60 protein-coding genes (2 of these 60 cut by a window edge) are annotated in these 57,553 nt (G+C 50.9%); 41 read left to right on the top strand and 19 right to left on the bottom strand.

Annotated elements, in window-relative coordinates:
- The 9 genes from L0665_RS04830 to fhcD form a co-directional block, all read right to left on the bottom strand.
- Positions 1-506: the 5' portion of a DUF7714 family protein gene (locus tag L0665_RS04830; protein ID WP_274924570.1), read on the bottom strand. The gene continues 343 nt to the left of window position 1, outside the view; the window shows 506 of its 849 coding nt (coding positions 1-506); its start codon is at positions 504-506; the stop codon falls past the left edge of the window.
- Positions 503-973, bottom strand: coding sequence for a LeuD/DmdB family oxidoreductase small subunit (locus L0665_RS04825; protein ID WP_274924569.1), 471 nt, complete (start codon positions 971-973; stop codon positions 503-505). The genes L0665_RS04830 and L0665_RS04825 overlap by 4 nt, the downstream gene beginning before the upstream one ends.
- Positions 970-2,184: a 3-isopropylmalate dehydratase large subunit gene (locus tag L0665_RS04820; RefSeq protein WP_274924568.1), complete on the bottom strand. Its 1,215-nt coding sequence runs from the start codon at positions 2,182-2,184 to the stop codon at positions 970-972. Before L0665_RS04820 ends, L0665_RS04825 begins: the two co-directional genes overlap by 4 nt.
- On the bottom strand, positions 2,181-3,314 hold the full coding sequence (locus L0665_RS04815) for a homocitrate synthase family protein (RefSeq protein ID WP_274924567.1): 1,134 nt from the start codon (positions 3,312-3,314) through the stop codon (positions 2,181-2,183). Before L0665_RS04815 ends, L0665_RS04820 begins: the two co-directional genes overlap by 4 nt.
- Positions 3,295-4,533 carry a thiamine pyrophosphate-dependent enzyme gene (locus L0665_RS04810; protein WP_274924566.1) on the bottom strand — a complete coding sequence of 413 codons (1,239 nt, stop codon included), beginning with the start codon at positions 4,531-4,533 and terminating at the stop codon, positions 3,295-3,297. Before L0665_RS04810 ends, L0665_RS04815 begins: the two co-directional genes overlap by 20 nt.
- On the bottom strand, positions 4,530-5,495 hold the full coding sequence (locus tag L0665_RS04805) for a radical SAM protein (protein ID WP_274924565.1): 966 nt from the start codon (positions 5,493-5,495) through the stop codon (positions 4,530-4,532). Before L0665_RS04805 ends, L0665_RS04810 begins: the two co-directional genes overlap by 4 nt.
- The gene (gene mmp11 / locus L0665_RS04800) at positions 5,477-6,367 is read right to left on the bottom strand and encodes a methanogenesis marker protein 11 (protein ID WP_274925719.1); all 891 of its coding nucleotides are present in this window, start codon (positions 6,365-6,367) and stop codon (positions 5,477-5,479) included. Before mmp11 ends, L0665_RS04805 begins: the two co-directional genes overlap by 19 nt.
- Positions 6,351-7,307, bottom strand: coding sequence for a DUF1743 domain-containing protein (locus L0665_RS04795; protein WP_274924564.1), 957 nt, complete (start codon positions 7,305-7,307; stop codon positions 6,351-6,353). Before L0665_RS04795 ends, mmp11 begins: the two co-directional genes overlap by 17 nt.
- 89 nt (positions 7,308-7,396) lie before the next feature.
- Positions 7,397-8,278 carry a formylmethanofuran--tetrahydromethanopterin N-formyltransferase gene (fhcD, locus tag L0665_RS04790; protein WP_274924563.1) on the bottom strand — a complete coding sequence of 294 codons (882 nt, stop codon included), beginning with the start codon at positions 8,276-8,278 and terminating at the stop codon, positions 7,397-7,399.
- Between the two features lie 258 nt (positions 8,279-8,536).
- Here fhcD and L0665_RS04785 point away from each other — a divergent pair, with 258 nt between their 5' ends.
- Positions 8,537-8,932, top strand: a complete 396-nt coding sequence (locus L0665_RS04785; protein WP_274924562.1) for a hypothetical protein — start codon at positions 8,537-8,539, stop codon at positions 8,930-8,932.
- Positions 8,933-8,956: 24 nt separating this feature from the next.
- Here L0665_RS04785 and L0665_RS04780 read toward each other — a convergent pair whose 3' ends face one another.
- The 3 genes from L0665_RS04780 to L0665_RS04770 are packed head-to-tail and all read right to left on the bottom strand — an operon-like array spanning position 8,957 to position 12,194.
- Entirely contained in the window at positions 8,957-10,819 is a 1,863-nt protein-coding gene (locus L0665_RS04780; protein ID WP_274924561.1) for a molybdopterin biosynthesis protein, read from the bottom strand.
- Positions 10,813-12,015: a molybdopterin molybdotransferase MoeA gene (locus L0665_RS04775; RefSeq protein ID WP_274924560.1), complete on the bottom strand. Its 1,203-nt coding sequence runs from the start codon at positions 12,013-12,015 to the stop codon at positions 10,813-10,815. The genes L0665_RS04780 and L0665_RS04775 overlap by 7 nt, the downstream gene beginning before the upstream one ends.
- Positions 12,012-12,194 carry a hypothetical protein gene (locus L0665_RS04770; RefSeq protein ID WP_274924559.1) on the bottom strand — a complete coding sequence of 61 codons (183 nt, stop codon included), beginning with the start codon at positions 12,192-12,194 and terminating at the stop codon, positions 12,012-12,014. Before L0665_RS04770 ends, L0665_RS04775 begins: the two co-directional genes overlap by 4 nt.
- Positions 12,195-12,627: 433 nt before the next feature.
- On the opposite strand from L0665_RS04770, the gene L0665_RS04765 reads away from it, so the two are divergent.
- The 10 genes from L0665_RS04765 to L0665_RS04720 are packed head-to-tail and all read left to right on the top strand — an operon-like array spanning position 12,628 to position 22,314.
- On the top strand, positions 12,628-12,903 hold the full coding sequence (locus tag L0665_RS04765) for an indolepyruvate ferredoxin oxidoreductase subunit alpha (RefSeq protein WP_274924558.1): 276 nt from the start codon (positions 12,628-12,630) through the stop codon (positions 12,901-12,903).
- A 9-nt stretch (positions 12,904-12,912) separates the two neighbouring features.
- Entirely contained in the window at positions 12,913-14,076 is a 1,164-nt protein-coding gene (locus tag L0665_RS04760; protein ID WP_274924557.1) for a 4Fe-4S binding protein, read from the top strand.
- Between the two features lie 10 nt (positions 14,077-14,086).
- Entirely contained in the window at positions 14,087-14,671 is a 585-nt protein-coding gene (gene hdrC, locus L0665_RS04755; RefSeq protein WP_274924556.1) for a CoB--CoM heterodisulfide reductase subunit C, read from the top strand.
- The gene (gene hdrB / locus L0665_RS04750; protein ID WP_274924555.1) at positions 14,672-15,574 is read left to right on the top strand and encodes a CoB--CoM heterodisulfide reductase subunit B; all 903 of its coding nucleotides are present in this window, start codon (positions 14,672-14,674) and stop codon (positions 15,572-15,574) included.
- A 12-nt stretch (positions 15,575-15,586) separates the two neighbouring features.
- Positions 15,587-17,611, top strand: coding sequence for a CoB--CoM heterodisulfide reductase iron-sulfur subunit A family protein (locus tag L0665_RS04745; protein ID WP_274924554.1), 2,025 nt, complete (start codon positions 15,587-15,589; stop codon positions 17,609-17,611).
- Complete coding sequence (locus tag L0665_RS04740; RefSeq protein ID WP_274924553.1) at positions 17,611-18,036, top strand: hydrogenase iron-sulfur subunit; 426 nt, start codon at positions 17,611-17,613, stop codon at positions 18,034-18,036. Before L0665_RS04745 ends, L0665_RS04740 begins: the two co-directional genes overlap by 1 nt.
- 19 nt (positions 18,037-18,055) lie before the next feature.
- Positions 18,056-18,448 carry a molybdopterin dinucleotide binding domain-containing protein gene (locus L0665_RS04735; protein ID WP_274924552.1) on the top strand — a complete coding sequence of 131 codons (393 nt, stop codon included), beginning with the start codon at positions 18,056-18,058 and terminating at the stop codon, positions 18,446-18,448.
- A gap of 12 nt (positions 18,449-18,460) precedes the next feature.
- Complete coding sequence (locus tag L0665_RS04730; RefSeq protein ID WP_274924551.1) at positions 18,461-19,777, top strand: formylmethanofuran dehydrogenase subunit B; 1,317 nt, start codon at positions 18,461-18,463, stop codon at positions 19,775-19,777.
- 2 nt (positions 19,778-19,779) lie between these two features.
- The gene (locus tag L0665_RS04725) at positions 19,780-21,501 is read left to right on the top strand and encodes a formylmethanofuran dehydrogenase subunit A (RefSeq protein ID WP_274924550.1); all 1,722 of its coding nucleotides are present in this window, start codon (positions 19,780-19,782) and stop codon (positions 21,499-21,501) included.
- A gap of 12 nt (positions 21,502-21,513) precedes the next feature.
- The gene (locus tag L0665_RS04720) at positions 21,514-22,314 is read left to right on the top strand and encodes a formylmethanofuran dehydrogenase subunit C (RefSeq protein WP_274924549.1); all 801 of its coding nucleotides are present in this window, start codon (positions 21,514-21,516) and stop codon (positions 22,312-22,314) included.
- Positions 22,315-22,407: 93 nt separating this feature from the next.
- Here L0665_RS04720 and L0665_RS04715 read toward each other — a convergent pair whose 3' ends face one another.
- A complete protein-coding gene (locus L0665_RS04715) occupies positions 22,408-22,635 on the bottom strand; it encodes a hypothetical protein (protein ID WP_274924548.1) in 228 nt (75 codons plus the stop codon).
- Between the two features lie 200 nt (positions 22,636-22,835).
- Between L0665_RS04715 and L0665_RS04710 the strand changes: the two genes are divergently transcribed.
- On the top strand, positions 22,836-24,629 hold the full coding sequence (locus tag L0665_RS04710; RefSeq protein ID WP_274924547.1) for a chloride channel protein: 1,794 nt from the start codon (positions 22,836-22,838) through the stop codon (positions 24,627-24,629).
- Positions 24,630-24,850: 221 nt separating this feature from the next.
- On the opposite strand, the gene L0665_RS04705 is transcribed toward L0665_RS04710, so the two are convergent.
- On the bottom strand, positions 24,851-26,089 hold the full coding sequence (locus L0665_RS04705) for a Coenzyme F420 hydrogenase/dehydrogenase, beta subunit C-terminal domain (RefSeq protein ID WP_274924546.1): 1,239 nt from the start codon (positions 26,087-26,089) through the stop codon (positions 24,851-24,853).
- Positions 26,090-26,091: 2 nt separating this feature from the next.
- Positions 26,092-27,672: a molybdopterin oxidoreductase family protein gene (locus tag L0665_RS04700; protein ID WP_274924545.1), complete on the bottom strand. Its 1,581-nt coding sequence runs from the start codon at positions 27,670-27,672 to the stop codon at positions 26,092-26,094.
- Positions 27,673-27,864: 192 nt separating this feature from the next.
- Between L0665_RS04700 and L0665_RS04695 the strand changes: the two genes are divergently transcribed.
- From L0665_RS04695 to mtrH, 14 genes are all read left to right on the top strand, one after another.
- On the top strand, positions 27,865-28,758 hold the full coding sequence (locus L0665_RS04695) for a 4Fe-4S binding protein (protein ID WP_274924544.1): 894 nt from the start codon (positions 27,865-27,867) through the stop codon (positions 28,756-28,758).
- A 421-nt stretch (positions 28,759-29,179) separates the two neighbouring features.
- A complete protein-coding gene (gene mcrB, locus L0665_RS04690; RefSeq protein WP_274924543.1) occupies positions 29,180-30,481 on the top strand; it encodes a coenzyme-B sulfoethylthiotransferase subunit beta in 1,302 nt (433 codons plus the stop codon).
- Between the two features lie 17 nt (positions 30,482-30,498).
- Complete coding sequence (gene mcrD / locus L0665_RS04685) at positions 30,499-30,975, top strand: methyl-coenzyme M reductase operon protein D (protein WP_274924542.1); 477 nt, start codon at positions 30,499-30,501, stop codon at positions 30,973-30,975.
- Positions 30,976-30,981: 6 nt separating this feature from the next.
- On the top strand, positions 30,982-31,608 hold the full coding sequence (gene mcrC / locus L0665_RS04680) for a methyl-coenzyme M reductase I operon protein C (protein WP_274924541.1): 627 nt from the start codon (positions 30,982-30,984) through the stop codon (positions 31,606-31,608).
- A gap of 12 nt (positions 31,609-31,620) precedes the next feature.
- Entirely contained in the window at positions 31,621-32,385 is a 765-nt protein-coding gene (gene mcrG / locus L0665_RS04675; protein WP_274924540.1) for a coenzyme-B sulfoethylthiotransferase subunit gamma, read from the top strand.
- 5 nt (positions 32,386-32,390) lie between these two features.
- A complete protein-coding gene (gene mcrA / locus L0665_RS04670) occupies positions 32,391-34,097 on the top strand; it encodes a coenzyme-B sulfoethylthiotransferase subunit alpha (RefSeq protein WP_274924539.1) in 1,707 nt (568 codons plus the stop codon).
- A gap of 200 nt (positions 34,098-34,297) precedes the next feature.
- On the top strand, positions 34,298-35,209 hold the full coding sequence (gene mtrE, locus L0665_RS04665) for a tetrahydromethanopterin S-methyltransferase subunit E (protein WP_274924538.1): 912 nt from the start codon (positions 34,298-34,300) through the stop codon (positions 35,207-35,209).
- On the top strand, positions 35,206-36,036 hold the full coding sequence (gene mtrD, locus L0665_RS04660; protein ID WP_274924537.1) for a tetrahydromethanopterin S-methyltransferase subunit D: 831 nt from the start codon (positions 35,206-35,208) through the stop codon (positions 36,034-36,036). Before mtrE ends, mtrD begins: the two co-directional genes overlap by 4 nt.
- 11 nt (positions 36,037-36,047) lie before the next feature.
- Positions 36,048-36,911: a tetrahydromethanopterin S-methyltransferase subunit MtrC gene (mtrC, locus tag L0665_RS04655; RefSeq protein WP_274924536.1), complete on the top strand. Its 864-nt coding sequence runs from the start codon at positions 36,048-36,050 to the stop codon at positions 36,909-36,911.
- Positions 36,911-37,195 carry a tetrahydromethanopterin S-methyltransferase subunit MtrB gene (mtrB, locus tag L0665_RS04650; protein WP_274924535.1) on the top strand — a complete coding sequence of 95 codons (285 nt, stop codon included), beginning with the start codon at positions 36,911-36,913 and terminating at the stop codon, positions 37,193-37,195. Before mtrC ends, mtrB begins: the two co-directional genes overlap by 1 nt.
- Positions 37,196-37,206: 11 nt before the next feature.
- Entirely contained in the window at positions 37,207-37,929 is a 723-nt protein-coding gene (mtrA, locus tag L0665_RS04645) for a tetrahydromethanopterin S-methyltransferase subunit A (protein ID WP_274924534.1), read from the top strand.
- A gap of 5 nt (positions 37,930-37,934) precedes the next feature.
- The gene (locus L0665_RS04640) at positions 37,935-38,141 is read left to right on the top strand and encodes a tetrahydromethanopterin S-methyltransferase subunit F (RefSeq protein WP_274924533.1); all 207 of its coding nucleotides are present in this window, start codon (positions 37,935-37,937) and stop codon (positions 38,139-38,141) included.
- 1 nt (position 38,142) lies between these two features.
- A complete protein-coding gene (gene mtrA, locus L0665_RS04635; protein ID WP_274924532.1) occupies positions 38,143-38,883 on the top strand; it encodes a tetrahydromethanopterin S-methyltransferase subunit A in 741 nt (246 codons plus the stop codon).
- Between the two features lie 13 nt (positions 38,884-38,896).
- Entirely contained in the window at positions 38,897-39,934 is a 1,038-nt protein-coding gene (gene mtrH / locus L0665_RS04630; protein ID WP_274924531.1) for a tetrahydromethanopterin S-methyltransferase subunit H, read from the top strand.
- Positions 39,935-40,374: 440 nt separating this feature from the next.
- On the opposite strand, the gene nadC is transcribed toward mtrH, so the two are convergent.
- Genes nadC through nadX form a run of 4 tightly spaced genes read right to left on the bottom strand, consistent with a single transcriptional unit; the run spans position 40,375 to position 42,913 of the window.
- Positions 40,375-41,229, bottom strand: coding sequence for a carboxylating nicotinate-nucleotide diphosphorylase (nadC, locus tag L0665_RS04625; RefSeq protein WP_274924530.1), 855 nt, complete (start codon positions 41,227-41,229; stop codon positions 40,375-40,377).
- A 6-nt stretch (positions 41,230-41,235) separates the two neighbouring features.
- Entirely contained in the window at positions 41,236-41,937 is a 702-nt protein-coding gene (locus tag L0665_RS04620; RefSeq protein ID WP_338036417.1) for a quinolinate synthase NadA, read from the bottom strand.
- Complete coding sequence (gene nadA, locus L0665_RS10800; protein ID WP_338036416.1) at positions 41,861-42,142, bottom strand: quinolinate synthase NadA; 282 nt, start codon at positions 42,140-42,142, stop codon at positions 41,861-41,863. The genes L0665_RS04620 and nadA overlap by 77 nt, the downstream gene beginning before the upstream one ends.
- 12 nt (positions 42,143-42,154) lie before the next feature.
- Positions 42,155-42,913 carry an aspartate dehydrogenase gene (gene nadX, locus L0665_RS04615; protein ID WP_274925718.1) on the bottom strand — a complete coding sequence of 253 codons (759 nt, stop codon included), beginning with the start codon at positions 42,911-42,913 and terminating at the stop codon, positions 42,155-42,157.
- A gap of 319 nt (positions 42,914-43,232) precedes the next feature.
- Between nadX and L0665_RS04610 the strand changes: the two genes are divergently transcribed.
- From L0665_RS04610 to L0665_RS04540, 15 genes are all read left to right on the top strand, one after another.
- Positions 43,233-44,036, top strand: a complete 804-nt coding sequence (locus L0665_RS04610; protein ID WP_274924529.1) for a 2-amino-3,7-dideoxy-D-threo-hept-6-ulosonate synthase — start codon at positions 43,233-43,235, stop codon at positions 44,034-44,036.
- Complete coding sequence (locus L0665_RS04605) at positions 44,033-44,818, top strand: 2-amino-3,7-dideoxy-D-threo-hept-6-ulosonate synthase (RefSeq protein ID WP_274924528.1); 786 nt, start codon at positions 44,033-44,035, stop codon at positions 44,816-44,818. The genes L0665_RS04610 and L0665_RS04605 overlap by 4 nt, the downstream gene beginning before the upstream one ends.
- A complete protein-coding gene (locus L0665_RS04600) occupies positions 44,815-45,801 on the top strand; it encodes a 3-dehydroquinate synthase II (protein WP_274924527.1) in 987 nt (328 codons plus the stop codon). The genes L0665_RS04605 and L0665_RS04600 overlap by 4 nt, the downstream gene beginning before the upstream one ends.
- Positions 45,791-46,630 carry a prephenate dehydrogenase/arogenate dehydrogenase family protein gene (locus tag L0665_RS04595; RefSeq protein ID WP_274924526.1) on the top strand — a complete coding sequence of 280 codons (840 nt, stop codon included), beginning with the start codon at positions 45,791-45,793 and terminating at the stop codon, positions 46,628-46,630. Before L0665_RS04600 ends, L0665_RS04595 begins: the two co-directional genes overlap by 11 nt.
- On the top strand, positions 46,627-47,421 hold the full coding sequence (locus tag L0665_RS04590) for a prephenate dehydratase (RefSeq protein ID WP_274924525.1): 795 nt from the start codon (positions 46,627-46,629) through the stop codon (positions 47,419-47,421). Before L0665_RS04595 ends, L0665_RS04590 begins: the two co-directional genes overlap by 4 nt.
- Complete coding sequence (gene aroA, locus L0665_RS04585; RefSeq protein WP_274924524.1) at positions 47,418-48,689, top strand: 3-phosphoshikimate 1-carboxyvinyltransferase; 1,272 nt, start codon at positions 47,418-47,420, stop codon at positions 48,687-48,689. Before L0665_RS04590 ends, aroA begins: the two co-directional genes overlap by 4 nt.
- Positions 48,686-50,068 carry a shikimate dehydrogenase gene (gene aroE / locus L0665_RS04580; protein ID WP_274924523.1) on the top strand — a complete coding sequence of 461 codons (1,383 nt, stop codon included), beginning with the start codon at positions 48,686-48,688 and terminating at the stop codon, positions 50,066-50,068. Before aroA ends, aroE begins: the two co-directional genes overlap by 4 nt.
- Positions 50,065-51,066 (top strand): chorismate synthase, encoded by a 1,002-nt coding sequence (locus L0665_RS04575; RefSeq protein WP_274924522.1) that lies wholly within the window; start codon positions 50,065-50,067, stop codon positions 51,064-51,066. Before aroE ends, L0665_RS04575 begins: the two co-directional genes overlap by 4 nt.
- A gap of 22 nt (positions 51,067-51,088) precedes the next feature.
- The gene (locus L0665_RS04570) at positions 51,089-51,583 is read left to right on the top strand and encodes a GNAT family N-acetyltransferase (RefSeq protein WP_274924521.1); all 495 of its coding nucleotides are present in this window, start codon (positions 51,089-51,091) and stop codon (positions 51,581-51,583) included.
- Between the two features lie 27 nt (positions 51,584-51,610).
- On the top strand, positions 51,611-52,822 hold the full coding sequence (locus tag L0665_RS04565; RefSeq protein WP_274924520.1) for a tRNA (N(6)-L-threonylcarbamoyladenosine(37)-C(2))-methylthiotransferase: 1,212 nt from the start codon (positions 51,611-51,613) through the stop codon (positions 52,820-52,822).
- A gap of 92 nt (positions 52,823-52,914) precedes the next feature.
- A complete protein-coding gene (locus tag L0665_RS04560; protein ID WP_274924519.1) occupies positions 52,915-53,469 on the top strand; it encodes a hypothetical protein in 555 nt (184 codons plus the stop codon).
- 370 nt (positions 53,470-53,839) lie between these two features.
- On the top strand, positions 53,840-54,691 hold the full coding sequence (locus tag L0665_RS04555; protein WP_274924518.1) for an FHA domain-containing protein: 852 nt from the start codon (positions 53,840-53,842) through the stop codon (positions 54,689-54,691).
- A gap of 55 nt (positions 54,692-54,746) precedes the next feature.
- Entirely contained in the window at positions 54,747-56,228 is a 1,482-nt protein-coding gene (locus L0665_RS04550; protein ID WP_274924517.1) for a serine/threonine-protein kinase, read from the top strand.
- 172 nt (positions 56,229-56,400) lie between these two features.
- Complete coding sequence (locus tag L0665_RS04545; RefSeq protein ID WP_274924516.1) at positions 56,401-56,772, top strand: hypothetical protein; 372 nt, start codon at positions 56,401-56,403, stop codon at positions 56,770-56,772.
- A gap of 672 nt (positions 56,773-57,444) precedes the next feature.
- A protein-coding gene (locus L0665_RS04540; RefSeq protein WP_274924515.1) for a hypothetical protein crosses the window boundary here: on the top strand, positions 57,445-57,553 show its 5' end (the start). It continues 500 nt past the right edge of the window; only the first 109 of its 609 coding nucleotides appear in the window; its start codon is at positions 57,445-57,447; its stop codon lies off the right edge, out of view.

Genomic DNA, 57,553 nt, shown 5'->3' with positions numbered 1-57,553 from the left:
CCTGCCGCCCGGCAGGGATATACCTCTGCTGATGTCTCCCGTATATCTGCAATGTGGTAACAGAACTGCACGTTGCATTCCTCAAATAGACCGTTTTTCTCAAGATCACGGATGGTATGAGCAAGATTCGGGCGCGGGGGTTCTGCGTCATAAACATGAATGGTGAGGAGTTCTTCATCTGACGGGTCACAGACGATGGTCATGTGTTCATCAATCCCGGTAAAGATGGTGCAAAATTTTCCTGTCTTTTGAGCCTTTTGAATGAGGTTTGTACGGTTGTGAAGGTTCATTTTTTCAGGGTACATGCATACATCCTCCTCTCCTGCAAACAAGTGTGATGATTTTATTTCCCTGAGTATCGTGCTCCCTTCTTCCGGTTCCACTTCCAGCACTTCGTACCCGGTATCGGTGCGGCATACAAGGTAACGTGAGAGGAAGTACACCCTGTTCCCCGCGGGTCTGCCTTCAGCATACCCGACTATTTTACACGCTTCCGGGAATATCATCGGTTCCTCCAGTATGGAACGAGTCCGCCTGCAGCAAGAATTTCCTGCATCCGGTCTGAAAGGGGGCGGATTGGGTGGCGCATGCCGTCTGCCTCCACCCAGCCTTCCTCTAGTGATATGGTGACGGTGCTGCCGTCTTTGCAGGTGACACCGTCACATTCGATGACCGGCAAACCGACATTGATTGCATTCCTAAAGAAGATCCGGGCAAATGAGGGGGCGATGACTGCAATAGCACCTGCCTCCCGTATGGCGACCGGTGCCTGTTCACGGGATGACCCACAGCCCATATTATTGCCTGCCACGATGATGGCCCCTTTCAGCCGGGGGGCAAGTGTCGGGTCGAGGTCTTCGAAAACATGTTCGGCCCAGACCGATGTGTCTTTCGTCCGGAGGTACCGCCCGGCGATCACAAGGTCGGTGTCGATGTCTTTTCCTATGCAGACGGCAGGACCTGAGAGGGTCATAGAGCACCCTCCGGTGAGGTGATTACGCCTTTCAGTGCACTCGCCGCAGCAGTCGCTACCGATCCAAGGTAATACTCTGCCCCGACGCCCATCCGGTTTTTGAAGTTCCGGTTGGCAGTCGAGAGGGCGGTTTCTCCTTCCCCGAGGACACCCATGTGCATCCCGAGGCAGGGGCCGCATCCTGGTGGGCCGACCATGCATCCGGCAGCGATAATGTCTGCAAGGATGCCGGTCTCTGCCGCTTTTTGCATGATGGCACGGGACGCCGGTACCACGATGGTGCGGCATGCTACCTGTTTTCCACGGACTATACGGGCAAAACGTTCCAAATCTTCATAGCGGCCGTTGGTGCAGGTGCCAACAAAGACCTGATCAAGCAGTGTACCTGCATAATCGGTCACCGGTGCTACAGTATCTACCCGGTGTGGGACTGAGAGGATGGGTTCCATGTCTGAGAGGTCAACAGAGAGTTCACGGCAGTATGTGGCATCTTCCACTTCCTGTTGTTTGATGGTGTGGCCGTACTGGGCGAGATACTTCTGTGTTGTTTTATCCGCATAGAAGAGGCCTGTCTTTGCACCGCATTCCACTGCCATGTTGCAGAGGGTGAGGCGGCCGGCCATCGAGAGTGTGGAGGCCCCGTCCCCAGTGTATTCCAGTGCACGGTAGGTGCCGCCGTCCATACCGATTTTGCCGGTGACGGAAAGGACGATGTCTTTTGCCTCACACCACGCGGGCAGACGGCTGGTAAGTTCGATATGAATTGTCTCGGGGACGCGGAACCAGGTGCTCCCCTCTGCCCAGATGGCTGCCATATCAGTTGCTCCGACGCCGGTGGAGAAGGCACCAAATGCTCCTGTCGTACAGGAATGGGAGTCCGCCCCCACGACCACTTCGCCGGGCAACACCCGTCCCTCGCTCATCAGTTGGTGGCAGATGCCGCCGCCGACATCGGTAAGAGTGAATCCTGCAGCAGCGGAAAATTCCCGTAGTTCCTTCTGGAGCGTTGCTGTATGTGAGGTGTTCGCTGGTGAAATATGGTCATAGATGATGGAGACCGTCTCCGGACGGGCTGGTTTTGGATTGCCCATCTGCCGGTATGCCTCCATTGCAAGGACACCGGTGCCGTCGTGGGCAAAGGCCCGGTCCACTTCACGATCCACGTAGCTGCCCGCGGGGCCGCCGAGGATGCGTTCGGAGAGGGTGCTCATGCCTCCTCACCCTGATCCCGTGCCTCACGCAGGAGGTTCATGAGGACCTCGTCTGTCACATTGCATTTCCCTTCAGAGATCTGCTTGACCCGGCAGAGCACCCAGTGTACCTGGTCGGGTGAGAGCGTGCATCCCTTCGAGGCTATCACGTGTTCGATTGCCTTTCTCCCGGTATGTTTCCCGAGGATATACCGGCGCTCTCTCCCAACCATCTCCGGATGGAGATATTCATAGGTATCGGGGTCGTCGAGCATTGCTGCAATATGGATGCCGCTTTCATGGGAGAAGGCATTCTTTCCGACCACCGGTTTGGTGTCCATCATTGCAATGCCGCTGCACTTCTCAACCTGTGCTGAGAGTTCGGGAAGACGGGTGAGGTCATAGCGGTCCACATCGCCTTTCAGCCGCAGGAGGACGAGCACCTCTTCGAGGCGGGCGTTTCCGGTCCGTTCGCCGATGCCGTTCACTGTGGTGTGGAGCTGAAACGCTCCGCATTCTGCTGCAGTGATGGTGTTTGCAGTGGCACACCCGAGGTCGTTGTGGCAGTGAATTGCGAGCTTGTTCGAAACCTTACTGCCTGTTTCTTTCATAAACTGCATCATTTCAACTGGCGTCAGGTACCCGAGTGTATCAGCAAAACCTGAGTATTCCGCACCATGATCTGCCCCTGCTGCATACATCTTCTGCAGAAAGGAGGGGTCAGTGCGGGATGCATCCTCTGCTGCGAATCGGACACGAATCCCGTGGTCATGGGCATAGTCAACCATTTTGAGAGCCCTCTCCAGCATCTCATCCGAAGAGCACCGGTATTTGATCCGCATATGTAGGTCAGAGGTGGCGATGAAGATGCTCACGAGATCCACTTCACAGCCGATGGCTGCGTCAATATCGCCCTGTGTGGCGCGTGCCAGACAGCAGATTTGGGCGTCAAGACCCATTCTGCAGATCTCCCGGACGCACTTGTATTCGTTCTTTGATACTACCGGAAATCCGGCCTCAATAACCTCTACTCCGGTTTCATCCAGAAGTGAGGCAATTGCCATCTTCTCTTCACAGGTGAATGACACACCGGGTGTCTGTTCACCGTCACGGAGTGTCACGTCACAAATTTCAACATTCCACGGTTTCATGGTCTTCTCCCTCGGGGCAGGGGCCCCTGATGATCACACATTTCAGCCGGTCTTCCGGCACCAGTGCAAAGCGGATGGCATCAGTGTCGGCGGAATCTGCAATCACTGGTGATGCCCATTCTATGTAAGGCAGAATATCCGGTGCCGCCTGTTTTCCGGTCATTCCAAGGACGCCGTTTTCCACAATTACGACCAGAACAGGCAGTCCCTTCTCATGGATGTCTGCAAGGGCACTCAGCCCCGAGTGCATCAGAGCATAGTCACCCATCAGCGCTACCCCGGTGCTGGTGGCTGCCACCGCAGGGGCCGATCCCAGCCCATAACCGGCAGTGCCCACTTTCCATGGGAGGTTTTTAGCGAGGAGTCCGCAACCGATGTCCAGGATGGGATGGAGTCCCAGCTCCTGCATCACCTGCAGAAGGGGGAGGTATGGACATCCCCTGCAGAACGTGCGGGCAAATCCACGTGACTGCATCGTCTCCGGTGCCCATGCCATTCCTGTCCCTTTTTTTGTGTCTTCGTCTGTTGGGGGCGAGACTGTTGAACAGGAAGGTACATGCCCTTTGTGTGGGGGGTAGACAAGGGCCGGAACAGTCTTTTTCTGTGCCCACTGCACCATTTCTCTGCGTTGTATCTCTGCTGCCTCTGTTCGGCCCCGCATGGTCAGTAACGGGTCTGCGATGGTTCCTTTTTGCTGATCCCGTGCAGAGGGGGCGCCGGGAGTCTCTGCTGAAAGGACTGCCGGCGTTACCCGCACCATTGCAATGCGTGAAAAGCGTTCTGAGGCCTGAAATGCTGTCTCTGTAACAGTGGCAAGTTCATCTGCCCCCGGGGCGAATACCGGCATCTCAGCAACCCTTCCGATACATCGCGAGTCCTGTGCATTTTGGGATCCCCTGACTTCGGTATCATCCCCGACGACGATGACAAGTCCTCCGGCAAGTCCCTGCACCGCGGCATTCATCAGGGGGTCCATACAAGCGTTCAGTCCAACGTTTTTCAGGATGACGCAGGCCCGCCTCCCGGAGACTGCATCGCCGAGTGCATACTCGAGTGCCACTTTCTCGTTTACGGTGCAGACCGCCCTGCATCTCTCTCCAAGGGAAGTCACAGGGTATCCAGGTACGGTATAAAACCGGTCCGCTGCAACCCGGAGTGCTGCAGCAAGGCATGCTTCACCTGTTTTCAGGGGATCACCGTTGTGCATGACCGGGCTCATACATCCCTCCCGGCAACGAGATCACATCCGCCACAAAGGGTGCACATGGTCTTTGCCTGTGTAGGGTCAAGGCCCGCGTTATCCAGTTCTTCCCGGGCAAATTCTGCCATCTGGAGAATACGTTCTGCTGATGGACGTGTGAGTTCTGGCAGGCCGGGTGAGGGGTTTAGAGGCCGGATTACAGGTATTACGCCTATTTCGGTCAGGCGGTGAATGCATGCTTTCATCTCGGCATCTGTCTCTCCCAGTCCGAGGATGACATTGGAGTAGACACGGTTTCTGCTGAATATGGATACAGAATCTTCCAGTATTGTCCATGTGCCCTCATAGTCGAGACCGGGGCACATCTCCCGGAAGATGGCAGAGGTTGCTGCTTCAATATTGAACTTCACTTCACATGCACCGGCGTCTTTGAGTCGTTGTGGGGTTCCGGGCACAGGATAGATGGAGACACCCACCGGAATGCCGAACTCTGCCACTGCCTGCACCATCGCTATGGCACGGGCTTCATCCTCCTCAACGGACCCTATCACCCCACTGGTGAGTGATATGGCATCAATCTCATCTGCCACCGCTGCGATCATTTTGGTGACCTCTTCTGTCGTTTTGATGTGTTTGGGAAGGGAGGGCACTGCACAGTACTGGCAGGAGAAGATACACCCCTCTGAAAGAGTGATGAATGCCTGCCGGGGGCAGTGATATACCGCCTCTTCAATAGTACCATAGACATCAATTTTTGGTCCGGTCAGATGTGCGGTGCTGTCTGCATCTGCGGTCAGCAAAAGAGGTGAGTGTTCATCAATGGAAAGCCGGATACGGCCTTCAGGTGTGGAAAAAAAGATGGAGCCCATGCCGCCTGCTCCCGGGCCTGCGGTAGACTGTTCCGGATGAAACCGGTATGTTCCTTTCAGGCGCACCGTTCCGTGCGCGAGAATCAGGGCTTTCAGGGTTCCCCATTGCATATGGACAGTGCCTCATTATACCGGGTAGCAAACGGAATCGCCGCTGCAGCACCGATGATGCCCCGCCCGTCAAGGCGGATTTCGATATGCTTACGGATTGCATTGAGGTCGTCGCGTGTTACCTCACCGCGTTTCACTTTCCATCCATATTCAGTGAGAGGTTTGGGGGAGAAACCACGGAATACTGCCATGCCCGTCTCATCTGAAAGGGTATATTTCCGGAGCAGTTCCTCAAATGCGGTTACCAGCTGTTCCGGTTCTGAAGTGGCGAATTCACATGCCACACCCACGCAGTTTTTGGTCCGGTAGGGAACCGGAAAGAGCTGGACAATAGTGTGGGAGATATAACGTGTTTCCGGGGTCTGCACCGCCTCAGCGATGTTATGTGCCAGTGTCCATGTTGCCCCCTCCTCCGGGGTATCGGTGTCGTCCACACCGATGATAACCCGTTCGCGACGGGGCAGCCAGATTTGGGCGCCCGCTTCACGCCCCCCGCCGCAGGGGTCACTCTTTGAGTGGATGACACCTGCTGCTTCTGTACGACAGATGGTGGCTCCCACACCGCCGCCGCCCACGCCGCGGTAGGTTATGCCTATCTCATCCGCAGTGACCTCAACTGCGGCAATTCCTGCCGGGAAGTAGGACCCTTCAAGGGGGAGGTCTTCAACTCCTGCAGAGAGGAGGAATCGCTGGGTGTTCCCTACCACACGGACGGACTGCACAAGGGGACTCTTCTGATAGTTATGCCCGGCCCACATCGCACCACCGGTGCAGGCAAACTCTTCGATGAGTTCTACTGTCGTGCCGTCAATGTCCGCGACTGCGCAAATTTCCGGGTATCGGATAGAATATGGATCAGAGATGTTCTCCATAGAGCCCCGCCGCTTCGATTCCTTCATTTGCCCAGAGCACCGCTCCGAGTGCTCCGATTCTTCCCTTCCCGGCACAGGTGTCGATATAGGTAATGCCAAGCCGTTTTGCCTCTGCCTCACATTCCTGCTGGTTTAAGACCTCAGTCTTTACCTTCTTCATGTAGGGTGACTCCTCCGGGAGACCGATACCGCGGTATACGGCAATGCCGGTGTCATCACTTACAGCATTCTCCTGAATAAAGTCACGCACGTAATCCAGCAGTTCATCAATTTTGTCCGGACGCACCGCGAAATTCAGGGCTGAACCCACACAGTTGGTCGTCTTGTTCGGGACTTTTGGGTTGAGTTGGATAAGGCGCATATTCAGATAGTGAATTCCCTCTATTGTGCATGCCTCAGCACACTGGCTTGCAAGCACCCAGGTGGCTCCTTCCTCTTTGGTGTCGGTGTCATCGATACCGATTGTCACCTTTTCATAGCGGGGAGTGAAAATCCTTGACCTGCTCAGGCGAGCTCCGCCAATCTTCAGGTCTTCTTCAGATTCATATTCAGTGCGTATGACGCCGGGCGCCTGCGGGAGGCATGCTGCAACACCAACGCCTGCGCCCGCGATGCCTGCCCATGATGTGACGACCTCGTCACCCTGTATCTCCACACCTTCGAGTGCCTGGCCGCCAAGTTCCTTATCTGCAGGGCCGAAACGTGCAGGATAATGACCGATTTTTGCCTGCATGGTCATCGATGTTCCCTCGACGGTGATGTCGGTGACTGCACCACCAGCACGCTTCCGGTTCATTACGTCCCATTCAATTGAGCCACGACATCGGCATTCTTCCAGAATTTCTGCCCGTCCTGCATCTTCGTCCACCATTACCAGCAGGCGTTGGGAAAAGAGGCGCCCGAACCGTTTCTGTATCTCGTCAGGTGTGTATACTATCATATATGTTTGTCACCGAAATTTTCGTTAACAGAATTATCGGCAACAAAGGTATTTAAGCAATGCGCAGTGAATCGGGAAAAAAAAGTGGTTTAGAGAATTTCTGAGAGCTGGAACTTGTACGGGCCAAGGGTGCCGCCAAAGTTTCCGGAGGTGATACGTTTGATGCCGGGCACGGTGACTGCTGCCTCAACGCCAGCCTTGGTGGCTGCTTTGATGGCATCTTCGTCAACGCCGTCAATCACAATCTCATAGATGCATGCAACACCCTCAGGGACCTTGGTGTCTTCCACCAGGTCACGGATGGTTGGGCAGAATTTCTCGTTCGTTGTTGCTACCATGAACTTGTAAGCTTTTGAGCCGACTTTTGAACCGGATGCGACAACAGGGAATGAGGTGATTGAGCCTGCGCAGGTCTTTATGGCGTCAACTGCCTTCTCTGCTGCCTCGAGTGCTGCCTCAACGGACTCTCCCATGATAAAGAAGTTGCCGCCTGCAATGCCTTTGACAATGCCGAACTCTTCCTCGCCGATGTACTCGCCGTTCATGATGGGGATAGCCCAGCACTTGCGTCCGCCGACTTCCACCTTGTGTTCGAACTTGTCGCCGAAGAAGTGGAGTTTGACGTCGATGCGTTCCTCTGCTTCAGGCATGCCGTCAAAGACTGCTGCGGTAGGTGAGGTAAGGACACACTCTGCAAGGCGCTCGACAACCTGTTCTTTCAGCTTCTTCTTGCCGCCGGTGAAGATCATGATAGCAACGCCAGGGCGTCCGTCCGGTGTCTCTTCCGGGGTGAGGATGCGCTCGATTCCTGCTTCACAGGGGCATCCGATTGCTGATGTAGCAAATCCGGTTGCTTCTGTTGCTGCGTTTACTGCCCATTTTTCATTGATTGCTGTGATAATAACACGGCATGCCCAGTTTGGGAATGCCTCTGCATACTCATCTTCGATAAAAACGCCGTTTAATTCCATATAATCCTCACGATACTAATCCAATATGTGGTGCACCTTCTTACTATAAGCTTTCTTTTTCGTAGTTATCCGCAGCAGATGACAGGTGGCCATAGGGTGTGCTGAGGGTGTGACTAATAGCATTTATCTTGGCATATTTCCTTTTATTTTTCAAAAATATTCGATTCTGCCTTTTTTAGAGCAAAAATATCTGTCCAACAAATGAGATAAGTTTAAATTTAGTGAGATGAAATCTCATATTATAGAGGAGATTGGAGCATGGGCGATTCCAGAGACGTAATGAATTCATATGTAACCCGGGACCTGAGAAAGATGTTCTCGCCGGATGAGGGATGGAATATTGAAAGACAGCCTGAGTGCGGCGGTGCATCATTTGAATATGTTGTCTCGAGGAAGCGCTTTGGCAAAACCGCATACTACCCTGTAGATGTCAGCATGGAAGCAGCTGTCTCTGCGGAAAAGGCTTGTATGATACAGCAGCAGTGTGAGGCGGCTCGCGAGGCAGGAGTGGCAATTGAACCACTGATGCTTTTTGTGCCAACCGGTGCAGATGTTACTGCAGCACCTGCTGATATCATGATCAAATACCTGAAAGTGCTCAAAGTTGAGGACGGACAGGTCATCTGGTGGAAGAAGGCTCTTCCTGCAGAATAATTTTTTTCAAAAATCAAACATTTTTCAGGGAATTCTTCTGATTTTCCCTGTTTCTTCTGTGCGGTATCCACCAAGACGGCGCAGTGTCTCTTTGAAAGCATCTGATGCCACCGTATCAAAGAGCATCCTTACTTCAGGCATAGACTCATAGGTCGTTGTCCGCGTCACCAGTTCGTAGCGTTCTGTTCCGATGGGAGTGAACGCAAGCCCAAGAGCCTTTGCCGCACTGTATACCCCAATGCCTGCTTCTGCCTCTCCTGATCGTACGGCAAGAGCCACGGCAAGATGGGTGGTTGCCTCACGGTCGTATCCTGTGATATTTTTGGAGTCAATTCCCTTCTCTTTCAGGAGATGATCGAAGAGAATACGTGTTCCTGATCCCTTCTGGCGGTTAACGAATCGTTTGTCTGTGAGTTCATCAAACGTGATTGGTTCAGATGCAATGATTCCCTGTTCGCGTTCAGCCCCACATATGAGGGTGAGTGGCGTATTTGGCAGGTATTTTTCTAAGTAACGGGTATTGTAGGTGCCGTCATCTGCAAGAAGGTGCATTGGTGCTGCATGACAGGTTCCCTGTTTTAGAGAAAGTACTCCACCCATGCTGCCGGTATGGGTAGGGTGAAGAGTTATTGCATGTTTCTGGAGCATGTCGCCGAGGTAGTCAATACATGGGTCATGGCTGCCGGTGATGAGGAGGGATTCTGCAGCAACAGACCGGGGCACCATCAGGGTTGCCAGTACTTCCTCACCAGTCACCACTCCCTCTTTTCGTGCGGGAACCTTCATGTAGGCATTGGCACGGACTGCACTCATCTGCACCCCGGCGCCGCGTGACTGGGGAACGGCCACCCATTGCCCATCGACTTTCCCTATGGAGAGCAGGACAAATTCGTCCGTTCCTCCTGCTGAATCCAGACGTGTGGAGAAGATGGCAGGGATGGTCTCTGCGACTGGTGGCTGCAGGCCATATGCACCCATTATCGGTCTGACAAATTCACGGATGATGGTGTATGCAGCGAGCGGGTATCCGGGTGTGCCGATGACGGGTTTTCCTTCAATGGCGCCAATGATAACCGGGCGTGCCGGCTTGATGGCGACACCGTGGATAAACACCTCGCCAAGATCTTCAATGATAGATGCTGTGTAATCACGTGTTCCTTTGGAGGAACCGGCAGAGATGATGAGTATATCATTTTCTTTGATGCCTCGCATGACTGCGTCACGGATCTGCTCGGGTTCATCCGCCACGATGCCATAGTGGGTTGGTCTGGCACCGAGGTCGCGGAGGTATGCGGCGGCCATCTGCATGTTGCTCTCGATAACCTGGCCGACTTTCGGCCGGGAACCAACAGGCACCAGTTCACTCCCGGTTGCAATGAGCCCTGCCCGCACAGTTCGCACAGGTACTTCTGTAACCCCATATGCTGCCAGTGCACCGATTTCATGAGGGCGGATGCGGTGTGACGAAGGGATAATCATCTCTGATTCGCCAATGTCTTCTCCTACCGGCCGGATGTGCTGCCAGGGGGCGGCTGCCTTGCGGATGATATAGTCGCTCTCCCCTATCTCCTCCACATCTTCGATCATGATGACTGCATCATATTGTGACGGGACCATGTTGCCGGTATTGACCCGCAGAAACTCGCGGAGTATCACCGGCCTCTGCTCTCCGGCACCTGTTGTATCCTGACTCTTCACTGCAATTCCATCCATCGCAGAGAGGTGAACCGGTGGAACAGATTGCCGGGTGAATACCGGTGCTGCAGTCACTCTCCCTGATGACTCAGAGATGGGTATTTCCTCTATTGTGGGTATGAATGAAAATAATGAAAGTGTTTTTCTCAGGGCTTCGTCCAGGGAAATCAGTTCGAGATATCGTGTTACCACAGGATCACCTCAACTTCTGCACCCTTTTCATACCCTTCCCTTCCATCCGGGATCCGGAGTAGCCCACTGCTTTCAATGAGTGTATTGGTGAGACCGGATTTTCCGAAGAGTGGATATGCATCCCGACCCTCAAGCCTGACACGTATATAATCCTCCCGTCCGCGTGCAGACGGGATGGGGGAAGCACAGCGGGCAGGCACTGTTATGCGGGTGACTTCACTCCCGGTCATGGCAGCGATGAGTACGTCACAAAGTGCCACCAGGACCACATAGGCGGAGGCTGGGTGGCCGGGGAGACCCATGACCGGGACATCATCAATAGTTCCGATAATGGTTGGTTTGCCGGGTGCGAGGGATATGCCATGTGCATGAACCGTGCCGAGGTCTGCAAGGATAGCAGCACACATGTCCCGTTCTCCTTTGGAGCTGCCGCCGGAGATGCAGACAAGGTCGCACTCGGCGACCGCCTGTCTGATGGCCTCTTCGAGGGGATCGCGTTCGTCAGGGATTATGCCATAGATGCGAGGGATGAGCCCCCGTGTTTGTGCATACCCGCGGCAGAGGTACGTGTTCACGTCCCTTATCTCTCCGGGTCCGGGTGTTTTATCCGGGCTGATGAGTTCATTGCCGGTGCTGATTATCCCTATAACCGGTTTTCTGCGTACCGGCACAGTGGTGATGCCGAGTGCACCCATGACACCAAGGTCACGGGAGGACAGGCGCCTGCCTGCCGGAAACACCAGATCATTCTTCTGAAAATCATCTCCCCTGAGTGTGAGGTTTTCCCCTGATGCGACTGCCCGGTAGACGAGGACCTCGTTCCCTGATTCCTCTGCATACTCTATCATTGCAGCGGCATCAGCACCATCCGGGATTACCGCACCTGTCGGGACATATCTACATTCACCTGGTGCGACATGTCCTGCATCTCCTTCTCCCATCCCGACGCGACCGGTGATGGTGAGCATGGCAGGCATTGCCTCCCCTGCACCAATGGTATCTGCTGCACGGATAGCGTATCCGTCCACAACTGTTCGTGTAAAACCGGGAATATCCTCTTCTGCCGTGGCCGACCGAGAGAGTACTCTGTCGTATGCGTCCTGAAGAGGTACTGCCTCTTCCTCCATGGATGGTGCAATCTTCCGGAGTATCTCTTCAGCTTCTGAAACGGGGATCAGCTCAAGAAAAATGCTCATTTGAAACAGCCCAACTGGCAGCCCCTGATTTTGACCCTGGGGTCACGGCTGTTGCAGTAGCGGGCAATGGCTTTTTTTGAAATGTCATATTTTTCAGAGATCTCGAATGCCTGCATACAGGTAATCTCATTTTCAATGGCGTATTCTTTGAATATTATTGCCAAGTCGTCTGTTGTCATGCTATCATAACGTAGTCTCTCATTAAAATTAGGTTTACTGTGTGGAAATGTCAGTGTGCGGATATTATTTTTTGTGAAAGAATATTTTATTCTGCAATTGAGCATTAAAATTTAGAATTCTGAATTTTGGTTTGTATAATCTGGAATAAATGGGAATATCGCTTAAAAACAGGGCTTTAACGGTTGAAAGAGAACTGTTGGAAAATCAGTAAGATATAAGAAAATGTGTGTGTATTTTTTGTGATTATTAATGGTGGGTGTGCTCATCAAAAATTAATGTAATAATATTAATTTTTTCCTGTTGTAAATGTTTTTTATCAGAAAATACGGGTTTTGCTTCGTTTTTTTGAAAGCGTTCCACTTCAATACCTTTATCTATTCTATTCAACAACTTTTTCTGTAATTGATTTGATCGATACTGGTGCGTGAAACCATGGCATTTGCATTGCATATTAACATGGAGCGGTGTACCGGTTGTAACGCATGTGTGGTTGCATGTCCTGTCGATGCACTGGAGCTGTTTACAGTTGATCCAGTGACCGACGAGAAGATCTACCAGGTGAAGAATGGCAAAGCCATTGTTCTCGATGTAGATCACGAACTCTGCGCCGGGTGTGGCGTATGTGTTGAGGCATGTCCATTTAATGTGATACGGCTGGCAGGACCGTGGGATACGAAATCCAAATCCCTGGCAGAAGGTATGGAGTGAGGTTTAAACATGGATACATTCTTCCCGAAATTCTCCAAAAAGAGAGACGGTGTTAACGTTATTATGGAGCAGAAGCTCCTGACGAGCGTGAGCAACCTAATTCTGAACGGACAGACATGTACCGGATGCGGAATCTGTGCAGAATCCTGTCCGGAGGAAGCAATCAGTCTTGGACTGGTAGGTGCTGTCCGTCGTGGTGTAGTTGACTATGCAGAACCCATTAACATTGATGAGAAGAAGTGCTCATATTGTGGTGTCTGCGTTGTTATGTGCCCGTTCAACTCCCTGACTCTCAAAGTTGACGGCGAGGAAGCTCTTCCGATTATCGAACGTGAAGGGTTCCCTGAATATGATATGGTTACAAAGATTGACCAGGACAAGTGTGTCCGCTGTACCATCTGTGAGGACGTCTGTCCCCGCGATGCAATCAGCCGTGAAGTCCCTGCATTTGAGGGAACGGTTGATGGAGCACTTGAGAAGCAGTCAGTACTTGCAGCAAAGACCACTTTCACCGTTGATGATGAAAAGTGTACTCGCTGTGGTATCTGTTCAGAACTGTGTCCGGCAATTGACGTGAAGCGCAAACCGTTCTCCGCAGAGTTCGGTGCAGTCGTGGGCGATGTTGTCTGGGACGAGAAGCTTTGCGATGCCTGTCAGGTTTGTGTTGAGGCATGCCCTGAAGAGGCAATCACTGTTGAGAGGACAGTTGAATCTGCAAAGCTTGCAGGTAAGGTCGAAATAATTGAAGAGAACTGCTGTACCTGCCGCTGGTGTGACATTAACTGTCCCGCTGAGGCAATTACCGTTGAGAAGATCTTTGAAGGCGACATTGAATTCAATGCAGAAAAGTGCCCATCCGGGTGTTCCACCTGTGTTGAAGTCTGTCCTGCAAACGCAATCTATCTCCCTACCCCGAAAGCCGCAAAGGACATGAAGGGCGAGATTGAGCCTGTAATTGCAGTCAATAAAGACTTCTGTATTCTCTGTGGTGCGTGTGTGAATGCATGCCCTGGTGAGGATATCATTACACTGACACGGACTAATATCCGTGTGAAGGGTAAGGAGACTGATCTCTTCCTGAGAATCAAGGACAAACTCTGCACTCCGCGCACCTCTATGGTAAAAGAGGCCGCAAAGGACGAGGTTGAACTCAAGATGATGGAAACCGCGTGAGGAAAAGGATATGGCAAGAGTAAAAGATTACGGCAATGCCGAACTGGAAGAGAAACTCCAGGATACGAGTTATTATGCTGATGATGCAAATCCTCAGTTTCTCGAAGATGTGAAGAAACTTAGTCGTACGGCTGCTAATATGTGCTTCCAGTGTGGAACATGCACAGGTTCATGTCCGTCAGCACCCCGCAGTTCGTATCGGATTCGTCTCTTCATGAGAAGAGGGGTACTTGGGCTCGAGAAAGAGGCCCTCAATGATCCGGACCTGTGGCTCTGTACCACCTGTTATTCGTGTACAGACCGCTGCCCACGTGACCTTGCACCAACTGATGTAATCATGGCAATGAGGAACCTTGCGTTTAAAGTAGATATTGTGCCACGCAACTTCCTCAAGACCGTGCAGTTGATCTATAAGACCGGACATGGTGTGCCCAATAATGATGTCAACAGGGCAGCCCGTGTAAAGCTCGGTCTGCCGGCAGACCCGCCAACGACACACAGTTATCCCGAATTTATTCCGGGAATTCAGAAGATCATGGATTTCTACAAGATGAAAGAGAATGCAGACCGGATTCTCTCCGAGGGGGAACAGTAAATGTCAGGAAATATGCGTCAGTACGCGTTCTTCCTTGGTTGTATTGCACCAAACCGGTATCCCGGATGTGAAGCAGCAGCTATTAAGACAAGTGAAAAGCTTGGTATTGAACTTCTGCCACTGAAAGGCGCAAGTTGCTGTCCTGCACCTGGTGCATTCGGTGCCATTGACCTGAAGGTCTGGTATGCACTTGCAGCACGTAACCTCGTGCTTGCAGAAGAGATGAATATGGACATCACGCTCATCTGTAATGGGTGTTACAAGTCTATCTGGGAAGTTAATCACATCCTTAAGCACAACGATGAACTCCGTGATGGTGTGAACGAAGTGCTTGCGGAAGTCGATATGGAATTCAAGGGTTCCATTGATGTCTGGCACCTGATTGAGCTTTATTACGATGAGAAGATCTGTGGTGTTGAGAAGGTTCGTGCGAGCGTTACCCGTCCACTTACCGGAACAAAGATTGCACCACATTATGGATGCCACCTGCTCAAACCCAAGAAAGAGCGCCATTTTGGTGACACTGAGAACCCCATGTGGTTTGAGGAACTTATCGATGCACTGGGAGCGGAATCCGTTCAGTACCGCAACAAAATGCAGTGCTGTGGTGCCGGTGGTGGTGTTCGTGGATTCGATCTGACTCACTCACTGGATATCACCAATGAGAAACTGATTAATGTACAGGAAGTCGGAGCGGATGCAATCACTGAGTTCTGTCCATTCTGCCAGCTTCAGTACGACCGTGGTCAGGTTGAGATTGCGGAGAAATTTGGTCAGGTCTATGACCTTCCGGTTCTTCACTACAACGAACTCCTTGGTCTTGCACAGGGCATGACTCCTCAGGAGCTTGCTCTTGATCTGCATGCTGTTGACTGCAAAACATTCTTGGAGAAGATCCTTTGAGAGGTGAAATAAATGGCTGAAACTAAAGAAGAATCAAGAATTGGCGTGTTTATTTGTCACTGCGGTACAAACATCGCAGGGTCCCTTTCTGTTGAGGATGTCAAAGAGTACGCAAAAACGCTCGATGGTGTTGTTGTCGCAGATGACTACCAGTATATGTGTTCAACCCCGGGACAATCAAAAATCATCGACGCAATCAAAGAGCACAACCTGAATGGTGTTGTTGTTGCGGCATGTTCGCCACGTCTCCACGAGCCGACATTCCGTACTGCAACAGAGGAAGGTGGACTGAATAAGTTCCGTTTCGAGATGGCAAACATCCGGGATCAGAACTCATGGGTTCACATGCATGACTGGGAAGGAGCAACCAATAAGGCAAAGGACCAGGTCCTCATTGCTGTTGCAAAAGCCCGTATGCTTGAAGACCTCCAGCCAAAGAGTGTGCCTGTGGAACACGCTGCACTTGTTCTTGGAGCTGGTGTCGGCGGTATGCAGGCTGCACTTGATCTTGCAGGCGCAGGAATCAAGACCTACCTTGTTGAGAAACTCCCGACTGTCGGCGGACGAATGTCCCAGCTTGACAAGACCTTCCCGACACTTGACTGTTCACAGTGTATCCTGACACCTAAGATGGTGGATGTCGGTCGTCACCCCAATATTGAACTCAGGACATACACTGAAGTTGAAAAGGTTGAAGGCTACATCGGTAACTTCACAATTACCCTCCGGAAAAAAGCACGTGGTGTTCTGACACCCGCTGAAGCATTAGAACGTGGCATTGTCGGTGGTGGCTGTAACGGCTGTGGTGACTGTTCTGAAGTATGTCCTGTCATCAAACCGAATCCGTTCGAGATGGGCATGGCACCCCGTAAGGCAATCTACATCTATCACCCACAGGTTATGCCTCTGCTGTACACCGTTGACTTCGACTCCTGTGTGAAGTGTGGTCTCTGTGTTGAGGCATGTGGTCCGGAGAAACGTGCAATTGACCTTGACAGTGTCGACACCTTTGAGGAAATAAAAGTAGGTACCTGCATTCTCGCCATTGGGTATGATCTCATCCCAATCGAGGAGAAGAAGGAATGGGGATACAAACAGTTTGACAATGTTATTACCGGTCTTGAATTCGAGCGCCTCATCTGTGCATCCGGTCCAACTACTGGTCACCTGATTCGCCCGTCCGATGGGCAGACTCCGATGAAAGTTGGATTTGTGCTCTGTGCAGGTTCCCGTGACAATACAGGCGGCGTTGCAAAGCCCTACTGTTCACGTTTCTGCTGTATGTATTGCCTGAAACACGCTCACCAGATCATGGAAAAGATTCCTGGTGCAGTGCCCTACCTCTTCTACATGGATATCCGTGCGTTTGGAAAGATGTATGAGGAGTTCTACTACCGTATCCAGAATGAGGGTGCAAAGTTCATCCGTGGCCGTGTGGCAAACATTCTGGAAGACCCTATTACAAAGAACCTCATGGTCTACGCAGAAGACACGCTTCTTAGCAGGCCTGTCGCTATGGAGATGGATATGGTCGTTCTTGCTGCAGCAATTCAGCCAAAACCTGAAGCAGAGAAGATCCGCCAGATGTTCGGTGTTTCAAAGTCCCAGGATGGCTGGCTTCTTGAAGCTCACCCGAAACTTAACCCGTGTGGCACTACCACCGCAGGTATTTATCTTGCTGGTGTCTGCCAGGGACCAAAGGATGTCCCTGACACCGTCGCACAGGCAGAGGGTGCAGCATCCGCAGCATCAATTCCAATTCACACCGGAGAAGTTCAGCTTGAGCCGTACTTTGCACAGTGTATTGACAGTCTCTGTGCTGGCTGTGGTATGTGCGTCAATCTCTGTCCATATGGTGCACTCGCACTTGTAGAGAAGGATGGCCGCACAGTGATGGAAGTCACTGAAGCAAAGTGTAAGGGCTGTGGTACCTGCGGAGGATTCTGTCCTGGCGGTGCAATTAAGATGCAGCACTTCACTTCACCACAGATCTGTGCTCAGATTGATGCATTCCTGCTTAAAGGAGAGGATTACTAATGACAGATGAGAACTGGAACCCAAAAATTATTGCAATCATCTGTAACTGGTGTTCATACGCAGGTGCAGACCTTGCTGGTGGTGCCCGAATTCAGTATCCGCCTGATGTCCGTGCCATTCGTGTGATGTGCACCGGCCGTGTTGATCCGCTCTTCATCATGAAGGCGTTCCAGGATGGTGCAGACGGAATGCTGATCTCAGGGTGCCACTTTGGTGACTGCCACTACCTTGAGGGCAACTACAAGTGCGCAAAGCGCATGTTCCTCGTGAAGAACCTCCTGAAGAATATCGGTCTTGATGACAAACGTCTGAGAATGACCTTCGTCTCTGCATCTGAGGGTGGAAAGTGGGGAGCAGTCATGACAGATGTTGTCAATACGGTCAAAGAACTTGGCCCAAGCCCGATCAAGAAATACCAGAGATAACTGAATCGGAGATGAAGGTGTGGCAGCTATTCAGATAAACCTGATTTCAGGTAGGACGATCCAGCAGGGCGTCGCGATGGAAAGTGGCAAGGAGAAGCCTGCCTATCGCGATGCATGCGGGATCCTCGAACTCGATGACGCTGAATTTAAGCGTCTCGGGATCTTTAAGAACACGAACGTTCGTGTCTCCAGTGAGTTTGGAACCGTTGTGGTCAAAGCAATTGGCGCAACCCAGGGCCCGCACCCCGGGCTTGGGTGGATTCCCATGGGACCATGGGCCAATGCACTTGTTGACCCCAACACCTACTCCACCGGGATGCCAACATTCAAGGGCACCCCAGTTACGGTTGATGTTGCTGAGAATGAAACGGTCCTTGACGCCATTGCTCTGATTACAGAGGAGTGCTTATAGGCGGTGTGAAAGATGGCTAAAATAGTAACAGATGTCGTCTGCCCGTTCTGCGGGACGCTCTGCGATGATCTCGAGGTGGCCCTTTCCGATGATGGAAAGGAGATCCTTGAGGTGTACAATGCCTGTGCAATTGGAGCAACAAAGTTTCTCCATTCCCAGGCATCAGATCGCCTAACCCGCCCCCAGAAGAAGCAGGAAGACGGCTCCTGGAAAGAAGTAACGTATGATGAAGCAGCCGACTATACTGCAAAGATGCTTGTTGATGCCAAGAAGCCACTAATGTATGGCTGGTCATCTACGAGTTGCTCTGCGCAGGGTGTCGGAGCTGAGATCGGTGAGGAAGTAGGTGCATGTATGGACAATACTGCAACAGTATGTCATGGCTCGACCCTGATTGCTGTGCAGGATGTTGGTGTACCTTCAGCAACCCTTGGTGAAATTGCAAACCGTGCAGACCGTGTGGTATTCTGGGGCTGCAACCCCGCACATGCCCACCCGCGTCACATGTCGCGGTACTCAATATTCCCCCGTGGTTTCTTCACCGGCAAAGGATCAAAGTCAAGACAGATGATCGTGGTTGATCCACGAAACACTGACACCGCCAAGATGGCAGATGTACATCTCCAGCTTGAGCAGGGTCATGACTATGAACTCCTGAGCGCTATCCGTGTCGCCATCCGTGGTGAAAAACTACCGGATGTTGTTGCAGGCATATCAAAAGAGCAGATCTACGAAGTTGCAGATACGCTCAAATCCGGTCGTTTTGCAGTAATCTTCTTCGGTATGGGTGTGACCCACTCACTCGGAAAGAACCACAACATCGACATTGCAATTTCGGTCACCCGTGACCTCAATGACTACACGAAAGCAGCCATCGTACCGATGCGGGGCCATTACAATGTGACCGGCTCCGGACAGGTCTGGGGATGGCAGTTCGGTTTCCCGTTCTGTCTTGACCTGACCCGTGGATTTGCCCGGTATAACCCTGGTGATTCATCCTCTAACGATCTGCTTGTCCGTGATGAACTGGATGCAGTGTTTGTCCTTGGGTCTGACCCGGGTGCACACTTCCCGGTTCGTTCCGTGAAGAAGATTGCACAGCTCCCATCTGTCTGTATCGACCCACACATCACCCCGACATCTGCAGTATCAAAGATGCATGTGCCGGTGGCATTTGTGGGCGTTGAAGTCGGTGGATGTGCATATCGTATGGACAATGTCCCAATCGAGACTAAAAAAGTTGTTGAACCTCCTGAAGGTATGCTCACTGATGAGGAATTCCTCCAGCTGGTTCTCAATCGTGTACGGGAACTGAAGGGGGCAGCATAATCATGACAGATTATCTAATCAAAAATGGTTTTGTCTTTGACCCTGTTCAGGGAATTAACGGAGACAAAGTGGATGTCGCTATCAAAGACGGCAAGATCGTCGATGCAGGCGATGTCACTAACCCGACCATCATCGATGCCACCGGCATGACTGTGATGGCGGCAGCCGTTGACATTCACGCACATGTCGCAGGTCCTAAAGTGAATATGGGCCGGAATTTCCGTCCCGAAGATAAACTCTTCAATTGCACGGCAGGCAGCGGTATGAAGCGGATGGAGGGTGGATTTTCCGTCCCTACCGTTCTCAGAACCGCATACCTGTATGCACGCATGGGATTTGGCTTCTCTATGGAGGCAGCAATGCCGCCTCTGTATGCACGTCATACTCATGAGGAAATTCGCGACACCCCTATCATCGACCAGGGAGCACTCCCTGTCTTTGGTAACAACTGGTTTGTCCTTGAGTATCTTAAGGAAAATGAGATTGAGAATACCGCGGCATACATTGCATGGCTTCTCAACCAGACCAAGGGATTCGGCGTTAAGTGCGTGAACCCGGGCGGTACCGAGTCATGGGGATGGGGACTGAACTGTGAGACAGTCGATGATGTGGTTCCGTACTTTGACGTAACTCCACGGCAGATTGTCTCCGGCCTTATCGAAGCAAACGAGTACCTCGGCCTTCCGCACTGCATGCATGTGCACGGGAACAGTCTTGGTGAACCGGGCAACTACGGGATCACCCTTGACACCCTGAAGATCGCAGAGGGCGTCAAGCCGCAGAATGACTTTGGACGTGAGGTTGTGTTGCACAACACGCACCTGCAGTTCCACTGCTACGGTGGTGAAAGCTATGCGTCCAAGTCGTTCGAGTCCAAGTCAAAGGAAGTTGTCAATTACATTAATTCAGTTGACAACATCAGCTACGACCTTGGTGTCGTAACCCTTGACGAGACCACCACGATGACGGCAGACGGTCCATTCGAGCACCATCTCTCCCACATGAATAATCTCAAGTGGGCAAATACGGATGTGGAGCTTGAGACTGGATCCGGTATTGTTCCGTTTATCTATAATCCAAAGACATTCATCGCCGGTGCCCAGTGGGCAATTGGTCTTGAGTGTGGTCTCTTCATTAAGGACCCGATGCGTGCGTACATCACCACTGATGCACCGAATGCAGGGCCATTGTGCCGTTACCCACGTGTTTACAAGTGGCTCATGAGTGCAAAGGCTCGTGATGACATGCTTGATAACACGCTCAAGTACGGTGACAAGATCCGCGAGCGGTGTTACATTGGCGAACTTGACCGCGAAATTTCACTCTACGAACTGGCCATGATGACCCGTGCAGGACCGGCAAAGACTCTTGGTCTTTCCCACATGTTCGGTTCACTCAAACCAGGTCTCGAGGGTGATGTCGCAGTCTATCCGTACAACCCTGAAACTGACACTGATGACCCTGAGAAGATTGAGTATGCATTTGGTAATGCAGCGTATCTCATTAAGGGCGGCAAATTGATCGTGAAGGAGGGCGAGATTGTTGACATGGGCAACAAGCGTACCTTCTGGGTCAATGCCAAAGTCAATGAAAACCCAATGGTTGAGCGTGATATTTCAGAGAAGTTCCGCCGGTATTACACCGTGACACAGAACAACTATACGGTTGAGGGACCGCACTTTGTGCCAAATCCGTATGTTATTGAGGTCGATGCAACAAAGTGAGGTGACGGAGATATGGCAAAAGTAATTCTTACCCCAAACCAGACCCCCACACTCTTCCTTGAGGCAGAGAACATCACACCCGATGTCTTTGCAGGGAAGGATGCAGCGGAGATTGCAGCACTGCACGGATTTGTCGGCAAGACCACAGTCACCCTTGGTGACTACTTCACGATTGAAGGTGCAGGTGGCCAGACGGCAGCTGACACCACTGTTGTCATCAATGGCGATGTCAGCCGTGTGAAGTACATCGGCATGAAGATGTCTGCAGGCGAACTGATTGTCAACGGCAACGCAGACATGTATGTCGGCGGCTGGATGACAGGCGGCAAAATCACTGTTAACGGTGATATTGAAGCATTTGCAGGGCTTGGTATGACTGGTGGCGAATTGATCGTCAACGGAAATGCCGGCAATTATCTCGGCGCAGCATATCGTGGCGACTGGCGTGGTATGCAGGGCGGAGAAATTCGTGTCAGCGGCAATGCCGGCAGTGATGTCGGTACATTCATGCGTGGTGGTACAATTGTCGTCGGTGGCAACATCGATGTGCATGTAGGCACACACATGGAAGGCGGCACGATCATCGTCAAAGGTGACGCAAAGACCCGTGTTGGCGGACAGATGGTGAAAGGAACAATTTACGTTTATGGAGACATTGACGTAATGATGCCAGGGTTCCAGTATCGCAATGATTCTGACCTTGAAGTAGATGGTGATAAAGGACGGTTTGCCCTGTACGAAGGAGACATGGGCGAACGTCACCCTAAGAAGAAGGGTGAGGTCATCTACGGTCAGCTTTATATGAAATACTAAATCCTTTTTTTTTGTCTCGTCCTTTTTTATTAGTATTTTCACGTTTATTCTAACGTATCCACTTATCTACCGGCTGTTTGAGATTATGGCCATCTATGGAATGCCCATAAATGGAGATTCTAAGGAAACATAATTGGTATTGAGCTGAGTGGAAAATTTCCTTCCATACATAAAGTGGTAAGAATTTTCTGTCATGATGTTCCATGTTCCAGGGGTTAATCCATTACCAAAACAGGAATACCTTTCATCTGTATAGTGAGGGATGAGGGGCTTTTCTTCAAGAAAGGATATCCTGATAATTATGATGTTCGGAATCTTCATGGATGGAAGGCGAGTTTTCTTCCCGAATATTTTTAGATAATATTTGCGTCCAGTATTCTATAAATCAGGAAGGACAGTTTTAGTTGGACTTTTTCATCATGTTTCTTTCTTAGATAGCATACGTGTCCTGATTATAATCCCCGTTCTAAACAGAATGACAGAATCTAATTACTGTTAAGGACTAAATGATTCTCTAACTGATGCCAATGGTTGATAATTCCTCTTCTTTTCGAAAAATAATGCTGATAGGGATTGTCGTTGGCGTCATTTCGGGGATTGGCGCACTCCTTTTTTTCTGGGGCCTTAAATTTGGAACGCATTTTGTGATGGAAAATATTGTCGGCTATCATTTGCCATTAGAAGGTCAGTCGTTAGAAACCATCGCCGGGTGGACACCTCCGGCATCAATATGGCTGATTCTCCCGGTGATATGCAGCGGGGCTTTTCTGTCCGGTCTTCTCGTTTATAAATTTGCACCAGAAGCTGAAGGGCATGGAACGGATGCTGCAATAAAGGCATTTCACGGTGAAGGCAAGATCCGTTGGAGAGTCCCGATAATAAAGGCAGTTGCCTCCATTCTTACGATATCAACCGGAGGAAGTGCGGGAAGGGAAGGCCCGACTGCACAGATTTCAGCAGGTTTCGGTTCGATTGCAGCAGATGCACTGAAACTTTCACCCCGTGAACGGAGAATTGCACTTGCGACCGGAATTGGGGCAGGAATAGGGACGATATTCAAAGCGCCTCTTGGTGGTGCCATACTTGCTGCAGAACTTCTCTATACACGTGACTTTGAGGCAGAAGCCATCATGCCCTCATTTATCGCATCAATAATTGGATATTCCATATTCGGATTTTTTGAAGGATATGATCCTGTTTTCGGGAAAGCTGTTATTCATTGGGATATCACACAGATCCCCCTTTTCCTGATGCTGGGGGTAATTTGTGCGTTAATGGGATTATTATACATTAACGTATTTTATGGAACAAAATCAGCATTTGGTCAATTTTTTGAGGCACATCATATACCCAAATATTTCAAACCAGTAACGGGTGCGTTCCTTATTGGTGTACTGGTGATAACCCTCTCCTATATTTCACCGGAAATGATGATTACGGCACTTGGAAGTCTTGGTACCGGATATGGATTTTTGCAGCTTGCCATGTACAACATGCTCCCTTTGAGTGTTCTTCTTCTGCTGCCTTTCACCAAGATTCTTACAACATCACTTACTATCGGTTCCGGGGGTAGTGGAGGTGTCTTCGCTCCGGGACTTGCTGTTGGTGGTGCTGCCGGCGGAGCATTTGGTATGGTGCTGCATGGTCTGATACCACAGATAGTACCTCTTGCTTCCGTTCCTGCATTTGTTATTGTGGGTATGATAGCTCTGTTTGGAGGGATTGCAAATGCACCAATTGCGGTGATGATAATGGTTGTCGAAATGACCAGCGATTTTTCCCTTCTGGTGCCTGCAATGGGTGCTGTTGCGGTATCTAATGTTCTGACAGGGGAGAAAACCATTTTTAGAGAACAGGTGAGAACAAAGGCGCAGTCTCCGGCACACCGTGGAGAATACCAGATTGAGATTCTGGAGGATATAACCGCAGGGAGTGCCATGAAAAAAAGGGATGATCTTATTTGTCTTTCACCTGAGGATTCATGGGCAAAGATGATCACTATAATGGATCAGACCCAGCACACCGGGTTTCCTGTTGTTGAAAACGGAAAACTTGTAGGTATCGTCACTCACAGGAATGTAAAACCTGAAAATCATGAGTTGCCAACAATAAAAAACGTAATGAATACATCTGTATATACGATTTATCCTGATTCTAATCTGGAAACGGCCCTATCAATAATGATGGAGAAAAATCTTCACCATCTTCCGGTCGTTGACAGGGGAAATCCTGACATACTTCTTGGTTTTGTTACCTCAACCGATATTATGCGTTCATATACCCGGAAGATGCAAGAACTTTCTAAACCTGATTAAGTTTTTTTGAAGTTGGTATGTTGATTTAGAGTGAGTGTCGTAGTATCTGATCAAAATAGTGGGATTATTTTTCAGAAAATTCTGTTATTTTATATTGACTGCATTTTTCAGCAAAAAAAGGATGTATGAAAGAGAACAGGATACAGGAGGTGCTAATGCAGGTGGTGCCTCCTTGTATGCCTATTCTGTTATGGTGAAAAGGAATGGTGAAAAAAGGGAAATTATGCAAATATATTGAATATTTGATCATCTTTTGTATCTGACAGACGATTTCGTTCTGTCGGTTCTTCGACGAGTGCAAGAGTTGGCAAATCCATATTGATACCTGGAACAAATCCGAACATTTTTTCCATTTCAACCTGAAGTGCATGCATGAAGAGCGAATTTGGGATGTCCATGGCACAGAGCTCTTCACACTGCCCGCAGTTGATGCAGGAATCAGAGATATGGCTGAACCGGATGAGGTGGAACATCATGGGTGGATTAACCTCGCCAGGTGGTACCAGGTGCGGTTTTTTGGTGGAGCATTCCACACAGTAACAGATTGGGCAGTTTTCAATGCATTGGTAGCACTTAATACAGCGGGACGTCTTCTCAATGATATACTTCAGGCGGTCGTCACCATCGCCAAGGTTTCCAAATTGTTCTGCACGGCACTTTTCACCAAGTTTGAGCATGGCATTTTCAACCTTCCCGCGGATGATGAGACCTTGGGGGACAGGTTCACAGGTATCAAGGGCACCCTCCTTCACAGCAGCATCGAGCAGGGCTGCACCTTTCATGCTGCAAATCTCAACAAAGGTGGCTTTCCCTGCTTTTTCTCCTATGACTCCCCAGTTTCCGCATGCAAGGTCACATTGGCGTGATATTTTTGTCTTACAGCGCTGACAGTTTGGGCGGCGGCCGTATCCTTCTGCTTCAAGTTCATCGATTTTGATGCCCTTGTGTTCGTGGTCTTCGGTGAGGATGATGAACTGACCCTTGTCGATCTCTTCCCTGATGACTGTGTCAGGGTCTGTCTCAAATTTTTCTGCAATCATCTTTCGTGCCTGTGCCGGGCTTACTGAACCACCGCAGTTGAGGTCGATCATGTAGATGTTGTCGAGATTAATCTGGTTTCTCTTGGCGAGTTCATACATTGCCTTTGCATCGCAACCCTTTAGGGTCACAGCAATTTTTGTATCTTTTGCTCCGTTGCAATATTTTGTTATGAGTTTGGGAAGCAGTAGGGTACCACAATGGAGGGATCCGGCTGTTTCATCAATGTCTGCCGGGTCTGTGATGAGTGTGGGAACGGCATCATAAAGATCAACACCCTTCTTAACGGCAAGAACAGCATCAACCATTCTACTCTTTAATGCATATTTCAGAAGAGATGATACGGCCCCCCCACATTCTCCTCTCTCTGCCATTCCAGCATCAGACGCCCATGCATATACAAAATCTCCCTTTGTTGACAAATTCAATCCACCTCCTCAATACGGACTGCACAATTTTTCCGTCTGCCGGTGACTTCACAGGCACAGATATTTCCCATTCTCATTGCAGGAATAATAGTGGTCCCCGGAGCAATACCATCCATTACTTTTACGGTCACGGTTAGTTCGCCCGTGTCAGAGATGACGACAGCATTCCTGCCGTTCGTTACGTTGTATTTTTGTGCATCCTCTGCGCTGATGCCAACCCAGATATCAGGAACTTCCTGCACCAGTGTTGGACAATTCTTTGATAATGTGCCTGCCGTACCAAATCCATGCCATATGGTTGGGACCATTGAGAGTACAAGAGGAAATTTCTTATTTGTCTTCACTTTAACTGGTTCTGGTCCGACGGTAACCGCAGCTTTTCGGGGTGAAATGAGGTGCCCGTCTTTTTCAAGCGATGCATAAGTCAGACCTTCATACCCTTTGATATTGGCTGTGATGTCTGCAAAAATATCCTCTGGTGTTTCGTATCCGAGAGGTTCTCCCAATGCGGAAGCGATGTCCACCACAATTTTCCAGTGAGGTTTTACGCCTTCGGGTGGTTCCTGTGCCTGGTGAATACGTTGGACGCGGCGTTCAGCATTGGTTGCTGTGCCTTCAGTTTCAGCAAATACTGCTGCTGGTAAAACGACATCTGCGTTCTGTGCGGAAACAGAGAGGAATGCATCCTGAACCACAACAAATTCAGCCGGAACCGGACCCATCTCAGTTCCCATGATATAACATGCTTTTATCTTTTCATCGGCGATAACTGCATCAATGGGGGTAGAAGCGCCTATATCGAGTGCGCCTCGCCCATTGCTCTGTGCGGGGAATGCAAAGAATTTTGCTCCTTTTTCTTCAGCTATCTCCAGTGCAGCAGCAGCTATTGATGCCTCTGCATCGCCTGCACTGATGCCGAAGAGGACGTATGCATTTTCACCAACAATAAAATCAGCAGCTTTTCTAATTGCTTCCCGCTCATTACCGGGGGTTGCCTGGATAAATTCGCTGGCCAGTTTGGTAGTCGGACTCAGGTAGGTGTCAACGACAGCAACTTTTGCTCCCTTGTCCTTTGCATTTGCAACCCTGCGTGCGGCAAGAGGGTGAGTGAGTGCAAGGTTTCCAATTACAACAATGCAGTCTGCATCTGCAATGGCAGCAATACTCCCTGCAGAGGCATCGATGCCTACAGCGGCAGGTGATGAAAAATTATCGGTTATTAGGATTTCTGCGAGACGTTTCAGGGAATATATATCCTCATTTGTGGCATGCGCTGATGCTATTAGTGCAATTTCTGTGCCTGCATATTCTTTGCATTTCGTGGTGATACAGGCAAGTGCTTCTTCCCAGCTGCATTCTGTCAGAGAATCGTTTTTACGGATAAGGGGTGTGAAAATGCGTTCTTTGCCTGCGGTCATTTCGTATGCATAATGTCCTTTTGGACATGTCTTTCCGTCATTAACAGGGGAACGGTGATAGGGCCCCCCTGCTACAACTGCCCCGTTTTGGACTACCAGATTGAACGAGCATCCGGTTGAGCAGAACGGACATAATGTAGAAACATATCTGAATGACATATATTTTCATTAATAAATTCAAAATATCAACTATTTTAATTGTATTGTGTGTTGCTTTATAGTTGGTGAATATTGGTGTATTTTGTCTTTATGGTCAATTAAATTAACATAACACTTTGCTATGGACGCAAATTTAATTTTTCGGTGCAGAACTTCTATTGGGAACGTGAAAATTAATACGCTGGAGAAAGTATGGTACAGGTAATGAAGCACTCATATGATCCTGATTCCCAGAGCGGGGTAATCGTGGAGGAAGGGGTGGAGGCATATACCGTCAGACTCCGTATTCCGGCGGGCATTGTTACGCCGGAACAACTGCGGGGTATTGCTGAAGCTGCAGAGAAGTATGGCGGGGATGGCATTCACTTCACCACGCGTCAGACTGTAGAAATACCCCATGTGCCTGAGGAAAATCTGCAGGCACTTGGTGAGGCGCTTATGGAGAATGGTACCCCTTTTGGAGCAGAATTCCAAAATGTGGTCAATGTAACGGCATGTCCGGGGAATGAACGGTGCCGGCTTGCAAATATTGATGCTATATCGCTTGCTCTCCGTATGGACAAGAAATACTTTGGGCGTGAAATGCCGGTCAAAACCCGTATTGGTATATCTGCATGCCCAAATGCCTGTGTGAGTGAACGGCTCTGCGAAATCGGAGTGACGGGTCACTTAAAGCCTGTCCGTAATCCGGAACGATGTACCGGGTGTGGGGCATGTGTTGAGTATTGCAAAGAAGATGCTCTTTCCGTCATAAACGGTGTTATTGTCCTTAATGATGAACGTTGTATTCGCTGTGGTGCCTGTGTGCATACCTGTCCGTATGGGGTTATAACTGCAGAAGAACCGTTGTACGAGATCACCTTCGGTGGAAGGCGTGGGCGTCATCCAAAAATTGGCCAGCGCCTGGTGATAGTAAATTCTTTGGAAGCAGCAGAGAAGGCAGTTGATGAGGCGATGTATCGTATCTACCGTCAGGCAGTGGGTACTCATCTTCTTGCAGACCAGCTGGATGAGATTGGGTTTGATCAGATTGTGAAATCTGTCCTGGCCAAACTTCCTGAAGGTTCGGTTGTGGAAAATTTTTAAATTCCTGCCATGATGAGGGGGGTAATACTCCTTCTTTTTATCAGATCTATGGAAAGTATTTGTGTTTTCGCTAAATGTGCGTTATTTTTTGAAAAAATGGATTAAAGGAAGCGCATCATGTTAATGAGAAAATATGTACCCTTTGTTGCATATTGTGTTACGAATCGCTCCATTTCGTAATACCCAGGGCATCTCATTGCTGAAATTATGGTTTATTTTTATGTATCTCTGATATGTGGTATTATCTATAAATAAGTATATTTCTTTGGATTAGGAATACTTATATCCTGACATTGTGTATATCTCATTGTCCCATGCGGGGACGTGCAGTAGTTACCATCATTGATTTCCGTCAGGATTTATCCTGTCTTTGTTCAGAAAACGAAATGCATTGCACAAAAAGGTAATTGGAGGAAAATAAATGGCAAAATATTCCGACACTATCGATCTCTATTCAGATGACGGTAAGCTCCTGAAGAGCGGTGTGACCCTCGAAAAGGTCAGTCCGCTTATCAACCCGGCATCAAAGAAGATCATTGATCTCACCAAGAGTTCAATCGCAGTCAATCTTGGCGGCATTGAAAAAGGCCTCAAAGCTGGTAAACTCGGCAAGGGTGTTATCCCCGGCCGTGAGCTTGACCTGGCGATCATGGACAACAAAGACGCAATCATCGCAAAGATCAAAGAGATGGTTGACGTCGAAGAAGGCGACACAGTTGTTCACGAGTACAAGGGCGGCAACCTTCTCCTCGTTGAGGTCCCGAAGGCACGCCTCGATGCTGCAGCAACCTATGATGCAGCTATCTCATCTGTAGCAGCAGCAACCACCTATGCAATTGTTGACCAGTTTAACGTCGATGCATTCAATGCATCCACTGTCAAGGCAGCAGCATGGGGTGGATACCCACATACTATGGATATGCCAGGTGCAGGCGTAAGCTCTGTCCTCAACATTCCACAGAACAATGAGGGTATCGGTTTTGCACTGCGCAACATCGGTGTCAACCACTATGTTATGATGACCGGAAGGAATGCAATGCAGGGTGCAGCACTTTCAGCAACCCTTGAGACCGCAGGAGAGTTTGAGATGGGTGGCGCAATCGGCCCATTCGAGCGCCACATGCTTCTGCAGTACGCATACCAGGGCCTTAATGCAAACAACCTCGTCTATGAACTCGTTAAAGAGAATGGCCAGAGCGGTACCATTGGTACTGTTGTCCAGTCCCTTGTCGAGCGTGCAATTGAAGACAAGGTTATCACAGCAGGTAAGAAAGGTGGCTACTTCCAGTTCTATGACACCAAAGACCCAATGCTGTGGAATGCATATGCAGCAGCAGGAACACTTGCAGGAACCATGGTCAACTGTGGTGCAGGACGTTTCGCACAGGCAGTTTCTTCAACAATGCTTTACTTCAACGATCTGCTTGAGCACGAGACCGGTCTCCCAGCCACTGACTTCGGTCGTGTAATGGGAACTGCTGTCGGTTTCTCATTCTTCAGCCACTCCATCTATGGTGGCGGTGGTCCTGGTATCTTCAACGGAAACCACGTCGTAACACGCCACGCAAATGGCTGTGCAATTCCATGTGTCGTTGCAGCATGTGCACTTGACGCAGGTACACAGATGTTCACTCCTGAGGGCACTTCTGCTATCATGGGAGAGACATACGGCCAGATTGACGTGTTTAACAAACCAATCCAGAATATTGCAGACGGTGTCTGAACAGAGAACTGATTTGAATGACTGAAGCTGTCGTTGATTATCCCCAGTGCCGGATTACACCCCTCCGCATGCTCAAACCGGATTCCGCGGAACTCCTCCTCAATGGAATAGTGGAGATATCTGGAATCCGTCGTATGACGATAAATGGTCCGAATCTCCCGCGAACGGTTCCATATGGACCTGCGCGGGGGAAACCCAACCCCAATTCCAACCGTAAATTTATTACTGTTGGGGGGTCTGAATTTGAACTTCATGTTCAGGTGGGGACCATTATTCTTGAGGTGCTGGATGATGAAGTAATTGAAAAAATCCGTGCACTTTGTGACCGGTTCTTCACAAAATTCCCGTATCAACTCCAAACCGGGAAGAAGTACATGAAAACCCAGCCAACAGTTGCGGACTACGCCAAATATGGTCCTAACGCGGATCTCCGAATGCTCGGACTTACTGATCCGCGGAATAAAGAAGGGCCGGTAATTATTCAGGGAAGATAAATAATTATGCCAATTGGTCGAGTTACCCAGGTTGTTGACTGCCGTGAATCCACGGGGATGGGCAAAGGCGGAAGCCTTGCCCAGAGAGGTACCATTTCAGAGTGCCGTCATCCTGATGTGATTGTCGTAGGCATGTCACCCGGGAGACGTCATGTGACTAAACCGGTATGTGATATCACATCCGCCCTGAGGAGAGAGGGTGTGGAATTCTCGGTGAGTACTCTGGTGCTCAACGCCGGAAGTGGCGTTCCTGCCGATGCTCCGAAGATTGCCGGTTCTGTCCTGGGAGCGTATTTCGGACTCTCAGGGAAAGAAGTTTCGCAGATTGAGCAGCATAAAGTGGCCATTTTACATCATGGGAATGTTCGTTCCCATGTGGTTGAAAAGGTGCGTTTTATTCTCTCACAGGCAGATGTCCGCGCAGTTGTTGTCTCACAGGCACCAATTGACTACGAAGATCTCGCAAAAGTTGGTGTCAAAACCGCATATGTCAGGCCGCCGCCGGAGAACATCCGTACAAAGGGTGAGGTGGCAGCCATTGTCAGCGGTGTGACCAGGGGTCAGACACCACCACGGGATAAACTCGCTGAAGTCGTTCAGGCAGTATTGAAAGTAATGAAAAATCCTATTTGAGGTGAAATAAATATGGCATACAAACCACAGTATGGTCCGGGTACCTCCGTCGTCGCTGAGAACAGGCGTCGCCAGATGAACCCTGACATCGAACTTGAGAAAGTTCGTGATGTAACTGATGAAGATGTTGTGTTGATTCTCGGTCACCGTGCACCGGGATCTGCATATCCAACTGCACATCCACCACTCGCAGAGCAGCAGGAACCAGATTGCCCAATCCGTAAGATTGTTGAGGCAACCCCTGGTGCAAAGGCAGGAGACCGGGTCCGCTACATCCAGTTCGTTGACTCGATGTACAACGGTCCATCACAGCCGTACCAGCGTACTTACACGGAATGCTACCGCTTCCGTGGTATTGACCCAGGTACACTCTCCGGTCGTCAGATCGTCGAGTGCCGTGAGCGTGATCTTGAGGGATACGCCAAGTGGCTCATCGAGACAGAAATGTTTGAGCCCGCTCTCACAAGCATCCGTGGAGCAACGGTGCACGGACACTCACTCCGTCTTGCAGAAGATGGCCTGATGTTCGACATGCTCCAGAGGTGTGTCGTTGGTGACGAAGGTGTCGTTACCTACGTGAAAGACCAGATCGGAGAGCCACTTGACCGTGCAGTCTCACTGGGCAAGCCCCTTGACGACACATGGGTAAAAGCACACACGACCATCTTCCACTCACTCGTTGGTTCATCATATCGTGATGACGAGGAGTACATTGAATACATCGTCCGCATCCACTCGCTGAGAACAAAATACGGCTTCATGCCGGTTGAGGAGTGATTTTAATGGCAAAAATAGAGAGATCACAGAAGCTTTTCCTTGACGCACTCAAAGAGAAGTTCGAGGGCCAGGATCCTGAGTCCGTAAAGACCACGTTCTATAACTTTGGCGGCCTCAAGCAGTCCCCGCGTAAGCGCGAATTTATGAAGGCTGCACGGGGTATCGAGATGGAGCGCGGTATCTCCATGTATGACCCAGAGCACTGCCACCTTGGCGGACTGCCAATGGGTCAGAGACAGCTCATGACCTACGAGGTCTCCACCACAGGTGTCTTTGTAGAGGGTGACGACCTTCACTTCGTCAACAACGCTGCCATGCAGCAGTTCTGGGATGACATCCGCCGTACTGTCGTTGTCGGTATGGATCTTGCTCACGCAACACTCCAGAAGCGTCTCGGAAAGGAAGTAACTCCTGAGACAATCAATGAATACCTCCACATCCTCAACCACGCAATGCCTGGAGCAGCAGTGGTTCAGGAACACATGGTCGAGACCCACCCGGGCCTTGTCGATGACTGTTACTGTAAGGTCTTCACTGGCGACGACGCAATGGCAGACGACATTGAGCCACAGTTCCTTATTAACATCGACAAGCTTTTCCCTGCTGAACAGGCAGAAGCCCTGAAGGCACAGGTTGGCAAGTCAATGTATCAGGCAATCCACATCCCGACCATTGTATCACGTACCTGTGATGGTGGAACAACCTCCAGATGGTCTGCTATGCAGATTGGAATGTCCTTCATCGCAGCATACAGAATGTGCGCCGGTGAAGCAGCAGTCGCTGACCTTTCATTCGCTGCAAAGCACGCTGGTGTCTCACAGATGGCATCCATCCTTCCGGCACGCCGTGCCCGTGGTCCAAACGAGCCTGGTGGAATTAAATTCGGTGTCTTCTCCGATATTATTCAGGCAAACCGGAAATACCCGAACGACCCTGCACGTGCATCCCTTGAGGTTGTCGGCGCAGGTACCATGCTCTTCGACCAGATCTGGCTTGGTTCCTACATGTCCGGTGGTGTCGGTTTCACACAGTATGCAACCGCAGCATACACCGATAACATCCTCGATGAGTACACCTACTACGGTATGGACTACCTGAAGGACAAGTATGGCTTCGACTACTCCAACCCGGACCCCGCAACAACCGTTGCTCCAACCCAGGATGTCGTCAACGACCTTGCAACTGAGGTTAACCTCAATGCAATGGAGCAGTACGAAGGTTACCCAACCATGATGGAAGACCACTTTGGTGGTTCACAGCGTGCTGGTGTTATGGCAGCAGCATGTGGTCTTACCTGTTCGATTGGTACCGGAAACTCCAATGCCGGTCTGAACGGATGGTATCTTTCCATGCTTATGCACAAGGAAGGATGGTCACGTCTTGGTTTCTTCGGATACGATCTTCAGGACCAGTGTGGTTCAGCAAACTCCCTTTCAATGGAGCCTGACCGCGGTCTGATGGGCGAACTCCGTGGACCAAACTATCCAAACTACGCAATGAATGTCGGTCACCAGGGAGAATACGCAGCTATCGTCGGTGGTGCGCACTACGGACGCGGCGACGCATTCTGCTTCGACCCACTGATCAAGATCTGTTTCGCAGACCCGTCACTCAAATTCGACTTCGCCGAACCCCGCCGCGAATTCGCAAAGGGTGCAATCCGCGAGTTCAAGCCAGCAGGCGAGCGCTCACTGATCATACCAGCACGGTAAGATCAACCCAATTTTTTTTTACTTAACGTAAATCATGTAATGCTTGTTTGACAACGTAGCCTGCATTCGGTTTCTATCGTAAAATACTGATTCTCTTTTTTTCGAAACCTTTAATAAAATCCCTATCAAGGTTTAATTGAACCAAAAAGGGTTTGTGTAACGTGTTACTCTGGTGCTATGGCACACAGGAGGATGCCTGAATGGAAGAAATACTATTTGGCATCGGTATCAGCGCTTTAGCCGGCGCTCTTGCCACCGTGGCTGGCGCTGCGGAGGACACTGAATCTGATATCGGATCACAAGGTGACCCGAACTCGCAGGTTCAGCTGGCTCCGCAGATGGGGTATATTCACAGGATTTACAATAAAGCTATATCCGGTGAACCCCCTGCGTATGGTCTATGGGTGGCATTAGCTGCTGGAATTGCCTGGGCGTTGATGGCGATTCAGTACAATGCGATTCTTGCTCTCATAATTGGTTCTGCGGTCGCAGTCTTTGTGCAGGGCGTGTACGCCACGACTGCATATCTCGGTCGTACGGCAAGTCTCGCAAAATTTGAACAGCCGGTTTATATCGATATTTTAAAATCGGTTACAACTGTGACTATGGCCCACGCATTCGTGGCGGTATTTACCACTGTTACTATGTGTTTCCTTATCATCGAGGCTCTGGGACACCCGTTCCCATTACCATTGATGGGTCTCGTATGGGGAATCGCACTGGGAGCAGCAGGGTCTGCAACTGGTAACCCGTTCTATGGAAAAGAACGCCAGTATCAGAACTACCCCTTCGGAGCAGGCTTACCTATCTCCGCATCCGGTGACATTGTCCGGTATGCAGAGGCAGGACAGAGAAGTTCACTTGACAATGGATGGTTCACATCCAAGGGAGCAGGTCCCGCATCCGGTATCTGTTTCGGTCTTATCGTGTTCTTCGAATTATGGCGTACCATTCTCTTCGAGCCATTCGCAGCAGGCTGGGGAGCAGTGATCGCCGGTGCCGTAATTATCATCGTCTTCATGGTCATCGACCGCATGGTTGAGACATGGGCACGCAAGACTTACGGTCCATACACTACAGAAGCAGCAACAGAAGAGGAGGCAACAGCATGAGTGCATTAGGTGGCGGTTCAGCTGGTGGAGAGGGTATCAACCCGACTGCATCAGTGATCGCACTAGTTATCGTTCTGGTATCACTTGGTATTGCCTTTGCTCTTGCCCCGGCAACACTCATTCCCCTTATCGGCGTCATCATCGGCGGCGTGCTCATCTCCTTTGGTGTGCACTTTGTCCCGGTTGGTGGTGCACCAGCAGCAATGGGCCAGGCACCCGGTATCGCTACCGGTGTGGCAATGCTCGCTGCCGGTGGTGGCCTTGCAGGTCTCTTCGGAGGCGCATGGGCAGCTGAGATGGGTATCTGGGTTGCACTCGGTGCAGGCGCAATGGGCGGCGGTCTCCTGATGGCAATTACCTGTCTGATGGTGAACGTTGTCTACGTCTATGCAATGGGTATCCCCGCTGCATCCGGAAAGGTCGAAAAAGACCCAATCACCGGTGACACTTACGCTGGGTACAGATCCCAGGGAACAGAGGGTCACGGACTTCCGTTCATCTCCTACGTTGGCGGTGTGATTGGAGGTATCTTAGCCGGTGCAGGCGGTACGCTCATCTACCTTGAACTTCTCTCCGTCTACGAAGAGGCACTTCCCAGTGTCCTCGGCATGACCCCTGAAGGCATGTCTACACTTGCAGTATCCCTTGCAGGTATCTTTGCAGTCGGTATGTTCCTTGTAGCAGCAGTACTTACCGCGTACAACATTACCGGTACAATCGAAGGTCCCCACGACCCGAAGTTCAAAAGATGGCCCCGCGCAGTAATCGGATCGTCTGCAGCATGTGCAGCATGCGGTCTTGTTGCAATTCTTCTGGTGGTAATCTGAGGTGTTAGAGAATGTCAGTTAAAATTGAAGCATCAGAAGGCGGAATGGACCACAATGTCATGCTTGGCATTGGGCTCGTTGGCGCACTGGTCTGTATCTATCTGGTCTACCTCAACACCCTGATGTCAGTGGAAGTCTTCGCCTTCTTTGGCGGGATTGCGGCTATCATTGCACTCTGGTGGGGTACTGACTCAATCAAGAACCTCTGCAGCTACGGTCTTGGTACTGGTGTACCATCCGCAGGTATGATTGCGCTCGGTTCCGGTGTTGTTGCGATGCTTTTTGCAACAAAACTCGCAGGAATCAGCCCACTTCTTGTCCCTGTCGGCTGTGTCGTCATTGCAGCAATCCTCGGAGCAATCCTCGGATTCATTTCAGACAAGGTTCTCAACATGAACATCCCGGTTATGACCCGCATGATTGCAGAGCTCACCGTTGTCGGTTCACTGACAATGCTTGGGTTCACTGCAATGGTTGCAGGTACCTTCTCATTCGGAGATCTCATCACCGGTGCAACATCAGTCTTTGGCGTTGAAATTGCAAGCTACGCATCATCTGTTATCGGCGGATGTGTGCTCGCAACAATCTTCATGCTCGGCGCAATTGCAATCCAGCACCCCTTCAATGCATGTCTTGGCCCCAATGAATCATGGGACCGCACACAGATGTGCGCAATTGAATGTGGTTCTTTGAGCATGATCGTTATTGCAATCATGTCACTTGCATTCCTTTCACTTTCCGCAGTCGTCATCTCATTTGTCATTGCAATCATCCTTTGGGGATGGTCCTACAGTGAGTTGATCAAGCTCTCGAAGCGTGATGCATTTGCATGGCTTGACTCGCAACCTATCCGTGAAGTCGGAGGTGAACAGTAATGGGATATATCCAGGTACTGCCTGAGTATGGTCTTGTTGCTGACCCTATGGTCGGTCTTGTGACCACCGCAGGTGCATCCTTCGGTCCGGTTCTTGAGCGTGTCGAGACACTCGACAAAGTTGCTGATGACATTGTTAACATGCTCTCCGGAGAAGGAGAATTCCTTAAATCGTTCCCTGGGAGAGGTCAGGCCCTGCTTTATGCAGGCGGTGTTACAGCAATGTGGTATGGTCTTGCGGTCGGATTTTTCATCGCGGGGATAATCGCGTTTGGATTCTTATGAGGTGATATGATATGGCAAATAAGAAATCACCGGCCTCAGGCTGGCCAACTATCCAGGGCGATTACATATCCGGAAGTGCAGAAAGCTGTGTTGCAGTCTGTTCGTTCGGTTCCCACCTTGACGAAAAGGGTATCTGTGACGCAGGCGCTGCAATCTGTGGTTCCTGTAAGACAGAGAACCTTGGGCTTGAGAAGCTGATTGCAAACACCATCTCAAATCCGAACATCCGTTTCATCATTTTCTGTGGAACAGAAGTGAAGGGTCACTTATCCGGCCAGTCACTGAAAGCTCTGCACGAAAATGGTGTCGAGGGCGGCAAAATTGTCGGTTCCAAGGGTGCTATTGCATTCATTGAGAATCTTGACGCAGCCGCAATCGAGCGCTTCCAGCAGCAGGTCGAAGTCATCGACATCATGGAAAGCGAAGACATGGGCGCGATCACCGCAAAAATCAACGAGTGTGTTGGGAAAGATCCTGGTGCATTCGACGCAGACCCGATGGTAATCGAAGTCAGCGATGATGAAGGCGGTGCTGAGAGTACAGAGGGCGTCGAAGCTGAGATGTCTGCTGAACTTGCCCTGATCCACGCCCGGATGAAGACTGTCCAGATGATGGTCACAGACATGGGATACCGCAACCGCTACGCAGCGGGTGTGTATTCCGGTAAAGTCGAAGGAATAATGATCGGACTGGTCATATCGTTTGTCCTTTTGGGCTTCCTTCTGATGGGATGATTTAAATGACAGATGAAAAACAACCCACAACAATTCGTACTGCAGCGATTGATGGCATGATGTCAGATATCACGTACAAAGGGCAGATTCTTGCACGTACAAACAAGCTTGACTCTGCAATTAGTGCCAGCGGTATCATGGGATTTGCTCTCGGTCTGATCATTTCCATCGTCCTTGTGATGGTGCCGGTAATGCTGATGGGAGGTATCTGATATGGCAGATAAGAAATCCCCGGCCTCAGGCTGGCCAACTATCCAGGGTGATTACATATCCGGAAGTGCAGAAAGCTGTGTAGCAGTCTGTTCGTTCGGTTCCCACCTTGACGAGAAGGGTATCTGTGATGCAGGCGCTGCTATCTGTGGTTCCTGTAAGACAGAGAACCTTGGGCTTGAGAAGCTGATTGCAAACACCATCTCAAATCCGAACATCCGTTTCATCATTTTCTGTGGAACAGAAGTGAAGGGTCACTTATCCGGCCAGTCACTGAAAGCTCTGCACGAAAATGGTGTCGAGGGCGGCAAAATTGTCGGTTCCAAGGGTGCTATTGCATTCATTGAGAACCTTGACGCAGCCGCAATCGAGCGCTTCCAGCAGCAGGTCGAAGTCATCGACATCATGGAAAGCGAAGACATGGGCGCAATCACCGCAAAAATCAATGAGTGCGTTGGGAAAGATCCCGGTGCATTCGACGCAGACCCGATGGTAATCGAAGTCAGCGATGATGAAGGCGGTGCCGGCGGTGCAGTCTCTGCCACAGCAAACCCCCAGTTCCTTGAGATTGAGGCAAAACTCAATGCTATCGAGAAGAAACTGGAATTTGCTGATGCAGAACTTGCTCAGCGCTATGGCCGAAAGGTCGGTCGTGACATAGGTATTCTTTATGGCCTTGTCGCTGGTCTGATTGTATTCATGATGTTATTGGTATTACTCCCCAAACTAGGCGGATTTATCTGAGGAGAGATAAAATATGTTCAAATTTGAGAAAGAACAGACGGTACACGACTTTAACGGTACCAAGATTGGCGGGCAGCCCGGAGAATATCCCCGGGTTCTCGGTGCCTCTATCTTCTATAACAAGCACGAGACTGTTATTGACGATATGAAGGGCATAATTGACAAGCCTCGCGCAGAGGCGCTCTGGAACAGATGTCAGGAACTTTCAGACCAGACTGGAATAAAACACTTTATCCAGATCATCTCTGAATCAGGAGAGGCATTTGAGAACTACTTCACATGGTTTGACTCCATTGATAACAAGACAGCATTCCTTATGGACTCGTCTGAACCTGCAGCACTTGCTCACGCATGTGAGTATGTGACTGAGGTCGGACTGGCAGACCGTGCTATCTACAACTCAATCAATGGTTCAATCCTTCCGGAGAACATGGAGGCGCTCAAGAACAGTGACGTTAACGCAGCTATTGTGTTGGCATTCAACCCTGGCGACCCAACTGTAAAGGGCCGTGAGGCAGTGCTTTCAGAGGGTGGCGTCGCTGGTCAGGAGAAATCCATGCTTGCAATTGCAGAAGAGTGCGGCATTACCCGCCCTATCCTTGATACCGCAGCAACACCGCTCGGTCTCGGGTCAGGCGGTTCATTCCGTGAGATTCTTGCATGCAAGGCAATTCATGGTCTCCCAACCGGTGGTGCATACCACAACATGACTGTCTCCTGGACGTGGCTCAAACGCTGGAGAGGAACCAAAAAGAATCCCTCCGTGCTTGTAAGCCAGTATGAGGGCAAGGACCTCCTCCTCGAGCAGATGTCACATCACCACTTCGGTGGAATGGACGGTATCAAGCAGACTGCATGGGCAGCACCTGATATCGGATGTAACATCATGGCAGCAACCCTTGGTGCAGACCTTATCATGTATGGACCTATCGAGAACTGTGAAGGTGCAACTACTGCAATCGCATTCACCGATATCGTCCTTGCTGAAGCAGCAAAAGAGCTTGGCGTCAACGTCGCAACCGATGACCACCCGCTCTTCAAGCTGGTCTAATCCCATACCTTTTTTTTGATAATTTGTGTATATGATTCTGAGGGTGCAGCGTGTAGTCTGTCCAATCGGGGTGTAATATTTTGTGCACGTTTCTCTGCTTTTTCCGGTCTGCAAATCAGGAATTACATCGTTCAGATGAATTTTATTCAATTAATCTGGTGCATTACCCAATGGAAGGAAAGATATTTTTTATCTGCCCGGATGACACGCAGACTATTTTCGTATGAAAAAGTATGGGTGTGCTGAAATACAGAGGTTGGTGTGTGAATATAGGACTGAAATGAGTGATGTGGTTTCTCATTATATCTCATATGGTATATATGCAGAAATGGACAAAACCATGTCAATATTATGTGTGGGAATATCTGGCATACATAAAAAAAAAATAGTTATTCAGATTGGGTAAATCGTTGCAGGAAAAGAGAATTAAGAAATATTGTTCAGAAAATTCTGACGGTACTCACTGCACCCTTGATGTCAAGTGAAATATCAATGTTTTTCACGGTATGGGTGAGGCTGCCCATGCTGATAGTATCGATTCCCAACACAGCATAGGACTCAAGTGTCTTTGGAGTGATGTTCCCTGAAACTTCGATTACAACCTGTTCCCGCATCTCGTTTTTGGTGAGAAGGTCGAGGGTTTCCTGCACTTCCCGGGGGAGCATATTGTCGAGGAGAATGATGTCTGCCCCAGTACTGGCCGCGGTGAGTGCATCCTCTGGTGTCTCCACTTCCACTTCGACATTCACATACCTGCTGTATCCCCGTGCCTTTCGGACTGCCTCTTTGAGGGGCACAAGTGCCAGATGGTTGTCCTTGATGAGGATCATATCAGAGAGGTTCATGCGGTGCGGGTCAGCGCCGCCGGTGATGAGTGCCTGCTTGTCACAGAGGCGCAGTCCGGGAGCGGTCTTGCGGGTGCCTGCAATGCGAACATTTGGGTTTGCCTCTTTTGCTGTCTGCACCGCACGGCGGGTTGCTGTTGCAATACCACTCATCCTGCTCATCAGGTTGAGCAAGGTACGTTCTACCATCAGGATATCTGCTGCAGTGCCTTCGAGGTCTGCAATTACAGTACCTGTCTGAATCTCTGCACCTTCAGATACTCTTCGGGTGAAGGAGATACTGCAGTGTTTGCAGAGTTCATTTGCCTCGTAAAGTCCGGATATTACAGCATTTTCTTTCCCAGTGATACGGGCTGTGCACCTGCGGTCCGGGATCACTGCCCGTGATGTGACATCACCTGACGGGATGTCTTCATTCAGGTACCGGAGGAGGTCTTCCCGAAGTGCCATATGTCTTTATTCCTGCCGGAGTGCCATCATCCTTTCGATGGGGCCGCGTGCCCGTTTCATCAGACGTGCAGGGAGTGTTACTGCATACTCCCCGGTGATGAGTGAGTGTTCCAGCATGTCGAGGGTAATTTTTTTCATGTCCTTGCAGACGGCGTCTTCCCTGACCATAAATTTCTTATCCGGGAAGAGTTTTTCAAGTCGGTATCCAATCCCCTTTTCGGTGAGAAGCATCCATGAATCAGCAATATCTGCCATCTTTACCATACCGCCGGTCGATGCAACCACGTCAGCCCCTTTTCTGACCTCCCGGGGACATTCGGGATGACAAATTGTTGTAAAACCTTTCTCTGCTGCTGAAATGACATCATCACAGGAGAACAGTGCATGGACATAACAGTGTCCACCTTCCGGCAGGGGAATGATTTTTTTCTCCGGCAGACGTGATGCGACATAATCTGCCAGGTTTGAGTCCGGGCCGAAGAGGATGGTCTTTTCTTTGAGTGAGCGCACCACCTCAACAGCGTTTGCAGACGTACAGACGATATCTGCCTCTGCCTTTGCTGCGGTATCACTATTCACGTAGAGAACAACCGCTGCACCCGGGTGGGCACTGCGTGCATCCCGGACCATCTCAGGGGTGAGAAAGTCTGCAAGAGGGCATCCTGCATCCTGTGCAGGGAGAATGACGGTCTTTTCCGGGTTGAGCACCTTTTGCTGTCTCTGCCATAAACCGGACACCACAGAGGATGATGGTGTCTTCTGTGACACTACGGGCCTTCACGGCAAGTTCCAGACTGTCCCCGATGATGTCCGCTGCATCCTGTATTTCCGGGGGCTGGTAGTTATGGGCAAGTATGATAGCGTTTTTTTCTTTTTTGAGTTCTTCAATTCGTTTTAACTGATCGGAATTCATGGTTTTAGGTTCCTACGTCCCTATCTGAATGGGGTTGTCGAGATTACGTAATAATGACAGGATTGACAGGGCGGCAAGATAGCTGGTTGCCGGATTTTCAGGGCTGGGGCGGTTACTTACCTTGATAGTAATTTCCCCAAATTCACCTTCGACAATCAGTTCATGGGTATTACGGTCAGTACCGGGGTCCGCCCAGAGTTCAACTTCTACCTCATGTTCTGAAGCCAGTTCAATTGCAATGGCAACGTTGATATTCTTCGGGTACTGGCGGATGCAGTCACGTGCAGTTCCCTTAAACAGGAGCATTGGTTTGTCTATCTCAATGCCCAGTGAGCGGGGATTTTTTGTCGTCCGCAGCAACACTTTGCTGACTTCTGCAATCTGGCAGACTTTCAGGTTGTCAAGGCCGGTGATGGCACCACTCGGGATGTAGATCTTTTTGCCTTTTTCTACCGCACATGCCTTGAGATGATCCCTGAATGGGTCATCCGTGAGGGCCCCCACGCTGAGGATTATCATGTCCTTCCCCGCGAGAAGGATTGCTTCTGCATGGGCCTGCACCGCAGAAACGGATGCAGCTTCTACAACAATTTCCAGGTCCTGTGCAAGGAACTCATCAAATGACTCATATGCCTGTGCTCCGCACGCGTCCTGTACGGCCTTTGCTTTGTCATAAACTGCGTCATAGAGGGCTATAATATTGACTCCCTCGTGTTTGCGTGCGATGATTTCACCGACATTCCCGCACCCCAGTAATCCAATCCTGCGCATTTGTACCATAAAAATTGGTTTTAATTGTTTATCTTCTTTGCCGGGGGGCTTGTGTGGCAGATAAAGTTTCGCATTCTTCCATCCCTGGCACAAATATTTATATCTGAGGTCTGACTAATATTCTGGCAATGTGTGAAGAACGAATTTTGCCCGTGTTGGTTTTAAGCCCCAGCACAGGCTCTTCACACTGTACATATCGTTATTATCAGTTTTTTTGGCCCTACTGCGAAGTGAGCGCAATCTTTAACCGGTTTGCGTTTACTCTCTGAAGGTAGGTGCATTTTATTCTGTTCGGCAGCAACTGCCGGGAGAGACTACCATGAGAGGAAAACAAATCCGACTGGAAAGAATCATGAACCGTGACACGGGCGCGACAGTAATCGTTCCCATGGACCATGGGGTATCGAGCGGACCGATTGCAGGCGTCATCGATCTGGATGAGAGTGTGAACCTGGTTGCACAGGGGGGGGCAAATGCGGTTCTCGGCCATATCGGCCTTGCTCTGCATGGTCACCGGAAAGGCGGGCCTGACATCGGCCTGATTCTTCATCTCTCAGCAAGCACGGATATGGGTCCTGATCCGAATAACAAGGTAATCGTAAACACTGTTACCAATGCCCTGAAGATGGGGGCAGACGGTGTGTCGGTGCACTGCAATATTGGTGCTGAATCAGAGGCCCGGATGCTTGAAGACCTCGGCCGCATTGCAGTCGAGTGTATGGAATGGGGTATGCCACTTCTTGCCATGATGTACCCACGGGGACCGAATGTTCTCAATGAGAAGGGGGTAAATGAGGTGAAACATGCGGCACGGGTGGCATCAGAACTCGGTGCTGATATCGTGAAGACCCCGTACACGGGTGACCCGGACTCGTTCCGTGAGGTCACTGCCGGATGCCATGTTCCGGTCGTGGTCGCTGGTGGTGCACGCGGGGATGACTTTGCCACTCTTCAGATGATTGAAGGGGCGATGGAAAGCGGTGCTGCGGGTATCTCAATCGGCAGAAATGCTTTCCAGCACCCACACCCGGACTTGTTTGTCCGTGCGATGGCACAGGTTGTTCATGAACACCGCAGCGCAGAGGAGGCAGCAGAGATCCTTGGGGTAAGGAAGGTTGCATGATTGGGAAAGCCATCCGTCTGGAACGGATCATGGACCGGAATACCGGTCGGTCGGTTATCATCCCAATGGACCACGGGTTCTCAGTCGGGCAGATTTACGGGCTTCATGATATGCCGAAGGTCATCTCCGCAGTGAGTGAGGGTGGTGCGAATGCGATTGTCCTCCATAAGGGCATGGTGCGGCATGGTCACCGGAAGGCGGGATCTGACATCGGTCTCATTGTCCATCTCTCAGCGAGTACATCGCTTAACCCTGACCCGAATGACAAGGTATCAGTATGCTCGGTGGAAGAGGCCATCTCCCTCGGTGCGGACTGTGTCTCCATTCACATCAACCTCGGAGCTCCGAACGAGTCAAAGATGATCGAGGAGGCCGGTGTCATCTCCTGGCAGTGCACCCGCTGGGGCATGCCGCTTCTCGTCATGATCTACCCACGCGGTGATGGCATTGACCCAACAGACCCGGCAGCAATCGGCCTCTGTGTGCGGGTGGCAGAGGAACTGGGAGCTGATATTATCAAGACCAGTTACACCGGTGACCCGGAGAGTTTTGCAGCAATCACCGGTGCCTGTGCAGTGCCGGTATTGGTCGCCGGCGGTGAGAAAGGTGGTGACCTTGAGACCCTTACGCGGATTCGTGAGGCAATAAGTGCAGGTGCGGCGGGTGTTGCGATGGGAAGAAATGCCTTCCAGCGTGATGATCCTGCACAGTTCATTCGTGCCATCACGCACGTGGTTCACCAGGATGCAACACCTGAAGATGCACTCGGGGGCAATGTATGAAGACATTCTGGGTCGATGTCCGCTCCTGTGAAAATGAGTGTGCAACGACGGCCATTGAGCAGGGGGCAGACGCCCTCATTGCAACAGAGTCCGGCCCTCTGCATGCACTTGGGAGAGTGACCGTAATAGCACCGGACGGCGACCTGGTCTTAGGTACTGATGTGTATGAAGTATGTATTGACGGAAAGGAAGGTGAAACAGAGGCACTCCGTCTGGCAAAAACAGCACCGGTGATTGTTACAACCACAGACTGGTCGGTGATTCCGCTGGAGAATCTGGTTTCACAATCCAGTCGCATCATCGCCTCGGTGCACACCGCAGAAGAGGCAGAGATGGCCCTCACCGTTCTCGAACGTGGCACGGCAGGCATCTGCCTTGTGACCGATGACCCGGCAGAAATAATCCGGACTGCTGCCTGTGTCCGTGCCATCACTCCTCACTATGATTTGGTGCCCTTTACGGTGACTGCCATATCGCCGGGTATCATGGGGGACCGTGTCTGTGTCGATACCTGTTCTCTGATGCAGGAAGGAGAGGGGATGCTTATTGGAAATACTTCATCTGCTTTCCTTCTGGTGCAGGCTGAGACGCTGGAGAATCCCTATGTCGCCCCCCGGCCGTTCCGGGTGAACGCAGGGGCGGTGCATGCCTATGTAATGATGGCTGACGGGAAGACCAAATATCTCTCTGAGGTGGTGGCAGGTGACCGCGTGCTTGTGGCCCGTGATGATGGTACCACGACAATGGCAATGGTTGGCAGGGTGAAGACTGAGCGGCGGCCTATGGTCCTTGTTGAAGTGGAGCAGGACGGGATGAAATCATCTCTGGTGCTCCAGAATGCTGAGACTGTCCGTCTTGTAGGTGCCAAAGGAAACGCGATTTCGGTTGCCGTACTAAAACCCGGTGATACCGTTCTTGGGCACCGGCAGCAGGGGGGCCGTCATTTTGGCGTAGCCGTTGAGGAGACGATACGTGAAACCTGACGACAATACCGTGGGCATCATTGGTGGCCGGGGGGAGATGGGTCAGTTCTTCCGGGATGTCTTCGAGAAAGAAGGCTACCGGGTGATTGTCTCCGGGCGTACAACAGAACTATCTTCCCGCGATCTTGTACAGCAGGCACGAATTGTGATTGTCTCTGTCCCGATTCGTGATACGGTGGCCGTTATCGATGATATTGCACCATTCCTCTCCGGTGGTCAGATTCTTTGCGATCTTACTTCAATAAAGCAGAGGGCAATGGAAGCGATGCTTGCCACCCCGGCGCAGGTAATAGGCCTGCATCCGATGTTTGGGCCGGGGGTATCGTCACTTGCCGGTCAGACGGTGATTGCTGTTCCCGCCCGATGCATGCCTGCTGCGGGGGATGAGATTATGGGTCTCCTCTCCCGGCAGGGGGCACGGGTAACGGTTGCAACAGCACCTGAGCATGATCGGATGGTAGCAGTTATTCAGGGTCTGATGCATTTCTCCACGCTCGTTGTCGCAGAGACTATGCGTGAAATTGATGCTTCACCGGAAATGCTGCTCCGTTATCAGAGCCCGATATACCAGATCGAGACCGGGATTGTCGGAAGAATCCTCGGGCAGGATGTGGACCTCTATGGCCCCATCCTCCAGGACAACCCCGAGGTGTGCGAAGTGGTGATGGCATTCTCTGCTGCCGCGGCACGCCTGCAGGAAATTGTCTGCACCCATGATACGAAAGGATTTGCAGCGTTTTTCGAGGAAAATGCTGCATTCTTCGGACCGGTTATCCCTGCGTCTATGGAGACGACGAACCGGCTCATACAGGGACTGGTGGAGAAATGATCCTTGGTTGTCTGGGGCCGGAAGGCACGTTTAGCCATGAGATGGCACGTGCCCTCACTGATGATGAAATCTTCCTCTTTCCGACCATAACGGATGTATTCCGGGCGGTAACAGAGGCAAAGTGTGACGGTATCGTGCCGGTGGAAAATAGTGACGCCGGTGCAGTCGGCCCGGTGATGGATTGCCTGTTTCGTGCCCCGGTTTTTATCACCGGTGAGGCCTACCTCCCGGTTGTTCACCATTTTGCAGCAGCTGTGCCTGCAGATCAAATAACTGCTATCTATGCTCACCCGCAGGCACATGATCAGTGTCTCCGGTTCACTGAAGGTCTTGGTGTGCCGGTCATCCATACGGAGAGCAACAGTGCAAGTGCTGCAATGGCCACCTCTCATCCTGGCACCGGTGCCATTACAACAGAGACCGCTGCCTGTATGGCCGGGCTGCCTCTGCAGCAGCGCAGTGTCCAGAACACGAGAGACAATACTACGCGGTTTCTGCGCATCTCGGCACACCGTCCCGAAACCCGGCCAATGACTGGCAAGTGTTCATTGATAATTGATCCTGGTGCAGACCGTCCGGGACTCCTGTATGAACTGTTGGGAGTGTTTGACCGGTGCGGTCTGAATCTCACCCGTATCGAGTCACGACCATCCAAACGGGCCATGGGGAATTATATTTTTTTTATTGACGTGGAGATTGGCCCCGGTCTCCCGGAGGCGCTTGAGGCAGTCGGGGAACTGGCCCTCGTCAAAGATCTTGGGTGGTACGGCAGACTGGAGGGAAAAAAATGAGTCTCCACCTCCTGGCAGTCTCCGGAATTCGGGCATGTATCACTGCGCCGCCTTCAAAGAGTTACACGCACCGGGCCCTCATTGCAGCCGCATGTGCGGATGGCACATCGGTTATTCATGACCCGCTGGAGTCAGAGGACACAATGGTGACCATCACTGCTCTCAGACAACTAGGGGCAGAGATTACCGTCACCGGCACGGGTGATCTGGTGGTAAAGGGCACCGGGGGAAATTTTTCTGTATCTCCCGGATGCACCATCGACTGCCGCAGTTCCGGCACCTCCATGCGATTGCTCCTCTCCCTCTCTCTTCTTGCAGATGGGCCTGTACGCCTGACAGGGAGCCCGCGAATGCAGACACGGCCGGTAGCCCCTCTGGTGAATGCACTGAATAGTGCAGGTGGGAAGATCCGATACCTGAAGGAATTCGGGTTCCCGCCGGTCTGCGTGGATGGGTTTTTTCGGGGAGGTAAGATGGAGATAGACGCATCTCTGAGCAGTCAGTTCCTTTCTTCTGCACTGATGACGGCTCCATGTGGGGAAAGGGAGACAGTGATCACCACTCCCGACAAACCTGCATCACGGGCCTATCTTGATATCACGGCAGAGGTGATGGCAACCTTCGGTGTTCCGGTGGGACGGGATGGATACCGTCACTTCTCTGTATCTCCGGGTGGGTATCATCCGGCAGAGTATACTGTTGAGGGAGACTACACCTCTGCCTCGTATTTCTTTGCAATCGCTGCTGTCTGTGGTGGGACGGTGGAGGTTACCCATCTGAATCCTCTCTCCTGTCAGGGTGACCGGGTATTTCTCACCCTGCTTGCAGAGATGGGATGTCGGGTCACGGAAGGAGTGGGTTCAGTTACGGTCACATCGGATGGCAGGCTAAGGGGTATTACCGTCGCCATGGAAGATGCACCGGATGTTGTCCTGACGCTTGCAGCAGTTGCCCCTTTTGCAGACGGGCCGACTACTATCACCGGCATTCACAACCTGCGGGTAAAAGAGAGCGACCGGATTGCTGCGCTGGTTCATATTGCAGCCCTGGGTGGTGCGGTGACAAATGTATCAGACAATTCTGTCACCATCATTCCCGGGAGGTTGCCGGGTGGTGGTCTCATTGACCCGGAGGATGATCACAGGACTGCGATGAGTGCTGCCGTGGTTGCACTGAAACGAGGCGATGTGGGTATCATGCATCCGGAATGCGTGAATAAATCCTATCCTGGATTCTGGGATGCACTTCGGGAAGGGGGAATCCTGTGAGACTTGTTCTCATAGGTCCCCGGGGCAGTGGAAAGACAACCACGGGTGTCCTCCTTGCAGAGGCTTTGGGCTACCGGTTCTTCGACACTGATGTGATGGTGGAGAAGGCAGAGGGGATGGATATCCCTGCAATCTTTGCCGAACGGGGAGTATCCGCATTCCGATCTGCTGAAAATGCAGCCATTCGGGCATTGCCGGTGGATGGAGCAGTGGTTGCAACTGGTGGCGGGGCTGTCCTTTCCGGCAAAAATGTGCAGTTCCTTCGCGCTGGCAGCCTCACCGTGTTTCTGGACGCAGATGATGCTGTCCTTGCAGCACGGACAGAAGGCAGCACCCGCCCGCCGTTAACCGGCTTTTCCCATGCAGAAGAGGTGGCCGCAGTCAGGAAGGCCCGGTTGCCACTCTATCGGGGAGCAGCCGACTTCTGTATTGATACCGGTGGTCTCTCACATGCTGATGTCGTCAGTCGTATACAGGCATGTATAGAGGAACGCCGGTCAGGTATGGTATACAGAGAATTTGTCACATTTCTTCAGCAGACCCGTATGGAGAGGGGTGAATGGAAAATGACCAAAGATTGCCTCTGTGGAATGGAAGGGATGCCCCTGCATGGAATTTTTGCGGTCATTGGCAATCCCTGTCTGCATAGCAGGAGTCCTGAACTTTTCACTGCCCTTTTTGCTACCTGTGGGGTTGATGGTGTCTATACCCGTATCGAGTGGCCCGACCTCGGTGCCATTATGGCGGTGGTCCGGGCAACCGGGTGTAAAGGGCTTTCTGTGACCATTCCGTTCAAATCAGATGTCATGCAATACTGTGATGAGATAACAGCAGATGCACAGGAGATTGGTGCGGTGAATACGGTTGTCCGGTGTGGTGACCGTTTTGTAGGTGGAAATACTGACTGGATGGGTATCCGGGAACCGCTTGCAGACATCCCGTCCGGCCATGCGGTGGTATTCGGGGCCGGAGGTGCTGCCCGTGCTGCAGTATATGCTCTGCAGGATATCGGGATGGACGTGACTGTGCTGAACAGGACGGTGGAACGGGCCCAAAGCATCGGCCGACATTTTGGATGTGAATATGGCACGCCTGATGCATATGTTCCGGAGAAGACCGATGTGATTGTGAATGCAACCCCGGTGGGTATGGAGGGACGTGGTGGCAGTGTCCTCAGTAAAGGTGACCTTCGGGCACACCAGACCGTCTTTGATCTCGTCTATACCCCACCGGAGACAGAACTTCTTCGGAATGCACGGGCAGCAGGCTGCCGCTGTATCCAGGGTACAGAGCTGTTTGTATATCAGGCACAGGAACAGATGCGGCTCTTTACGGGAATTACTGTAGATGCTGAGATGATACGGGAGATACTGGGATGAATACGTTTGGACGATATTTTCGTTGTACGGTGTTTGGCGAAAGCCACGGGCCGGCGCTGGGTGTAGTCGTTGATGGCTGCCCTCCGCAGATACCCTTTGGCATGGAACACCTGAAACCTCTGATGGAGCGACGACGCCCGGGGAAAAGCCCTCTCTCCACACCTCGCCAGGAGCAGGATGAGGTGGAGATTCTTTCTGGAATTTTTGAGGGAAAAACAACCGGTATGCCGGTGGCGATGATCACCCGAAATCATGACGCACAGAGTGGTGCGTATGACACCCTCCGTGATACTGCACGGCCGGGTCATGCTGACCTTGCCTATCACCAGAAATATGGATGCCGTGATCATCGGGGCGGCGGCAGAAGTTCGGGCCGGGAGACTGTTTCACGGGTGATGGCCGGCGCCCTTGCGATGCAGGTGCTACTCCGCCAGGGCACCCATATTGAAAGCAGAATCTGCGAGATTGGCGGCGAGTCTGACCCGGAACGTTTTGAGGAGATAATCCTCCGGGCCAAAGAAGAACATGACTCTGTGGGTGGGATTCTGGAAGTAACTGCCACCGGTTGCCCGCCCGGGCTTGGTGCACCTGTGGCCGGTAAACTCGATGCTGAGATTGCCCACGCGATGCTCTCCATTGGTGCGGTGAAGGGTGTGGAAATTGGGTCCGGTTTTGCCGCGGCCCGGATGCGAGGTTCGGTCCACAATGACGCGATTACCTCTGCGGGATATGCGTCCAACAATGCCGGCGGTATTCTCGGCGGTATCTCAACCGGTGCTCCTGTCATAGTACGGATTGCGGTGAAGCCGACCCCTTCCATTGCACAACCGCAGCAGACAGTCACGATGGATTTGAAGGATACTACCGTCACCGTGAAGGGTCGGCATGACTCCTGTATTGTGCCACGGATAGGGGTTGTCGCAGAGAGTATGCTTGCTCTTGTTCTTGTCGATGCCCTCTGTGAACAGGATGTTGTTCTGTCTTTCCGGTCACGGTGAGGGTTAGGGGATGAAGGTGAGGATGATGGAAGATGTTGGCGTCTCAATCCGGCAGTATACAGACGATGACTTTGCCGCTGTCTGTGCCCTCAATGGAGAGGGGCAGACTGTATCCTATGATGGGGCGGTTTTTGTTCGGCAGGCAGGTGCCCTGTACGGGTCGACGTTTCTCTGCGCCGTCTGTGATGGTGTGGTCTGTGGATATAGCATCGGTGCACCGGTCACCGGTGGTGGTGTGGCATGGGTCATCCGCCTCGGGGTGCTGCCGTCTCGCCGCGGCCTTGGGATTGGCCGTGCCCTGATGAAGGCCCTTGAAGAACGTTTTGAAGCTTTGGGGATATGGGAACTATCTCTCTCTGTGCATCCGGAAAACAAGCATGCCCGGTCCCTGTATGAGTCACTGGGCTATATGGTCACAGAGACTGTTTGTGGATACTTTGGTGAAGGGGAAGATCGTCTGATTATGAAAAAGGTCCTTAATTCTGCAAAATCCTCATCATTATCTCCCTGTCGGTGAAACATTATTCCATGAAACGGAGCAGATATGGATACCCTGCGAAATAAGACAATCTACGCCGAATCATATGGCTGTACGTTCAATCATGCTGATACTGAGAAGATAATCGCTCTTGCCGAGAGGCAGGGTTGTGTACAGGTGCCGGCTGAAGAGGCAGAGTGCATCATCATCAATACCTGCACGGTTGTGGGGGCAACCGAACGGACGATGCTGCGCCGCATTTGTTCATATGCTGGAAAGGAGATTGTTGTTACCGGGTGCATGCCGGTAGTCCAGCGTGACCTTTTGCTTGAAACAGATCCCTCTCTGCACCTTATTCTGCCGGAGGATATGTATGCGAGATGCCCTGAAGTGGGGGCGATGACCGACCCCCACACCGGTGTGGTCCAGACCGGCACCGGTTGTCTCGGGTCGTGCAGTTACTGCATCACCCGGGCGGCCCGTGGTCCGCTGAAGAGTTTTTCTGCGGAAGCTATTGTCGCTGAAGTGGAACGGCTGGCAGCACAGGGTGCTTATGAAATTCAGCTCACCGGGCAGGATGTGAGTGCCTGGGGTATGGATATTGGGCAGGACCTTGCATACCTGCTGGAGCAGATTGCCGGTGCAAAGGGTGATTTCCGTCTTCGTGTAGGGATGATGAATCCTGCGACAGCCGGTCGTATCATTGACCGCCTTGCACCCGCATTTGTGCATGAGAAGATCTTCGGATTTGTGCATCTGCCGGTGCAGTCGGGGTCTGATGCCGTCCTCGCGTCAATGAACAGGGGATATACGTCAGCAGTGTTTGAAGCGGTGGTAGCAGCATTCCGTGCAGAAATACCCGATGTACGTGTTTCAACAGACATCATTGCAGGATTTCCCACTGAGGGGTGCCGCGAGTTTGATGAGACCCTGGAGATGCTTGACCGGGTGCGCCCGACCAAGGTGAATATTACCCGTTTTTCTGTCCGCGATGGGACACCTGCTGCTCTCCTTCACGACCTTCCCGACTGGGTTAAAAAGGAACGGTCACGTGCACTGACTCATCTCACCGACCGCATTTATGATGAGGGGAATCTCCGCTGGATTGGGCGTGAACTGCCTGTTTTAGTCACAGAGCAGAGGAAATCCGGGTCGGTTATTGCACGGGATGCCACCTACCAGAATATTGTTATCAAAGAAGAGTTCCCGTTGGGAACCCGTCTTCAGGTGAAGGTGACGGGGCACCATCGCCATTACCTGCTGGCAGAACCTGTCTGAATTATCTCTCCCTTTTTTGTAATGACTCCTTTATTTTCCATTGGTTCAATCTTTGCGAAGAGTTAATACCTATTTTTGCATAACGATTCCATATGCAGGGTTCATGCGATCTGGAGAAGATTGAAGAAGGGTTTCAGGCAGCAATTGCCTGTGCGAAGAAGAGTACAGAAGGGGTCGATGCCCTCTCCCCGGAGATTCATGAGAACGTTGAGGCACTCATTTCACGTCTTACAGCAGATGCTGCAGCGATTGTTCCCACAGCGGGCCTCTTGATGATGCTCAGGGGAAAACAGGACGGAAAGGGAGAACTCTATGACACCGTCTACTTTGACCAGAAAATGCTGATTTTGGGAAAGACAGATCCTCTGCCTTATCGCCCGGATGACAGCACAAAAAAGGTTGATAACCAGTATCTTGTGCTGGGAGAGGATGGTATCTTCTCTGAACTGATGTATAGCAGTGATGGATTTATAATTGATGTGTACCAGAAAGAACTTTCAGCAGATGATGCGATTGCCCTGTATGGTTTCGAAGCGGCAGTGATGCTCTATAAGGCTGTGCAGCAGTATGCAAAGGATGAATCCGGCCTGCATGAAGCAATGGGAAAAGTCCTTGAATTTCTTCTTGCAGAAGAAAAAGACATCTAAAACTAAAATATATTAATAATTTTGTTGCCTTTTTTTGTGCAAAAAGGAGCAGTTGATTCTATTGGCAGGTGTAGGGGGCGTATGTATGGAACCACCTGGTTCCATCTCGGAACGTTTTCCGCTGTATAGTATTATAGGCCTTCCGGGGTACATCTTCTTCAGATGCATCTCCATCCACAGGCATGTTTATCGGGAAGCTATTGAGGATGTGTCCCCTTTGCTTTTTGTATATGCGGGTCTTGTTTTGGTATCGGCAGGTGGAAGGCGAGTGAAGACTCACTGATTGCCATCCATTGCAGGGATAATGGGAAACCCAGTGTGTTTGTCATTATTCAGGCATATGACGGGGAAAGGGAAGAGGAGTGATGAAATGCAGGATAACGATTTGATGAATGAGACAGTGGTTGCGGCAAATGATCCGGAATGCTATGATGACCTCTCTCTCTACCTGAATGCGCTCTCAAATCCGACACGCCTGAGGATCGTGAAGGTGCTGGAAGCAGGACCGATGGATCTCCGGGAAATTTCCGGTCACATTGGGACAAGCTATGAGAATACAAAAAAGCATATGGTCAAACTCCTGAATACCGGTGTTGTGAAAAAAGAAGCTGGCATTGGTCGGTGTACTTCCAAAGGTGCCCTTCCCGTCTGGAAATATTCACTCGTTTCGGGGGGGATAGAGATGGTTATCAGAAATCTGGGCATCTTCAGTAACATCGATGTAAGAATTGCAGGTGGCGCCTTTGCAAAAAAAGCGGAGGAGACACGCCGGATGGTTGCCATTGAGTATGCGGGTGATGCACCTGTTCTTGTGATGCCGGAAGAGACTGAGGTGGTCGTTGTCTTCCCCCTTACTGATGGGGAAATTCATATGGGACGGGCCGATGCTTCTGATATTCCCGTTCGTGAAACGGATGGGCCTGATTTCCCTGCTACATATATCCCTGCCACACCCGCCCGCCCGGATGCAAAAATTGTCCTTTCCCGGCGGTATGATGCGGTGACCCGTGTTTCAAAGCCCCATGGAATTATCAGGAAAAGTGATTCGGGATGGATGTATGAGGACTGCAGAAGCACCAGCGGTTCGTATATCAATGATGTGCAGGTCATTCCGGGTGCCCCGCATCCGTTGAAAGATGGAGATGTCCTTGAACTTGCACGGGGCATGAAGGGCGCACGTTTTCGTTTTATTTTGGGAGATACACAGGAGTTGGAGAGGTAACGGAGATTTGAGGCACTCTGAAGGATTATCCCCCGGTTTCTGGTTCATTTATGTGTTGGCTATCATACTTGTCGCCGTTATGTGTACCGGCACCTGTGCGGCAGTTGTCAGTGATATGTCTGATGGAGGGGGACATGGGAATGTGGTGAACCTGATCGCAGGAAATAATTCCCCACCAGATGATGGTGCTCCCACGCCCGAAGCCACCCACCGGATGATGCCGGGTGTAAACAATCGGACGGGTGATATGGATTCGATGGGCGCAATGCGGCGAGGTCTCCTCTCCGACAATACAACAGTTATTTTGTGGGGTTATGCAGACGGTCAACAGGGTTCCCTGCCTGTTATTCTCCAGCTGAATGATGTAAATGAGACAAATGATGTAAATGAGACTATTTCTGAAGTTAAGGAACCAACCCGGATAACTCAGACACCACAGGGGGTATCCCGTACGAATGAGGGAAATCAATTTCTTCAGTTTCTGAACCGGAACGGGATAAATCCGGTTCTGCTGTTCGTCGTCGTGGGTATTCTGGCAGCTGTGGGTGGAGCATTGCTGTACCGGGGTATTGCAGGGAAACGGCACAGAAGAAATGTTGCCCATGATGTAGATGCGGTTGGTGATGCTGATGAGACGGTTGCCATGACATCGTCGTGGTACAACCAGTCGTTTCCCAATGAGACAACGGTGATGGACGGATCACTGGGTTCGACATATTTTCCGCTGCCACTTACTGAGCGCTATCAGGATGTCAGATTTGTAGGGAAAGGAGGTGTTGCACGGGTTTTTTGTGCAAAAAGGCGTATTGACGGAGAGGAGGTTGCGGTGAAAGTCCCCATCAGTTTTGATGAGGTGACCGGGAAGATGTTCTTAAAAGAGATGCGCATCTGGGAACGTCTGTCCCATCCGAACATTGTGACCCTTTTTTCCGTGAATATCCTGCCGGTGCCCTTTGTCGAGATGGAGTATCTGCCGGGGTCGCTTGCAGAGAAGTCCCTCCCGTTGGAACCTGCGGGGGCAGTGGGGATTATCCGTGGCATTGCAGAAGGCATTGCATATGCCCATTCCAACGGCATTATTCATCGTGATATCAAACCCCAGAACATTCTCATTACGAGTGATGGTGTGCCAAAAATTTCTGACTGGGGACTTGGGACTCTCCTTACGGATGGGCATGAAACAACCACATTTGGTTTTTCACTGAACTATGCAGCGCCGGAGCAGGTTGCCCCCACCCGTTTCGGGTCACCTGATGAACGCACTGATGTCTATGGCGTCGGTGTGGTGTTCTATGAATGTGTGACCGGTGTTCGTCCGTTCTCTGAGACTGGTGTGGCTGAGATGACATCTGCGATTCTGGAGAGTATTCCCCGGGCACCTTCTGCATTCAATCCTTCTCTGCAGCCGTTGGATGAGCTCATTCTCCGATGTCTGGAGAAAAATCCTGATGACCGTTACCCATCAGCAGAAGAATTGATACACGCACTGGATGCAGCAGGGAATGCATATCCGTCGGACGCCGAAAACGGTGTATGACTATTTTCTTCTATTTTATCGTTTGTTTTGATGTATGGAACAATCTGGTTCTCCGGTGGGAACATTCCCATTTTGATCATTTATACCTGACCGGGTGAATGTATTTAGAGAGTGGGGGGTCGCTTCTGGCGGCCAGTCCCGCATCCGCTGTAACGAAAGAGGAGTGTTTTAGATGAAAATGAGTTATAAGAAACTATTGGCAGGCCTTGTTGGGATGCTCTGCCTGGTTGCATTCGTCATCTCTCCGGTGAGTGCCGGGATGGGAATGGGTGCAGGCAATGGCCCTGCTACAGACTGCGTCGGCGATTGTGACCAGACATGTGACCAGACGTGTGATCAGACATTTGACCAGATTCGCGACCGGACACGTGATCAGACGTGTGATCAGACATTTGACCAGATTCGCGACCGGACATGTGACCGGACATGTGACCAGATTCGCAACCAGACATGTGATCAGTTAATGGAGAATCGTCTTGCAATGCCTGAAGGGCAGGGCATTGGGTCCGGATACAAATACCAGGGACAGGCGTCAACTGAGTGAATGATGAGTGATTTGGGCATACCAATTAAGATGGGTGCCCGGATTCTTCATATTCCGGGACAACCTGCCTGCAGTGCCTGATGTTTACCAAACAAAACCAATCCAACTGCAGCATGAGTATTCCCGAAAACAAATATTTTTGGCATGCCGAATAGGTGCCACTCTCTCTGAACTACTGGAGGGAATCATTTTTGTTAAAAATGAATTCAGCAATGAAAGAGATATACGTCTGAAAAAAGATTGACAGATAAGGGTGGTGAGTCTTTTTTCCCTCAATTGACGATCGCATAAGATATGTTCTTCCGCGGCTGAATAGATGCTCCCCGTCAATATTCTTGTGATGCACACTTTTCTTCATACATTATTCATGCCTTCAGAGTGGTGCGTATGCTCTTTATTTTCCGGCATATTGGTATAATGCCTCACATCACCTGAATGAAGTGGGTACACCATGAATCTGCACGTCAGCAAAGTCTCCTGACATGTTGTCTGTTCCGGATTTCTGAATATTTGTTGTATTCTCCTGATTTGCAGTATGCAACCATCCGGTTCTTCAGTGAAATCATTCCTATTTTGATCATTTATACCTGACCGGGTGGATGTATTCAAAGGGAGCGGGGACTGCCAGGGGCGGTCTTCTGCACCATTCAAAGAAATATAAGGTGAATCCAGATGATTAAGCATTCTAAGATACTATTGGCGGGCATTGCAGTGACACTATGTCTTTCTGCTCTCCTTATCTTCCCGGTGGGAGCATCGGGGATTAACATGAGTACAGGCA

Origin of the sequence: Methanogenium marinum (genome assembly GCF_028912405.1) — an archaeon.
In the GTDB taxonomy this organism is placed as follows: domain Archaea; phylum Halobacteriota; class Methanomicrobia; order Methanomicrobiales; family Methanomicrobiaceae; genus Methanogenium; species Methanogenium marinum.
This window is presented reverse-complemented; position numbering and strand designations above follow the sequence as displayed.

Coding starts and splice junctions, on each gene's coding strand:
- L0665_RS04825 (WP_274924569.1), bottom strand. CDS start 973: ATGACCCTCTCAGGTCCTGCCGTCTGCATAGGAAAAGACATCGACACC.
- L0665_RS04820 (WP_274924568.1), bottom strand. CDS start 2,184: ATGAGCACCCTCTCCGAACGCATCCTCGGCGGCCCCGCGGGCAGCTAC.
- L0665_RS04815 (WP_274924567.1), bottom strand. CDS start 3,314: ATGAAACCGTGGAATGTTGAAATTTGTGACGTGACACTCCGTGACGGT.
- L0665_RS04810 (WP_274924566.1), bottom strand. CDS start 4,533: ATGAGCCCGGTCATGCACAACGGTGATCCCCTGAAAACAGGTGAAGCA.
- L0665_RS04805 (WP_274924565.1), bottom strand. CDS start 5,495: ATGCAATGGGGAACCCTGAAAGCCCTGATTCTCGCGCACGGAACGGTG.
- mmp11 (WP_274925719.1), bottom strand. CDS start 6,367: ATGGAGAACATCTCTGATCCATATTCTATCCGATACCCGGAAATTTGC.
- L0665_RS04795 (WP_274924564.1), bottom strand. CDS start 7,307: ATGATAGTATACACACCTGACGAGATACAGAAACGGTTCGGGCGCCTC.
- fhcD (WP_274924563.1), bottom strand. CDS start 8,278: ATGGAATTAAACGGCGTTTTTATCGAAGATGAGTATGCAGAGGCATTC.
- L0665_RS04785 (WP_274924562.1), top strand. CDS start 8,537: ATGGGCGATTCCAGAGACGTAATGAATTCATATGTAACCCGGGACCTG.
- L0665_RS04775 (WP_274924560.1), bottom strand. CDS start 12,015: ATGAGCATTTTTCTTGAGCTGATCCCCGTTTCAGAAGCTGAAGAGATA.
- L0665_RS04770 (WP_274924559.1), bottom strand. CDS start 12,194: ATGACAACAGACGACTTGGCAATAATATTCAAAGAATACGCCATTGAA.
- L0665_RS04765 (WP_274924558.1), top strand. CDS start 12,628: ATGGCATTTGCATTGCATATTAACATGGAGCGGTGTACCGGTTGTAAC.
- L0665_RS04760 (WP_274924557.1), top strand. CDS start 12,913: ATGGATACATTCTTCCCGAAATTCTCCAAAAAGAGAGACGGTGTTAAC.
- hdrC (WP_274924556.1), top strand. CDS start 14,087: ATGGCAAGAGTAAAAGATTACGGCAATGCCGAACTGGAAGAGAAACTC.
- hdrB (WP_274924555.1), top strand. CDS start 14,672: ATGTCAGGAAATATGCGTCAGTACGCGTTCTTCCTTGGTTGTATTGCA.
- L0665_RS04745 (WP_274924554.1), top strand. CDS start 15,587: ATGGCTGAAACTAAAGAAGAATCAAGAATTGGCGTGTTTATTTGTCAC.
- L0665_RS04740 (WP_274924553.1), top strand. CDS start 17,611: ATGACAGATGAGAACTGGAACCCAAAAATTATTGCAATCATCTGTAAC.
- L0665_RS04730 (WP_274924551.1), top strand. CDS start 18,461: ATGGCTAAAATAGTAACAGATGTCGTCTGCCCGTTCTGCGGGACGCTC.
- L0665_RS04725 (WP_274924550.1), top strand. CDS start 19,780: ATGACAGATTATCTAATCAAAAATGGTTTTGTCTTTGACCCTGTTCAG.
- L0665_RS04720 (WP_274924549.1), top strand. CDS start 21,514: ATGGCAAAAGTAATTCTTACCCCAAACCAGACCCCCACACTCTTCCTT.
- L0665_RS04715 (WP_274924548.1), bottom strand. CDS start 22,635: ATGAAGATTCCGAACATCATAATTATCAGGATATCCTTTCTTGAAGAA.
- L0665_RS04710 (WP_274924547.1), top strand. CDS start 22,836: ATGCCAATGGTTGATAATTCCTCTTCTTTTCGAAAAATAATGCTGATA.
- L0665_RS04700 (WP_274924545.1), bottom strand. CDS start 27,672: ATGTCATTCAGATATGTTTCTACATTATGTCCGTTCTGCTCAACCGGA.
- L0665_RS04695 (WP_274924544.1), top strand. CDS start 27,865: ATGGTACAGGTAATGAAGCACTCATATGATCCTGATTCCCAGAGCGGG.
- mcrB (WP_274924543.1), top strand. CDS start 29,180: ATGGCAAAATATTCCGACACTATCGATCTCTATTCAGATGACGGTAAG.
- mcrD (WP_274924542.1), top strand. CDS start 30,499: ATGACTGAAGCTGTCGTTGATTATCCCCAGTGCCGGATTACACCCCTC.
- mcrC (WP_274924541.1), top strand. CDS start 30,982: ATGCCAATTGGTCGAGTTACCCAGGTTGTTGACTGCCGTGAATCCACG.
- mcrG (WP_274924540.1), top strand. CDS start 31,621: ATGGCATACAAACCACAGTATGGTCCGGGTACCTCCGTCGTCGCTGAG.
- mcrA (WP_274924539.1), top strand. CDS start 32,391: ATGGCAAAAATAGAGAGATCACAGAAGCTTTTCCTTGACGCACTCAAA.
- mtrE (WP_274924538.1), top strand. CDS start 34,298: ATGGAAGAAATACTATTTGGCATCGGTATCAGCGCTTTAGCCGGCGCT.
- mtrD (WP_274924537.1), top strand. CDS start 35,206: ATGAGTGCATTAGGTGGCGGTTCAGCTGGTGGAGAGGGTATCAACCCG.
- mtrC (WP_274924536.1), top strand. CDS start 36,048: ATGTCAGTTAAAATTGAAGCATCAGAAGGCGGAATGGACCACAATGTC.
- mtrB (WP_274924535.1), top strand. CDS start 36,911: ATGGGATATATCCAGGTACTGCCTGAGTATGGTCTTGTTGCTGACCCT.
- mtrA (WP_274924534.1), top strand. CDS start 37,207: ATGGCAAATAAGAAATCACCGGCCTCAGGCTGGCCAACTATCCAGGGC.
- L0665_RS04640 (WP_274924533.1), top strand. CDS start 37,935: ATGACAGATGAAAAACAACCCACAACAATTCGTACTGCAGCGATTGAT.
- mtrA (WP_274924532.1), top strand. CDS start 38,143: ATGGCAGATAAGAAATCCCCGGCCTCAGGCTGGCCAACTATCCAGGGT.
- mtrH (WP_274924531.1), top strand. CDS start 38,897: ATGTTCAAATTTGAGAAAGAACAGACGGTACACGACTTTAACGGTACC.
- nadC (WP_274924530.1), bottom strand. CDS start 41,229: ATGGCACTTCGGGAAGACCTCCTCCGGTACCTGAATGAAGACATCCCG.
- nadA (WP_338036416.1), bottom strand. CDS start 42,142: ATGAATTCCGATCAGTTAAAACGAATTGAAGAACTCAAAAAAGAAAAA.
- nadX (WP_274925718.1), bottom strand. CDS start 42,913: ATGCGCAGGATTGGATTACTGGGGTGCGGGAATGTCGGTGAAATCATC.
- L0665_RS04610 (WP_274924529.1), top strand. CDS start 43,233: ATGAGAGGAAAACAAATCCGACTGGAAAGAATCATGAACCGTGACACG.
- L0665_RS04605 (WP_274924528.1), top strand. CDS start 44,033: ATGATTGGGAAAGCCATCCGTCTGGAACGGATCATGGACCGGAATACC.
- L0665_RS04600 (WP_274924527.1), top strand. CDS start 44,815: ATGAAGACATTCTGGGTCGATGTCCGCTCCTGTGAAAATGAGTGTGCA.
- L0665_RS04590 (WP_274924525.1), top strand. CDS start 46,627: ATGATCCTTGGTTGTCTGGGGCCGGAAGGCACGTTTAGCCATGAGATG.
- aroA (WP_274924524.1), top strand. CDS start 47,418: ATGAGTCTCCACCTCCTGGCAGTCTCCGGAATTCGGGCATGTATCACT.
- L0665_RS04575 (WP_274924522.1), top strand. CDS start 50,065: ATGAATACGTTTGGACGATATTTTCGTTGTACGGTGTTTGGCGAAAGC.
- L0665_RS04570 (WP_274924521.1), top strand. CDS start 51,089: ATGATGGAAGATGTTGGCGTCTCAATCCGGCAGTATACAGACGATGAC.
- L0665_RS04565 (WP_274924520.1), top strand. CDS start 51,611: ATGGATACCCTGCGAAATAAGACAATCTACGCCGAATCATATGGCTGT.
- L0665_RS04560 (WP_274924519.1), top strand. CDS start 52,915: ATGCAGGGTTCATGCGATCTGGAGAAGATTGAAGAAGGGTTTCAGGCA.
- L0665_RS04555 (WP_274924518.1), top strand. CDS start 53,840: ATGCAGGATAACGATTTGATGAATGAGACAGTGGTTGCGGCAAATGAT.
- L0665_RS04545 (WP_274924516.1), top strand. CDS start 56,401: ATGAAAATGAGTTATAAGAAACTATTGGCAGGCCTTGTTGGGATGCTC.